This is a genomic window from Streptosporangium sp. NPDC049078, assembly GCF_040648855.1.
Classification (GTDB): domain Bacteria; phylum Actinomycetota; class Actinomycetes; order Streptosporangiales; family Streptosporangiaceae; genus Streptosporangium.
In genome coordinates, this window is record NZ_JBEZEL010000004.1 from 1 (window position 1) to 57,671 (window position 57,671).

Genomic DNA, 57,671 nt, shown 5'->3' on the forward strand with positions numbered 1-57,671 from the left:
CCAACGCCACCAACGACGACGAACACGCCGTATCCACCGTCAACGCCGGCCCCCGCAACCCCAGCACATACGCGATCCGACCCGACGCCACACTGATGCTGCCTCCGGTGAGGAGGTAGCCGTCGGACGCGCCGCCGCCCTCGTGGAGGCGGGGGGTGTAGTCCGACGCGGTCGCGCCGATGAACACGCCCGTGTCGCTCTCCTTCAGCGACAGCGGATCGATGCCCGCCCGCTCCAACGCCTCCCACGCCACCTGCAACAACAGACGCTGCTGCGGATCGGTCGCCAACGCCTCCCTCGGACTCATCCCGAAGAAGGCCGCGTCGAACTCACCGGCACCGCTCAGGAAACCGCCCTGCCGGGTATAGGAGGTGCCGGGACGCTCGGGGTCGGGGTCGTAGAGGGCCTCCAGGTCCCAGCCGCGATCGGCGGGAAACTCCCCGATCGCGTCCGTCCCCGACGCCACCAGCTCCCACAAATCCTCGGGCGAGGCCACCCCACCGGGAAACCGGCACCCCATCCCCACGATCACCACCGGGTCGTCGCGGTGACCGGCGGTGGGGGCCGGCGCGTCCGGGGCGGTATCGGCGGTCAGGTGTCGGATCAGGGCGGCGGTGGTGGGGTAACCGAACAGGGTGGCCGCGGGCAGGTCGACCTCGAGGGCGGCACCGACCCTGTCGCGCAGCTCGACCATGCCCAGCGAGTCCAGGCCCAGGTCCTTGAAGGTGACGTCCTGGTCGACGCGGGCCGGATCCGAGAAGCCCAGCACCGCCGCCACCTCACCGAGGACGCGGCGCCCCACGTCGGCCTTCCCCGCGGAGAGAGCGGGAGCGGCGGGGGCGGGTCCCCTGCCGGGAACCGGGACCTCGGCGACAGCCGCCTCCCGGCCGGGAACGGCGTCCAGCCAGTGGTGCTCGCGCTGGAACGGATAGGTGGGCAGGGCGAGGCGGGGTCCGCCGGGCGGGAAGACCGCGTCCCAGTCCAGCGGCACACCGGCGGTGAACAGCCCGCCGACGGCGACCTCCACCTCGTCGTGCCTGCCGAGGACCGGCACGAACGCCGCTTTCCTGCCCTCCGCCTCCCGGCCGAGCCCGCTCAGGGTCGCCCCGGGTCCCGCCTCCACGAAGATCCCGGCACCCAGCTCGCGGAGCCGGGTGAGCCCGTCGGCGAAGCGCACCGGTCGGCGGGCGTGCTCCACCCAGTACTCCGGATCGGTGCTCTCGACGAGCTCACCGGTCACGGTGGACACGAACGGGATGCGGGATCCGCCGAACGAGATCCCGGCGAGCACCTCCCGGAAGTCGTCGAGCACCGGGTCCATCAGCGGGGAGTGGAACGCGTGGCTCACCGGGAGCCTGCGCGTGCGGTACCCCCGAGCGGTACCGAGCGCGGCGACCTCCTCCAGCGTGCGCGTCCCGCCCGCGACGACCACGGACTCCGGGCCGTTGACGGCGGCGATCACCGCGGTTCCGCCGGCCAGGGCGAGCAGCTCCGCGGCGTCCGCCTCCCCCGCGCTCACGGCGAGCATGCCGCCGCCCGCGGGCAGCGACTCCATGAGCCGGCCTCTGGCGACGATCAGTTCCGCGGCGGAGGGCAGGTCGAGGATGCCCGAGACGTGTGCGGCGGCCACCTCCCCGATGGAGTGACCGGCCACGAAGGACGGTTCGACACCCAGGGAGGCGAGCAGGCGGAAGGTCGCCACCTCGACCGCGAAGATCGCGGGCTGGGTGAAGGCGGTCCGGTCGAGCAGCCGGGCCTCGGCGCTGCCGGGCTCTGCCCAGACGACGTCCTTGATCGGGCGTGACAGCCGATCGTCCAGGGCGGCGGCCACCTCGTCGAACGCCGACCGCCAGACGGGAAAGTCCCGGTGTGCCCGGCGTCCCATGCCGAGCCGCTGGCTGCCCTGCCCGGGGAACAGCACCGCGACCGGCGCGCTCCCTGCCCGTCCCGTCACGACCCCGGCCGCGGGACGGCCGTCGGCCAGCGCCTCCAGCCCGGCCGGCGCGTCACCGGTGACGGCGGCGCGCCACTCGAACGCGGTCCGTGTGGTGGCGAGGCTCCGCGGCAGCCCCGGAGGGATCTCACCGTGTTCGGCGACGAGGTCTCGCAGCCGCGCCGCCTGCTCCCTCAGCGCGGGCTCGGTCCTGGCGCTGAGCACCAGGGGAGTCCGCGGCGCGCGGACGTCCGGCTCCCGAGAAGGTCCCGGCACCGTGGAATGTCCGTGCGGCGTGGAATGTCCGTGCGGCTCGGGCGCCTCGGCCACCACGATGTGACAGTTGGTCCCGCCCATGCCGAACGAGCTGACACCGGCGACGAGCCTCTCGTCCTGTCGGGGCCAGACGCCGCCCTGGTCGCGTACCGTCAGGCGCCAGGCGTCCAGATCGATGTCCGGGTTCGGCTCGGAGTAGTTGAGGCTCGCGGGCAGCCGGCGCTCGCTGACGCTGAGAACGGTCTTCAGCAGGCCGGCGATCCCGGCCGCGCCCTCCAGATGGCCGATGTTGGTCTTGACGGAGCCGACGTGCAGCACGGGGCCGCCGTCCCGGGCGAGGCCGAGGGCTCTGGCCTCCACCGGGTCCCCGACCCGCGTGCCGGTGCCGTGCAGTTCGACGTACTGCACGTCGGACGGTGACACCCCGGCCGCCGCCCACGCCTTCCCGATCACCTCGGCCTGCGCCCGCGCGCTCGGCACGGTGAGCCCGTCGGTCGCGCCGTCGTTGTTGACGGCGCTCCCGAGCAGCACCGCGTAGACGCGGTCGCCGTCCTCGACCGCCGCGTCCAGCGGCTTGAGCAGCACCAGCCCGGCGCCCTCACCGCGAACGTAGCCGCCTGCCCGGCGGTCGAAGGTGTGGCAGCGCCCGTCAGGGGACAACCCGCCGAAGCGCGCGACCGCGGCGGTGCCGGCGGGGTCCACGATGAGATTCACGCCACCGGCGAGCGCGAGCCTGCTCTCGCCGCGCCGCAGGCTCTCGACGGCCAGGTGCACGGCGACCAGCGACGACGACTGGGCGGTGTCCACCGCGATGCTCGGCCCCCGCAGGCCGAGGGCGTAGGACACCCGGTTGGCGATGATGCCCCGGGTCGTTCCCGTGAGCGTGTGACGCCCGATCGCCGAGGCGCGTGACAGCGCGGCGTACTCGTCGGCGATGGAGCCGACGAAAACGCCGGTCGCGCTGTCGCGGAGCGTGGCGGGGACCAGCCCGGCGTCCTCCAGCACCTCCCAGGCCAGCTCCAGTACGAGCCGTTGCTGCGGGTCCATCGCGGCGGCCTCGCGCGGTGAGACCCCGAAGAACTCGGGATCGAACCCGGCGATGTCGTCGAGGTAGCCGCCGTAGCGGAGGCCCGGATTGCCCTGGGCGAGCTCGGCCGGGACCGCGGAGAGGCCCCGATGAGCGGGGATCTCCCGAACGGCACCGCGCCCCTCGTCGAGCAACCGCCAGAAAGCGCGCGGGTCCGATGCCCCGGGGAGACGGCACGCTGCTCCGATCACCGCGATCGGCCGGGACACCCGCTGGTCGTTGCTGCTCAACTGCTGCCTCACTCTCGCTCGTGACGGCATGACGGCAGGGCCGTGCGAGGCCGTGGGTGCGGTGTCGTACCGGTGTCGTGGGTTTGATGTCGTGGTGGGAGGTACGCGAGCTCAGTCCCGGCCGGTGAGCGCCAGCCACACCGTCTCCGCCACGTCCCGCGACCGCGGGGTCAGGTAGAAGTGGTCCCCGGGAAAGGCCCTGAGCCGGAACCCGCCGGAGGTGTTCTCGCGCCACCGCTCCACCTCGGCGACGGCCGCGAGCGGGTCACGGTCCCCGGTCAGCGCCACGATCGGGCAGCCGACCCGCGCGCCCGGTGCCGGGACGTACGCCCGCAGCGCGCGGTAGTCGCTGCGCAGCGCGGGAAGGACGAGGTCGCGCAGGGTCTCGTCCTCCAGCACCCGCCGGGAGGTCCCGCCGAGGCGCACGACCTCCTCGATCAGGGCGCGGTCGTCTCGCAGGATCCCCGGGTCGACCCGGGTCAGGGCCGGGGCGCGCCCGCCGGAGACGAAGAGCAGGTCGGGGACGGCGCCGAGGCCCTTTTCGCCGAGCAGTGCGGCCTCGAAGGCCACCAGGGCGCCCATGCTGTGCCCGAAGAAGGCGAGGGGCGCGGCCGGCCGCTCCTCGGCGATCACCGCGGCGATCCTGCGCGCGAGTTCCCGCAGGTCCTCGACGGCCGGTTCACCGCGCCGGTCCAGGCGGCCCGGGTACTGGACGACGAGCACGCGCACCGCCGGTGAGAGCTCCTGGGCCAACTGGGTGAAGAAGGCGGCCGACCCACCGGCGTGGGGGAACACCACCACGCAGGGGGCGTCGGCGTCGGCCGGGGCGAACTGCCGCAGCCAGTCGCTCCTCGCCGCCGTTCCCGTCGCGGTCATCGGCCCGTCCCCGCGCGGGCCGCCTCAAGGGCGGCGCCGAGCGCCGCCGTGACCCGGGGGTCGGCGTCGGGCCGCATCTCCTGTATCGCGAGCAGGCTCCACGCCCGGGTCTCCGCCAGGTGCGACGGGGCGCCGTGCACGTCGGAGTGCTCGATCAGCCTCAGGTCGCGCACGGAGCGTTTGAGCCGCTCGGTGTCGCCAGGCGGGATTATCTCGTCCCTGGTCGCGGTCACGGTGGCGAACGGGACCTCCAGGTCGCGCAGGCTCTCGTCGTCGAGCGCCCAGTCCCGGATGCGCGCGAACACCGCCTGGGGCGGCACACCCACCAGATGCGCCAGGGTGTCCCTGGTGATCGTCGGCACCCGCGCCTGCCAGGCGGTGTCGGTGAAGAAGTCGTGGATCGGCGTTCCGTTGCCGACCAGGCCGCGGATCCGCCGATCGCGCAGCGCGGCGGTGAGCGCCAGATGACCGCCGAAGCTCAGCGCGAGCAGATACGTCTCGGACACCTTCGCCCGCCCGGCCAGGGCGTCCAGTATCGCGGTGAACAGCCGCCAGCCGTCCGGACCGTAGCGCAGGGGGTTCTCGCCGACGCCGGGGAGTTCGGCCACGACCCCGGCCATCCCGAAGGCCGCGATCTGCGGCAGCACCGGGGCCCACTGCTCCTTGGGGCTCACGATGCCGCCGGTCATCACCAGCAGCGGGCGCGGCTCCTCGGCGGACAGGCCCGTGGCCCACACCTTGACGGGCAGCCCATCGACCTCGACGGTGACCGCTTCGATCCCCGGCCACTCCCGCCGCCAGCGTTCGAACGCCTCGACGCAGCGCGCGAGCGCCCGCTTGCGGCCCGGGCCGTCGACGAACGGGAACCGTCCCAGGTTGTAGTACTGGCAGGCCGCCAGCGTCTCACCCGCGGCCTCCGCCTCCTCCCCCGCTCGGATCCACTCATACGGCCACGAGCCCGGCTCGTCACCGCTGTCGGAGCTGATCCGCTCCAGGGGGCTCGCGTAGTGGCCGGTGGGCAGGTTCTGGGAGATCGCGTGCGCCACCACGAACCGTTTGAGCTCGGCCAGGTCGTTCATTCGGCGTATCCCTCCAGCGCGTCCTTGATCTCGGTGAGTACGTCGGCGCCCTCCGCTCCGTCGATCACGCGGTGGTCGAACGCCATGGAGAGCCGCATGACCGGGGCGATCACGATCTCGCCGTCCCTGACGACCGGGCGGTCGGCGATCCGGCCGACCCCCAGGGTGATCGTGGTGCCGCCGACGGAGTGGAAACCGTCGACCGCCCGGTGGCCGAGCGAGGTGACGCTGAACGTCCCGGTGACGGCGGGGCGCCGCTCCAGCAGTCCCGCGGCCTCCCGGAACCGGTCGAGCGCCACCTGCCAGGGAAGCAGCCGCAGGGCCCGGATACCGGCGAACTCCTCTGCGGTGTCGGGATCGGCCTCGATCGCCCGGTCCAGGTGCGCCTGGACGTCGGCGAGGCTCGCGTTCTCCAGGCGGGGGATCACCGTCGCCAGCACGACCCTGCGGCCGTCCAGCGTCTTGTCGAGGGTGACCTTGGCGGCGACGGTGTCGTACGTGGCGACGACCGGGTCCAGGCGGCCCTGGATCGCCGTGTTCGCCTCGGGGTGCTTGCGCAGCACGCCCGCGGCCGCGTGCACGACGTAGGAGACCACCGAGCGGCGCTCCCCCGCTCGCCGCGCCCGCTCGCGTCCCGCGACGATCGCCGTCGCGTCGATCTCGGTGTCGAGGAAGACCGGCGAGAAGTCACGGATCTGGTCGAGGAAGAACAGGGTGTGGCGGCGCTGGTCGGCGAAAGGCTGCTCGGTCAACGGTTCACCACCTCGTAGATCGATTCGAGGTTCGCCGCCTCCAGGAAGTCCGGGAGCGACAACGGCTTTCCCAGGTGCTTCTCCAGCAGGACGAGCATCGCCAGGAGCCGTACCGAATCCCAGCCGGGAAGATCGTCGAAGGCCCGCCCCAGGTTCTCCGCGCCGACGTCGAGCCCGATCTCGTCCTGGAGCAGGTCCACGAACTCCGCCCGCGAGATCCCGGCCGTCATCGGTCACGCTCCAGCGCGAGGCCCGCTCTGATCCACTTGCTCGACTCGATCGCCACCGCGACCGCGCGCGACGGTGTCGCCATCTCCGGCAGCAGGCGGTCGAGCTGGAAGAACAGCAGGGCGTTGCCGTTGTTGCCGGTCTCGCCGACGCAGGAGATCTCCTTGGCCGACGAGAAGTCAAGCCGCTTGGCGATCTTGTCGGTCATGGTGACGGACAGCTGGGGAGGCAGCAGATAGTCGACCTGGTCCCGCTCCCAGCCGAGGTCGTCCAGGAGTTCTTCTGCGACCTCCTCGGCCAGGACGGGCACGAGCTTCTCGATGGCCTTGTAGTCCTCACTCGCCGGCGCCTCGGCGGTGTCGCGGTCCGCCAGGCCGTACCACCGCAGGGTCTGGCCGGGGGCGCGGTCCAGGCCCGACAGCCTGGTGAGCACAGAGCGGACCACCGGCGCCTGGGGGTGGTCCTCGGTGCTGAGCACCGCGGCTCCGGCTCCGTCACCGAACAGCAGGTAGTTGACGACCTCGTCGGGCGGCAACGCGGCCAGGTCGGCCTTGAGGTCGTAGTGCTTGGCGATGACGTCCCCGCCGATCACCAGCGCGGTCCGGTACCGGCCACTGCCCAGCAGCGCGGCCGCCACGTCGAAGGTCTGCACGGCCCCCGAGCAGCCCGACTGGAGCTGGAAGGTCGGCACGCCGTCGATACGCAGCCGGTCGGCGATCACGTTCACGGTGGTCGGCATCAGCGTGTCCGGGGTGGCGGTACCGAGCACCACCACGTCGATCTCCGCGGCGGAGATCCCCGCTCGGTCGAGGGCCTGAACCGCCGCGCGCTCGCCGAGATCGGCCAGGTCGTGGTGGCGCTCGCCCGATTTCAGGTCGATCGCGAGGTGCCGGGTCCGTGTGCCAATGAAGGTGTCGACCCACTGCCGCCAGAGGTCGTCCATCCCGAAGCGCTCGGCCAGTGCGGCGGTGTCGACGGGGGGCCCGGGAAGGGCCGTCCCCACGGACAGAACTCGTATCGGGCTTTCCCCCATGCTGCTCCTCCATCGAGCCGTGTCCGCGTCACGCGTGTCGTCGCCGGGCGGTCCGGTACTCCCGAGGTGGCGTCGCGGATCCCACGTCGGCCTTCCTCGTCGGAACGCTAATGACGCCTGCTAAAGCAGCACTAAGCGAGTGATGAACCGCCCCGCCGGACGGAGACGCCGGACGACGGACGCCTGCGCTCGGTCGCGATCGGCGTCACAGGGAGGCCAGGGAGAAGTAGGCCTCCTCCTCCTGGTCGAAGTGCAGCAGGAGGACCGCGTGCAGGCCGTACAGGCAGGCGCACAGGTCGTCGAGTTGCTCGGGGCGCACCCCGCCGTCCTCGGCGAGGGCGAGGTGACGCCCCAGCCGGCGCACGAGCCGTTCGATCTCCGCGTGTGCCCTGCTCATGGTCATCGTGGCCTCGGGTCCGCCGAGAACGCGTCCCATCGCCGGGTAGAGCCGTCGTTCCTCGGCCCGTTCGTGCGGGAGCAGGCGTTCGGTGAGGAAGGTGTGGACCTCCCGCAGCCGGCCGAGGGCCTCCATCGGGGAGGTGCCGGCCAGCTCGTCGGCGGTCTCCCGGATCAGTTCCAGAGGCGGCCTCAGCGAGGAGTGCTCCATCTTGAAGCGGCGCAGCAGGGACTCGGTGCCTGCGTCGACCACCGTGCGGGTTCCCCGGGCGGGACGCAGGGCCCGCAGCGCGTTGAGGATCACCGCCACGTCGATGACCTCCTGGAGCAGGGCACCGGAGGCGGGTGGCAGCGCTCCGGCCGCCGCCACGGCCATGGCCAGCAACGAGAGGGCCATCCCCGCGCTCGCGCTCTGCACGGCGATGCGGCGGGAGCGACGGGCGACGTCCATGGCGTCGGCGAGCCGGTCCAGGCGGTCGGCGGTGAGCACCACGTCGGCCGCCTGGGTGGAGGCGGCCGAGCCGCGGGCGCCCATCGCGACCCCGATGTCGGCGGCGGCCAGCGCGGGGGCGTCGTTGACGCCGTCGCCCACCATCACGCTCACCGCCCTGGCCGTCTCCTGCCGTACGGCCCGCACCTTGGCCTCGGGGCTCTGCTCGGCCAAGACCCGGTCGACGCCGAGCACCGTGCCCACGCTCTCGGCGACCTCGGCCCGGTCCCCGGTGAGCATGATCACCCGCTCGATGCCGGCGGTGCGCAGCCGCCGCAGGGTCCGTGCCGCGTCCGCCCGTACGGCGTCGCGGAGCAGGATCACGCCCGCCGTCTCGCCGTCCACGGTCACCCAGACCGTGATGGCCCCGTCCAGCGCGGCCCGCGCCCGCTGGGCCCGCTCCCACCCCGGGGAGTCCGCGGCAGGGGATGCCGTCGCCTTGCCGACCGCTGTCCGGCGGCCCTCCACCACCCCCTCGGTACCGATTCCGGGCCGCTCCAGAACCTCGGTCGGCCTCGGAAGCTCGGCCCGGTGGGTGCGGGCGGCCTCGACGATCGCGGCGGCCAGGACGTGGGAGGACATCTGATCCACCGCCGCCGCCCAGCGCAGCACGTCGTCGGCGCGGACGCCGGGCGCGGCCACGACGTCGACGACCTGGGGGCGTCCCGCGGTGAGCGTTCCGGTCTTGTCCACGATGAGGGTGCGTGCCTGTCCCAGCCTTTCCAGCGCCGCCCCGCCCTTCACCACCACGCCGTGCCGCGCCGTACGCGACAGTCCTGAGGCGATGGCCGCCGGTGCGGCGAGCAGCAGCGGGCAGGGGGTGGCCACGACCAGTACGGCCACAGCCCGTACCGGCTGGCCGGACAGCAGCCAGGCGGCTCCCGCCAGCAGGAGCGTGAGGGGCAGGAACCAGGCGGCGAACCGGTCGGCGAGCCGTACGACGGGGGCGCTGTCGGCCTGCGCCTGCCGGGCCAGCCGCACCACCCCCGCGTAGGTGCTCTCGGCCGCGCTGCGGCTCGCCCACAGGTCGAAGGCGGGGCCGGCGTTCACGACGCCGCTGCGCGCGCTCTCCCCCGTGGCGCGCCTCACCGGGACCGACTCTCCCGTCAGGGCCGACTCGTCCAGCAGTGCCGCGTCCTTCGCGATCACGCCGTCGACGGGGACCGTCTCACCGTGCGGGATCAGCAGCAGGTCGCCGGGCCGCACCTGATCGACCTCCACGAGGGCGGCCACCCCGTCCCGGTAGCGCCGGGCCGATTGGGGCGCTCGTTCGTACAGCGCGGTCAGGTCCCGGCGGGCCCGGCGTGAGGCGTAGTCCTCCAGTGCCCTGCCGGTGGCGAGCATCACGCCGATCAGGGCTCCGGCGAGATACTCCCGCACGGCGAGCGCTCCGGCCAGGGCGAGTACGGCGATGGCGTCCACGCCCAGCCGGCCGCCACGCAGTGCCGCCACCACCCATCCCGCCGCGGGCACCAGGGCGACGCAGGTGACCGCCGCCCACAGCAGATCACCGGCGGCGCCCGCGCCGGCGAGGTGAAGTACGGCTCCGGCCAGGAGCCCGCACGCGGTCACCGCGAGGAAGACGACCATGCCAAGGCGTCTCGTCATCCGCGCCTCCCGCGGGTAGCCGTCCCGGCCCGGGGACGGAGGTCTGCTTCGGTCAGGGCTCCGGGACCGCGGACGGACGTCGGCGACGGGAGCCGATGCGCGGCGTCCGGCTCATCCCGAGGGGACGTGGGACGGCATCACCGGGACCAGGCGGAACATCCCCGTCATCAGCTCCGGCGGCTCCGGTTGCTCGGTGATGCGGCCGGCCACGGCTCGCAGCACGTCGGTGGAGGTCATCATCCCCGCCAGCTTGTGGCCTTTACCCATGACCCCGATCGCGTCGACGCCGGCGTCGATCATCGCGGCGACGGCGTCGGCCAGAGGCGTGTCGGGTGTGGTGTGCGGGCGGCGTCGGTCGGCCAGCAACGCGTGGACCGGCACGCGTGACTGTTCGATCGGGCCGCCTGACCAGTGGGCGGTGAGGTCCTCGCGGGTCAGGATCCCGCGCAGGCAACCATGCCTGTCGACGACCGGCAGGTGATGGACCCCCGCTCGCTGCATGATCTCCCAGGCCATGAGCGGGGACTCCCCGAGGTCGACGGCGACCAGTGTCCGGCTCATCACCTGCGCCACCGTGAGGTTACCGGTGTCCATCACGCCTCCCCTCGGGCCTGGACGACGGCGACGGGGCAGCGGGCGTGGTGCAGGACTCCGTGACTGACCGAGCCCAGCAGGGCCGAACCGGCCCTGCCCAGTCCCCGGGAACCGACGACGACCAGGTCGGCGGTGGCCGAGGCCTCGCAGATGACGCCGACCGGATGCCCGCAGACGAGTGTCTGTTCGACCTCGACCCGCGGGTACTTCTCCCGCCAGGCGGTGAGCGTGTCCGTGCAGAGGTTCTGTTGGGCGGCGAGGATGTCCTCGACCAGCGGGGTGTAGACGAGGGCGCCCGGTCCCACCACGGGCATCTGCCAGGTGTGGATCGCCCGTAGCCCGGCGCCGCGGCGGGCGGCCTCCTCGAAGGCGTACTCCAGCGCCACCGCCGAGTGGTCGGAGCCGTCGAAGCCCACGACGATGCGGCCGTAGGTCCGCTCGGGGACGGCCCTGACGACCACGACGGGGGCGGCGGCATGCCCGGCGAGGGCCAGCGAGACCGATCCGAGCAGCAGCCCGGTGAATCCGCCCAGCCCTCGGCTGCCCAGCACGACCTGCTCGGCGTCCTCGGCCTCCCGCCGCAGGACCTCGATCACCGGGCCCGTCCCCAGCAGGGTGTCCACCTCCAGGTGCGGGGCGCGCTCCCGGGCGAGTGCGGCCGCGCGTTCCAGCGTCTGGAGGCCGTACTCGGCGACGGAGTCACGAAAACCCGGAGGGGTCTGCAGCGGGATGTCACCGGGCCACGCCTCGCACGCATAAACGATCTTCAAGGCGCATCCGCGCCGGACCGCGTCGTCGGCGGCCCATTCGACCGCGACGTCCGAGGGAGATGAGCCGTCCACGCCCACCACTGTGTGCGCTGCCATGTCGACCTCCTTGGGTTCTGCTTCCATTCGACCGGTCGGCGGCGTTTCGCGCAGTGGGCCAAAGGCCCGTCCGTCAGGGACTTCCGACCCGCCGCGCGAAACGTCGCCTGCCCGTCGCCCGCGGGTCCGATCATCGGGCCGGCCGCTCTCGCGGCCCGCTTTCGCCGGACGAGGTCTCCTCGTGCCGGGCCACCGGGATCAGCATCACCGGGACGCGGGCGCCGGCCAGGGTTTCGCGTACGGTCCGCGCCCTTCCCTCGTCGAGGTGCTGTGACCATCCCAGCGCGATGAGATCCACGTGTTCGGCCGCCGCCACGCTCACCACCTGCTCTCCGGCGACTCCGCTGCGCAGCTCCAGGCGCACCCCGGGACACGCGCAGTGACGGGCCAGGAACTCCTGCTCCCACGCCTGCCTGGCGTGTGCGGCCTGATCCCAGAAGCGGGGAACGGTCACCTCGTCGAAGACGTGCAGGACCACCAGATCGACGCCGGTGCGGGTGAACAGCCGCGCGGTCTCGATGACGGCCGCCGCGGCCTCGAAGGATCCGTCCAGCGGCAGGAGCACCCGGGAGATGACGTGGTGAGGTGTCAGCGGCGTCCCTCGCGCCACCGGTGTCACCGGAGTCGTCGGAGGCACCACAGGCGCCGGTGAGGGAGGCAGCAGGACGACCGGCTTGGTGCAGCGGCGTACGACCCACCAGGACATGACCCCGGGCGGGGCGCCGTCGGCGAGGACGCCGAGAAGCGTGCTCGTCCGCTCCAGTTCGCGGAGCACCGTCGCCGCGGTCTCCCGTGCCCCGGAGCCGGGGGCGAGGTGGATCTCTCGAATGCCCGTGCGGAGAATTTCCGCCACCGCCCGGGCGACGCCGGTCACGGCCGCGGCCTCATCCTCGTCGCCGCCGTCGTCGACCACGGCCAGCACATCCGCCATGTTCACTTCGTCCACTCCTCTCCCTTTTCTCCGCGTCATCGGCCCAGCGGCAGGCGGGCGGAGCCGATCACCTCCCGCGGGTCGCCCGCGCCCAGCCGCACCCGCAGCGCCCCGTCGGTCCGCACGTCGACCGCCTCCGGGGTGATGTCCAGCCGCACCCGGCGGCCCAGGCACAGAAATCGCACGCCCAGGCTTCCCCACGACGCGGGAAGCCGGGGATCCACGCACAGGATCCCTCCGCGTACCCTCGCTCCCGCGAAGCCGGTGAGCAGCGCCTGCCACACACCCCCGAACGTGGCCATGTGCAGGCCGGTGGCCGTGGTCCCGGTGAGGTCGTCCAGATCCAGGACCAGCGCGGTGCGCAGCAGGTCGAGCGCCTCCTCCGGGCGGCCCGCTCTGGCCAGCAGGCAGGCGGTGATCGCCGGTGAGAGCGACGAGCCATGGGCGGTACGGGGACCGTAGAAGTCGAGGTTCGCCTCCAGCGAGCCCTCCTCGGCCTCCTCGGGCACCAGGTGGTGGAGCATGAGGACATCGGGCTGTTTGATGATCTGGGTGGCGGCGAGCCGTTCGTGACCGAGCAGCAGGTCGGCGGCGACCGGCGGGACGGCGATTCCCTCCATCGTGAGCGGCTCCAGCCGGAAATATCCAGCGAACTGCTCATATCTTCCCGAGGTGGGATCGTAGCCGTCCACCAGGCGGTCGGCGAGCGCGCGCCACCGGCAGCCCTCCTCGCAGTCCGGGGCGACGAGATCGGCCGCCTGCCGCAGGTTCCACCGGGCCATCACGTTGGTGAACGCGTTGTCCGTCACCGCCTCGTGGTACTCGTCCGGCCCGATCACCTCCCCGATGTGGGCCCGCCCCTCCCCGTCCACCCGGCAGCGCGACGCCCAGTAGCGGGCGGTCTCGATCACGAGAGGGCGCGCGGGTCCGGCCAGGAAGGCGCCGTCGCCGCTCCAGCGCGCGTAGTGGGCGGCGGCCCAGGCGACGTCGGCGGTGATGTGCTCCTCCATCCGCCCGGTGAGGATGGCGAGGGGCTCGCCGCCCAGACACCCTCGGGCGGGGGTCACCTCCTCTCCGGTGGCGGCGGACTCCCAGGGAAAGCGCGCGCCGGAAAGGCCCAGGGCCGCGGCGCGGGCCCGCGCCGCGGCCAGGCGGCGGATCCGGTAGACGACCATCGCCCTGGCCGCGGCCGGATGAACGCTCGCGAGGGCGGGCAGGACGAACACGTCGGCGTCCCAGAAGACATGACCGGCGTAGCCGCCACCGGACAGCCCTCGCGCGCCGACGGCCAGTTCCTCACCGCGCCCGGCGACGCTCCACAGGTGGAACAGCGCGAACCGGACGGCGAGCTGCGCCTGGGGATCATCGGGGATGCGGACGTCCACGGCCTCCCAGCGTGCCGCCCACGCCGCCCGCTGCTCGGCGAGCAGCCGGTCGAAGCCGAGCTCCCTGGCCGCCTCCAGCGCCGCGACGGCGTCGCGCGGCACCGGCCGGCGAGCGGGGTCGGCCGTGTAGGCGACGATCCGCTCCAGGGTGCGTACCTCGCCGTCGCGGCCCGTACGCTGCGTCGCCACGGCGGCCATGCCCGCGTGGTCGGCGGTGGCGCGCGACCAGGTGTGGCCGTCGAGCCGGCCCTCGGTGACCTGGCCCTCCGAGGGCGATCGCAGGGCGGGCCCCGCCCGCAGCCGCCCGGCGCCCGCCTCGGCGCGCATCGCCACCACCCCCGGCCGGCTCACGCACGCGAACCGCAGCGTCCGTACCGGACAGGTGTGGCCGATCTCCTCCCGGACCAGCACGCCGGCGCGCAGGTCGAGCACGCGCAGGTCCTCCTCGAGAGGCGGGCGCAGGACGAGCCCGGTCCACTGGGGACCCGGCAGCAGGTGCTGCCCCGATCCGGTCCCGGTGTAGATCCCCTCGGCGAGCACCAGCGGAACCGATCCGGGGGCGTCCTCCTCCACCGATCCCCGGGTGGCGAAACCTCCGGCGCCGAGGGTGAAGAGCGTCTCGGTCACCCGGTGCCGCGACGGATCGGTGCCCGTCTCGCGGATCGTCCACGCAGGATCGTCGTCCACCCGGGGAACCCGCCCGTCGCGAGCCCCGTGCGGCACCCCGTGCGGCATCTCGGTGGCGCACCGGTCGAACGCCACCGCCTCGAAGGTACGATCACGCCGTCGGCGGTCCGGGTCGTCCATCGGCCCCCATATCGCCTCGCGCCGACGCCGGGAGCGGCGACGGCGGCCCCCACAGGCTCTCGCGCTCCCCTCCGTCGCGGCAGAGCCTTCCGCCCCGGCCGGAAAGGACTTTCGTCCCGGCAAGGCTCGCCGTCGGCGGGTGTCCGACCCTCTCCCCGGGTTTCCTGGGGAGAGACCTCAGGTCTCAGGCCCCTGGCCAGGCGTCCCACCGGTGACTCGGGCCGTCCGGCCACGCCGTGAAGGACTTTCGGCTCTGCTCACGAGCCCCAGGCACTCCATAACGTGGAAATTTAGAAATATGCGGGGGTTTGTCATGAAAATGACTGTTCAGGATGTCATGAGCACCGGAGTCACCACGGTGCGGGAGAACACCGCGTTCCGCGAGGTCGCCGAGATCCTCATCGCCACCGACGTCGGCGGGGTACCGGTGGTGGACGAGGACGACCGCGTACTCGGCGTCGTCTCCGAGGCCGACCTGCTGCGCAAGGAGGAGTTCAAACAGCGTTACCACTGCGAGCACTACCGGCCGCCGCTTCGCGCGTGGCTGCGTCACCGGATGAGCGGCGAGAGCGGCCTGCGGAGGAAGGCCGCGGGTGAGACCGCCGGCGAGCTGATGAGCCGCCCCGCCGTCGTCATCACCGCCGACTCCCCCGTGCTGCTCGCCGCTCGCGTGATGGACCTGCACGGGGTGAGACGACTGCCGGTCGTACGCGCCGACGGCAGGCTGGCCGGCATCGTCAGCCGCCGGGACCTGATCAAGGTCTTCGTCCGCAGCGACGACGAGATCGGGCGCCGCATCCGCGAGGACCTCGTCGTCCACGAGCTGGGCATGGATCCCACGGGCGTCGGGATCGAGGTCCGAGGCGGCCTCGTGCGGCTCTCCGGCCAGGTGGACGAGCACAGCCAGGCCGTCACCCTCGCGCAGAAGGCACGAAACCTCGACGGGGTCGTCAAGGTGACCGACGAGCTCACCTGGCGCCAGGACGACGTCGTACCACTCTCGATCATCTGGGGCGGGGCCTGACCGCGCCATCCGCCGATCGCGAGGTTCGCGAACCGGCGCCTCACCGTACGGCGATTCCCGCCAGGGCGTGGAGCCCTCGTACGGCAGCATGACAACAGCGGGGACCGGGGGGGAACGGCTCATGAGCACCGTTGTGACAGATTCGCTGGAAGCACTCATCGCCGAGCTGCGCTCGCGCGACTTCACCGTGGTCGGTCCCACGGCACGGGACGGAGCCATCCGGTTCGCCGAACTCTCCTGCTCAGCGCAGCTGCCCGCCGGGCGCGGCGACGAGCAGCGCCCCGGCCACTACCGGCTCACCGAGCGGGACGACGAGCTGGTGTTCGGCTTCGCCGCGAGCCCCGACTCGGCCAAACGCTACACCCAGCCGCCCCGGCAGAGACTGTCTCGGACCTGCGGCGAGACGATGGAGGAGATCGAGGAACCGGCGCCCCGGATCGCCCTGCTGGGCGTACGCTCCTGTGACCTGGCCGCGATAGCGGTCCAGGACCGGGTCTTCCTCGGCGGCAGGCACCCCGATCCGGCCTACCGCAGGCGTCGTGAGGCGCTGTTCCTGGTCGCGGTGAACTGCGCGGTGCCCGGCGGCACCTGTTTCTGCGTCTCCATGGGCACCGGACCGAAGGCCACCGGCGGGTTCGACCTGGCGCTCACCGAGCTGAGCGGCCCGCACCGGTTCCTGGTCGAGACGGGAAGCGAGCAGGGCTCGCAGATCGCCGCGGCGCTTCCGCACCGGCCCTGCACCGACGACGACCTCGCCGCCGCGGCGGAGGTCTCACGGCTGGCCGCCACCCGGATGGGCCGTCAGGTGGACACCACGGACATCCAGCAACGCCTGGCCGCGGCCCACGACTCCCCGCGCTGGGCCGAGGTCGCCTCCCGCTGCCTGGCCTGCACCAACTGCACGATGGCCTGCCCCACCTGCTTCTGCACCACGGTCGAGGACTCCACCGACCTCACCGGCACCGTCGCGGAGCGGACGGAACTGTGGGACTCCTGCTTCACCCTGGACTTCTCCGAGGTCGGCGGATCCCCCGTACGCGCCTCGGGACCGGCCCGCTACCGGCAGTGGCTGACGCACAAGTTCTCCACCTGGTACGACCAGTTCGGCATGTCCGGTTGCGTGGGCTGCGGCAGGTGCATCACCTGGTGCCCGACCGGTATCGACGTCACCGAGGAGCTGGGATGCATCCTATGACGCCGGTGCCCTACCGCGTCCGGTCGCGCCGCCCGGACCGGGCCGACACGGTGACCCTGACGCTGAGGCCGGTCCAGGGCGACTGCCTGCCGTTCCTGCCCGGCCAGTTCACCATGCTGTACGCCCCCGGGGTCGGGGAGATACCGATCTCGATCAGCGGCCGCGCCCGCTCCGGCGGATACGTGCAGACGATCCGCGCGGTGGGCGCGGTCAGCGCGGCGCTGTGCCGGATGCGCCCCGGTGACGTCGTGGGGGTCCGCGGCCCGTACGGCACGTCGTGGGACCTGCCGGCGGCGGCCGGGCTGGACGTGGTCGTGGCGGCCGGCGGCCTCGGCCTCGCCCCGCTGAGACCGGTGGTCCGCGAGCTGGCCGCCCACGCCTCCCGGTACGGGCGGGTCAGCCTGATCGTCGGCACCCGCACCCCCGCGACCCTGATGTATCCCGGTGAGCTGGCCCGCTGGCGGGACGAGCACGACATCGACGTCAAGATCATCGTGGATCATCCCGACCACGCCTGGAAGGGGCCGGTGGGACTGGTCACCCGGCTGATCGACCGGATCGTCTTCGAGCCTCGCCGCACCTTCGCCTTCGTGTGCGGCCCCGAACTCATGATGCGCGAGACCGCGGATCGGCTGGTACGGCGGGGGGTGCCCGCCGGGCGGGTGGCGTTGTCGGTGGAGCGCGACATGAAGTGCGGGGTCGGCCGCTGCGGTCACTGCCAGCTCGGCCCGCTGCTCACCTGCCTGGACGGTCCCGTACTGAGCTACGAGCGGGCGGCCGGGCTGCTCGCGGTGCCGGAGCTGTGATGGCCGGGCCCGCGCCCCGGCGCCCGCGGCTGGCGGTGTGGAAGTTCGCCTCCTGCGACGGCTGCCAGCTCACCTTGCTGGACTGCGAGGACGAGTTGCTCTCGGTCGCCGCCGAGCTGGACATCGCCTACTTCCTGGAGGCCTCGAGCGCGATCGGGCGCGGACCGTACGACCTGTCGCTCGTCGAGGGGTCGATCACCACCCCGGACGATCTTCGCCGTATCCGGCACGTACGCCGCGTCTCCAAGCGCCTGGTGACGATCGGCGCCTGCGCGACGGCGGGAGGCATCCAGGCGTTGCGCGACTTCGCCGACGTCGAGGAGTTCCTCTCCGTCGTCTACGCCCGGCCCGACTACATCGCCACCCTGGAGCGTTCCACCGCGATCTCCGCCCACGTGCCGGTGGACTTCGAACTGCGCGGCTGCCCCATCGACAAGCGGCAGCTGCTGGAGGTCATCTCGGCGTTCCTGGCCGGGCGCCGCCCCTTCGTGCCCGGCCACAGCGTCTGCGTCGAGTGCAAGGCCCGGGGCAACGTCTGCGTCCTGGTCGCCCACGGCACCCCCTGCCTGGGTCCGGTCACCCAGGCAGGTTGCGGAGCGCTCTGCCCGGCGTTCAACCGGGGCTGTTACGGCTGCTTCGGCCCGATGGAGAGCCCCAACGCCCGGGCGCTCAACGCGCGGCTGCGAGAGCTCGGCATGAGCACCCCCGAGCTGGTGCGCGTCTACCGGACGTTCAACGCCACCGAGGAACCGTTCCTTCAGGCAGCCGAGGAGGCCGTCGATGACGCATAGGTCGCTCAGGATCAGCGGGCTGGCCCGGGTGGAAGGCGAGGGCTCGCTGCTGGTGCGCGCCCGCGACGGCCGCGTCACCGACGTGGAGCTGAACATCTACGAGCCGCCCCGCTTCTTCGAGGCCCTGCTGCGCGGAAGGGCGCACACCGAACCTCCCGACATCACCGCCCGCATCTGCGGCATCTGCCCGGTGGCCTACCAGATGAGCGCCTGCCAGGCGATCGAGGCGGCCTGCGGGGCGGAGGTGGCCGGGCCGCTGCGGGACCTGCGGCTGCTGATGTACTACGGCGAGTGGATCGAGTCGCACACCCTGCACATCTACCTGCTGCACGCCCCCGACTTCCTCGGCTACGACAGCGGGGTGGCGATGGCGGCCGACCACCGCCACGCCGTGGAGCGGGGGCTCGCGCTGAAGAAGACCGGCAACGAACTGGTCGCCGCCCTCGGGGGCCGGGCCATCCACCCGGTCAACGTGCGGGTGGGCGGCTTCTACCGGGTGCCCGCCCGCGCCGAGCTCGCACCGCTCGCCGAACGGCTGCGCCGGGCCCGTGACGCGGCGCTGGAGACGGTGGGCTGGGTGGCCGGCTTCGACTTTCCCGACGTGGAACACGACTACCGCTTCCTGGCCCTGCGCCATCCGGCCGAGTACGCCATCCTGTCCGGCTCGGTCGCGGTGAGCGACGGCACCGAGTTCGCGGCGGCCGACTGGCCCGCCCACGTCGTGGAGGAACAGGTGCCGCACTCCACCGCCCTGCACGCGCGGCTCGACGGAGAGGCCGGCTACCTGGTGGGCGCCCTGGCCCGATACGCCCTCAACGCCCACCTGCTCTCCCCCCTGGCCCGCTCGGCCGCCTCCGACGCCGGGCTCGGCCCCGTCTGCCGCAACCCTTTCCGCAGCATCGTGGTCCGCGCGGTGGAGGTCCTGCACGCCTGCGAGGAGGCGCTGCGGATCATCGAGGACTACACCGAGCCGGACGCGCCGGCCGTCGCGGTCGAACCACGCCCGGGGGTCGGCGGCGGCGTCTCCGAGGCCCCGCGCGGCACGCTCTACCACCGCTACCGGATCGACGGCGCCGGGTTGATCACCGATGCCGACATCGTGCCTCCGACCTCGCAGAACCAGGCCCGCATCGAGATGGATCTGCGTCATCTCATCGAGCCACGCCTCGGCCTGCCACAGCAGGAGTTGTCGGCGCTGTGTGAGCGCGCGGTACGCAACCACGACCCGTGCATCTCCTGCTCGACCCACTTCCTGCGCCTGCACCTGGACCGGTGAGGCCGGTCCGCACCCGGGAGGACCCATGCGCGACCGCGTCGCCGCCACCGCCACCGGCACCGGCACCGGCACCGATCCCGACGCCGATGTCGTCATCGTCGGGATCGGCAACGAGTTCCGGGGAGACGACGCCGCGGGGCTGTTGACGGCCCGGCTGCTGCGCGGCACGCTCCCGGCGCGGGTCACCGTGCTGGAGAACGCGGGCGACCCCGCCGAGCTGATCGAGGCGTGGACCGGCGCCCGGCTCGCGATCGTGATCGACACGGTGGTCTCCGGCGCGCCCCCGGGCACGACCGGCCGCCGTGCCCTCCTCGGCTCCGCGCCGCGCGCCCGAGGCGACCGCTGGACGCCACCCGTCGTCCGGCACGGCAGTTCACACGCCCTGGGCATCGCCGACGCGCTCGCGCTCGGCCGTGTCCTCGGCCGCCTGCCTCGGGAGCTCGTGCTCCACACCGTCGAGGGCGCCGACTTCGGGCTCGGCGCCCCGGTGACGCCCGCCGTCGGGCTCGCCGTCGAACGGCTCGCCGAGACAGTGGCCAAGACGGTGGTCGAGCTCGTCCGCTCGGAGCCGGCACGGCCCCGTTGAACCGGATCACGGATGTTTCACGGACTCGGCGGACGCGACGGGCTCCGGGGTGCTGAACCGGCTCGCCCGGCGGTGGACGCGGTGACCGGGAGGGCGCGGGCGGGTGGGAGGTGCGGCGGGCACGGTGCGGTAGAACCACTGTTTGCCGAACTCGATGAGAACCAGATAGACGATCACCATGGCGGCCAGCGCGAGGAAGAACAGGGCGGGCAGGGGCTGGAAGCCGAGCGCGCCGGCGAACGGGGTGGACGGCAGCAGGGCACCGACACCGACGACGCCGAGGGCTGCCAGCAGCAGGGGCAGGCTGGGATGGCTGCGCAGGAACGGGACGCGGCGGGTACGGATGGCGAAGATCACCAAGGTCTGGGTGGCGAGGGACTCGACGAACCAGCCGCTGCGAAACAGCGGCGGCCCGGCGTGGAAGACCCCCAGCATGATGACGAAGGTCGCGACGTCGAACAGGGAACTGATCGGGCCGAAGAACAGCATGAAACGGCGGATCAGCCGGACGTTCCAGTGGGAGGGGCGGGCCAGCTGCTCGGGGTCGGCGTTGTCGGTGGGGATCGCGAGCTGGCTGCTGTCGTACAGGAGGTTGTTGAGCAGGATCTGCGAGGGCAGCATCGGCAGGAAGCCCAGCGCCAGCGAGGCGCCGGCGGCGCTGAACATGTTGCCGAAGTTGCTGGAGGTGCCCATCAGGACGTATTTCATGGTGTTGGCGAAGATCCGGCGCCCCTGCACGACACCGTCGGCCAGGATGGCGAGATCCTTTTCCAGCAGGATCACGTCGGCGGCGTCCTTGGCGACGTCGGTGGCCGAGTCGACCGAGATGCCCACGTCGGCGGCGTGCAGGGCGACGGCGTCGTTGACGCCGTCGCCGAGGAAGGCCACGTCCAGGCCGCTGCCGCGCTGCAGGCGCACGATGCGGGCCTTGTGTTCCGGGCTGACGCGGGCGAACACGGTGGTCCGGCCGATCAGCTCGGCCAGCCGGGGGTCGTCCGCGGCCTCGACGTCGGCTCCGGTGAGCACCCGCGCCGCGGGCAGGCCGAGGTCGGCGCAGAGTTTCGCGGCCACGGCGGGGTTGTCGCCGGTGAGGACCTTGACGGTGACGCCGAGTTCGGCCAGGCGGCGCAGCGCCTCGCGGGCGCCGTCCTTGGGCGGGTCGAGGAACACCAGCAGGCCGCGGAAGACCAGATCGCGCTCGTCGGCAGCCGTGATCGTGGCGGCGCCGGAGACCTCCGAAGCGGTCACGTCCGCAGTGGTCACGTCTCGGGTGGCGACGGCGACCACCCGGTTACCCGCGGCGAACTCGGCCTCCAGGGCCGCGGACGCCCGGGCGGGGACGTCGGCGCACCGGGCCAGGACGGCCTCCGGCGCGCCTTTGCTGATGATCAGGCGGTGGCCGTCGTCACGTTCGACCAGAACCGAGACCATCCGCCGCTCGTGGTCGAAGGGCAGCAGGGCGAGGCGCCGGTAGCGGCCCAGCCGCCCGTGCAGGGCGGCGGCGTCGGGTGAGTCCCACAGGGCGAGGTCCAGCGCGTTGCCGCCCACCGCCCGCTCCCGCCCGGCGCCCGGATCGACGGTGGCCTCGCCGCACAGCAGGCCGAGCTCCAGCGGTTCCCGCGCGGCCTGCCCGTCCGCGTCCAGGGCTCGCGTGAAGGTGATACGGCCCTCGGTGAGGGTTCCCGTCTTGTCGGTGAAGAGCACCTCGACGTTGCCCAGGTCCTCGATGCACACCAGGCGCTTGACGAGCACCTTGTGCCGGGCGAGCCGCCGGCTGCCGGCGGCCAGACTGGTCGAGACGACGGCCGGGAGCAGTTGCGGGGAGATGCCCACCGCGATGGCCAGGGAGAACAGCAGCGCGTCGAAGATCGGCCGATGCAGGATCACGTTGACGATGAAGATCGTGGTGGTGAGCACGGCGGCGATGCGCACCAGCAGCAGGGAGAAGCGGCGCAGCCCGGTCTGGAACTCGGTCTCGGGGTGGCGTTCACCGAGCGCGAGCGCGATCCTGCCGAACTCGGCGCGGCCGCCGGTGGCCACCACGACGCCGGTGCCCAGGCCCCCGTGCACGACGGTGCCCATCAGCGCGCCACAGGTCAGATCCGCCAGGGCCGTACCCGCGGCGACCGGTTCGGTGGCCTTGGCCACCGGCAGCGACTCCCCCGTCAGCGCCGACTCCTCGCACTCCAGGTCGCTCACCGACAGCAGTCGCAGGTCGGCCGGCACGATCTCGCCCAGCCGCAGTTCGACGACGTCGCCGGGAACCAGGGCGGTCACCGCCACCGTGCCGGGGCGGCCGTCGCGCCAGACCACGCAGCGATGCTCGATCTGGGAGTGCAGGGCCTCGGCGGCCCTCTCCGCGCGGTACTCGTTGACGAAGCCCAGCCCGACCGAGGCCGTGAGGATCACCCCGATGATCAGCGCGTCCTTCGGCTCGCCGAGAAAGGCGGAGGCGAGCGCGGTCACCGCCAGCAGGATCAGCAGCGGTGAGCGCAGCTGGCGGGCCAGCACCACCGGCCACCGTGCCCGGTGCGAGCGCACGGCGTTGGGTCCCAGCGCCGCCAGCCGATCGCGCGCCCGCTCCGTCGTCAGTCCCTCGCGCCCGCTGCCCAGCCGGGCCAGCACCTCCTCGGCCGGCAGCGCCGCCGCGTCGGCGACGTCCAGCCGGGCCGTGCCGCCCAGGCGGGCCGTCGCAACCATCATCGGCTCCCTAATACCTCGCGCCCTGGTCCTGTTCAGATCCTGGGCGCTCGCGCCGCCGCCGCGTTAGAGGCCAAGGTCCCTCAGGCATCCGGGCCGGGGCACGCCGAGCGGCACGGCTCGCCCCGGCGAGGTGGCTGCGACGACTCTCAGCTCACCGCTGGTCCGAAGTGGCGGGCGAACCACTCCTGCGCCAGAGCCGCGACGCTCTCGAGCGTTCCAGGCTCTTCGAACAGGTGACCGGCGCCGGGGACGATCCGGAGCAGGTTCTCGCAACGCAACCGTTCCTGTGCCGCCCTGTTGAGGTCGATCACCGCCTCGTCGCGGCCTCCCACGATCAGCAGGGTCGCCGCCCGCACCGCCGGAAGTCGCGGACCGGCCAGATCGGGCCGCCCACCCCGGGAGACGACGGCGGCGACCTCGCAGCCCGGCTCCGCCGCCGCCCACAGCGCGGCCGCGGCTCCGGTGCTCGCCCCGAAATAACCGATCGGGACGCCCGCCACCTCAGGCCGATCCCCCAGCCAGCCGGTGACCCGGACGAGTCTTTCCGCCAGCAACCCGATGTCGAACACGTTGCCCCGGTCGAACTCCTCCTCGGGTGTGAGCAGGTCGAACAGCAGCGTCGCCAGGCCCGCCCGGTTGAACGTCGAGGCCACGTACCGGTTGCGCGGGCTGTGGCGGCTGCTGCCGCTGCCGTGCACGAACACGACCACCCCCGCGCTGCTCTCGGGAACGACGAGCCTGCCGGGCAGCCGGACCTCGCCGGCGTCCACCCAGACCTCCTCGGCGGGGCCGGGAGGATCGTCTCCCCGTGCGTGCTCCTCACCCCTGCCGCCCCAGGCTTCGGCCCGCCGCAGCAACTCGATCACCTCCTCGTCGCTGCCCTGGGAGAAATCGAGGTACCAGGCACCGATCGCGTAGAAGGCGTGCGGTGTTCGCAGGCAGACCACCTCGTCGGCGACCTCACGCAGGCTCTCGATCGTTCCCGGCGCTCCGACCGGAACCGCCAGCACCACTCGGGAGGCCCCGCGCGCCCGAGCCACCTGGCAGGCGGCACGAGCCGTTCCGCCGGTGGCGACACCGTCGTCCACCACGATCACCGTACGGCCCGTCAGATCCAGCGGGGCGCGCTCACCGCGCAGGTGGCGCCCGCGGCGCAGGAGCTCCTCGCGCTCCCGCTCCTCCACCGCGGCCATCTCCTCCTCGGTCAGGTTCGCGCGCCACACGATGTCGCGATCGACGACGCGTACCCCGCCCTCCCCGAGGGCACCGAACCCGACCTCCGGCTGGAACGGCACCCCGAGCTTGCGGACGATGATCACATCCAGCGGAGCGCCGAGGGCCTTGGCCACCTCGAACGCCACCGGCACTCCCCCTCTGGGCAACCCCACGACGACTGTGTTTCCGGCGTTCCCGGCGTTCCCGGCGTTCTTGACGTCGACGAGCCCGCGCAGTCGCTCGGCCAGCCGCATCCCCGCCTCATGGCGATCGACGAACACCCCGTCCACCTCGCAATCTGCGACACCACGCCCCCGTTCACCGGCGTCGATGGAAAAATCACGTCGGCGGTAGGGCCGAAGGTCCCGATTCACCTCCCCGTATGCGGGAAACGTCCCCCTCTCAGACAGTGATCAGACAGTGACGTCGTCGGCGGCGTTCAGGTCCGGATGCGCCTGCCGCTCGTCGCGCAGCACGCCGCCGACGACGTCACCGTCGACCGTCTCCTTCTCGACCAGGATCGCGGCGAGCCGGTCCAGGGCGCCACGGTGCACTCTCAGCAGGTCGACCGCGCGTTTCTCCGCCTCGCGGATCAGGCGGGCGACCTCCTCGTCGATGACCTGCTGCGTCCGCTCCGAGTACGGCCTGCGCTGGAGCTCCTCACCGTCCTCGCCGAGGAACTGAGGGCCCGCGGGAGAGTAGCCGACCGGACCGAGCGCGGGTGACAGGCCGAAGTCGCGCACCATGCGGGTGGCGATCTGCGTGGCGGCCGCGAGATCGTTGGCGGCGCCGGTGGAGCCCTCACCGAAGACGACCAGTTCCGCGGCCCGGCCGCCCAGCCGCACGGTGAGCAGATCGGTGAGGTAGGTCTCGCTGTAGAGATGCCGTTCGGCCTCGGGCAGTTGCTCGGTGACGCCGAGTGTCAGACCGGCGGGCAGGATGGTCACCTTCGCGACCGGGTCGGCCTGCTCGCACAGCGTGGCGAGCAGGGCGTGCCCGGACTCGTGCACGGCCACCGAGTGGCGTTCCTGGGGAAGCAGCGCGTTGGTCGTCTCCCGCCGTCCCAGCAGCACCCGCTCGCGTGCCGCGTCGAGGTCCCTGGCGTTGATGGTCGTGCGGCCGGCCCTGACCGCGTTGATCGCGGCCTCGTTGACGAGGTTGGCCAGGTCGGCGCCGGAGAATCCCGGCGTGGCACGGGCGATCACGCCGAGGTCGACGTCCGGGGCCAGATGCTTGCCGGCCGCGTGAACGGCCAGTATCGCCGCGCGTTCGACCTGGTTGGGCAGCGGGACGGTGACCTGCCGGTCGAAACGGCCGGGACGCAGCAGAGCGGGGTCAAGGGTCTCCGGCCGGTTCGTCGCGGCCAGGACGACGATCCCGCTGCTCTGGTCGAAGCCGTCCATCTCGGCCAGCAGTTGGTTGAGTGTCTGCTCGCGTTCGTCGTTGCCGGCGATCGCCCTGCCACGCCGGCCGCCGATGGCGTCGATCTCGTCGATGAAGACGATCGAGGGGGCGCGTTTACGCGCCTCGTCGAAGAGGTCGCGGACTCGTGAGGCGCCCACGCCGACGAACATCTCCACGAACGCCGAGCCGGTGACCGACAGGAACGGCACGGCCGCCTCTCCGGCCACCGCCCGGGCGATGAGCGTCTTGCCCGTTCCCGGAGGACCGACCATGATCACTCCCCGGGGTGGTTTCGCGCCCGCGGCCGCGTACCGATCGGGGGCGCGCAGGAATTCCACCATCTCGCTGATCTCCTGCTTGACGCCGTCGTAGCCGGCGATGTCGCCGAACCGGGTCGCCGGCCGCTGGGCCTCGATGATCTTCGCCTTCGACCGGCCGAAACCTCCCATCCCACCGGCCATGGACTGCTGCGCCTTTCTTCCCATCCAGCCGAACAGGGCGATGAGCAGCACCAGCGGCAGAAAGCCGACCAGGAGCGAGATCAGGGAGTTCTCCGCCCGCGTCGCGGTGATCTGGACGTGATTGGAGCGAAGCTGGTCCTCCAGCCGGGTGGCGTTGAGCGCGGTGGGGATCTGGCTGGTGAAGGTGGCGCCGTTGTTCAGCGTGCCCGACACCGCGCCCTGATCGTCGATCGTCACCGCCTTGACCTGTCCCGTGCTCACCTTGGCGACGAAATCGCTGTAGGGGTACGACGCGCTCGACGGCCCGGTGAACAGCAGGGGCACCAGCAGCCACAGCGCGACGATCAGCATGCCGATCGTCGGCAGCCAGCGCCGCCAGCCGGTGGGTGGCGGAGACGACGAAGGGGGCGTCGGCGGCGGTTCGTTCGGCGGTCCGGGCTTCGCCTTACCGGTCATGTGCCGGCCGTGCGGCCGGATTCGCGTGATCACCACCTGGCCTCCCCGATGTGCCCCTCCCCTGTAAGTTTTCAGCCACCCGGCGGGGATCGTGCAGGGTCTAAAGACCCGAAATCAGGACATAAATCCTTTTTGGGTAGGTCGCGAGCAAGGCGAGCGGCAGACACATCCGTCCCGCCCACACCGTGTTTCCCCGCATCCCCCTGCGCCTCTGCACCCGTTGATGCCTTTCACTGTCTCCCCGCGCCGCCCTGACCGACCGTCGGCGGCCGCGTCGCAGGTCGCGACCAGGGGAAGGACTGGGAGATGGGGAGTCCGCCCACCCGCCCGAGATCACCTCAACGGCGGATCCGGCCGTTCAACCGGGGTTTCGGTCATCCGAGGGGTGGAGCTGAGCGTGGAAGGCATTGCCGATGGGATCGTGGGCGCAGATCAAGGAGACGCACATCGCCGTCGTGCTCCTGCTCGGAGATCGTGTTTTCAAGCTCAAGAAGCCGGTGGACCTCGGCTTCCTGGACTTCACCACCCGTGAGGCCCGGCGGGCCGCCTGCCTGCGGGAGGTGGAACTCAACCGGCGGCTCGCCCCGGACGTCTACGAGGGGGTCGCCGACGTACTGGGCCCGGACGGAGAGGTCTGCGATCATCTCGTCGTGATGCGGCGCATGCCCGAGGAACGCCGTCTCGCCGTCATGGTCCGCCTGGGCCAACCGGTCGAGGAGCCCCTGCGAAGCATCGCGCGGATGATCGCGAGCATGCACGCCCGATCCCCCCACAGCCCGCGCATCGACCGGAGCGGGGAGAGACAGGCACTGCGGTCCCGCTGGAACGCGAGCTTCGACCAGATCCGCGCGCTTCCCGACGCGGTTCTCGACCCCGAGATCGTCACGGAGATCGAACGGCTCACGCTGCGTTTCCTCGACGGCCGCGACCCCCTGCTCACCGCCCGCGTCGAGGAGGGCCGCATCGTGGACGGCCACGGCGACCTGCTCGCGGAAGACATCTTCTGCCTGCACGACGGGCCGAGGATCCTGGACTGCCTGGAGTTCGACGAACGGCTCCGCTTTCTCGACGGCCTTGACGACGTGGCCTTCCTCGCCATGGACCTGGAGCGGCTCGGGGCACCTCGCCTGGCCGGGACCTTCCTGCACCACTACATCGAGTTCACCGCCGATCCCGCCCCGCCCTCGCTCTGGCACCACTACGTCGCCTACCGAGCCTTCGTCCGCGCCAAGGTCGCCTGCCTGCGGCAACGGCAGGAGGACTCCGGCTCGGCGCGAGAGGCCCGGCAACTCGCCGAGCTCACACTTCGCCACCTGCGGGCGGGGGCGATCTCCCTGGTCCTCGTCGGCGGAGGTCCGGGAACCGGCAAGTCGACCCTGGCCGCCGCCCTCGCCGACCGCCTCGGACACACGCTGCTGAACAGCGACCGCGTTCGCAAGGAACTCGCCGGCATCGCGCCGGAACAACCGGCGGCGGCCCCCTTCGGCGAGGGCATCTACGATCGCCGGCGCACCGAGCGCACCTATGACGAGTTGCTGTTTCGAGCCGAGAAGCTGCTCCAGCAGGGCGAGCCGGTCATCCTCGACGCCTCCTGGATCGACGCAGAGCACCGGACGGCGGCCGAGCACCTCGCCCGGCGCACCTTCAGCGACCTCGTGGCGCTACGCTGCACCGCCCCTCCACAGATCACCGCCGAGCGGCTCGCCCGGCGGACCGGCGGGGTGTCCGACGCCGATCAGGCGATCGCCGCGACCATGGCGGCGAGGACGGCGCCCTGGCCGGAGGCGACCGAGATCGACACCGGCACGACCGTGGAACAGGCACTTGAGCGGGCCTTGGCCGCGATCCATCCTCCCTCGGCCGTCGTCGCCCGGCGGTTCCGGCGCCCCCGGATGGAACCCGGCTGAGGACGCCGTAAAAGAGCCGTGGAAGAAGGGTCCCGAATGGATCGGTATCCGTCTCCCGGCCCCGTCACCGGGCACCGTCCCGGAGCCCGGTGACGGTGATTTCGACAGTGATTTCGCCGGTGACTCCGCGGGTGACCTTCGGCCGGACGATGGGGCCGAAGGACCCCTGACAGGCGGCGGAGCACCGGGAAAGGCTTGCTTCATGTCGATCCTGGACGAATGTGACGCACTCCTTCGAACCGGGGAGATCGCCCACATCAGACCGCTGCGCGACACGGACGGCGCGGCCCTGCACGCCCTGGTGGACCACACCTCGGAGAAGTCGGCCTACCTGCGGTTCTTCGCCGGAGGTCGCGCCACGGCCCACCTGTACATGGACCGGCTGACCGGCTCCGGCTACCGCGGGCACGCCCAGGTCGCCCTCCTTTCCGGGCGGCTCGTCGCGGTCGCGGAGTACATCCCCGACGAGAGACGGCACAGCGCCGACGTGGCCGTCCTCATCGACGACCACGTCCACGGCCGTGGTCTGGGCACCCTTCTGCTGGAACACCTCGCGCTCGACGCCGCGGCCCGGGGGGTGGGCGAACTGGTGGCCGACGTGCTCACCGGAAACGGGACGATGCTGAAGGTTCTCTCCGACCTCGGTCTCACCACGACACGCGAGTTCACCGGCGACGAGATACGCGTCCGGATCGACCTGCGCCCCACGGACGCGCTCACGGCCGCGATCGAGCGGCGCGACCACGAGGCGGAGCGCGCCTCGCTGAGGCGAGTGCTGTCTCCCCGCTCGGTCGCCGTCGTGGGGGCGAGCCGCGAGCCGGACCGGGTGGGGCATCGGCTGCTGGGAAACCTGCTCGACGGCGGATTTCCCGGCCCGGTCTACCCGGTGAATCCGAAGGCGACTCACATCCTCGGCCTCCCCGCCCATCCCGACCTGTCCTCGATCGGCGAGCCGGTCGATCTGGTCGTCGTGGCCACGCCCGCGAACGCGGTCCTGGACGTCGCACGCCAGTGCGCCGGCCACGGTGTGGCCGGGCTCGTCGTGGTCAGCGCCGGCTTCGCGGAGACCGGCCCGCAGGGAGCGGAGCGCCAGGCCGAACTGCTGCGCATCTGCCGTACCGGAGGGATGCGGCTGATCGGCCCCAACTGCCTCGGAATCGTGAGCACCGGCGCCGCCCTCAACGCCAGTTTCCTGCCCCACCCTCCGCTGCCGGGCGCCGTCGCGCTGATGTCGCAGTCCGGAGCGGTGGCCGCCGGGCTCGTCGCCCGGGCCACCACGCTCGACATCGGGATCTCCTCCTTCGTCTCGGTCGGCAACAAGGCCGACGTCAGCGGCAACGACCTGCTGGAGTACTGGGAGGACGACCCCCAGACCACGGTCATCGCCCTGTACCTGGAGTCCTTCGGCAACCCGCGGAAGTTCGGCAGGATCGCCCGCCGGGTGGGACGGCACAAGCCGATCGTCGCGATCAAGAGCGGTCGCAGCACCTCGGGGGACCGGGCCGTACGCTCGCACACCGCCGCCGCCGCGACCCCCGACGTCGCCGTCGACGCCCTGTTGCGCGCCGCCGGAGTCATTCGCGTCGACGGCATGCAGGAGTTGCTGGACACCGCACGGCTGCTGGCCACCCAGCCGCTGCCCGCCGGAGACCGGCTGGCGATCGTCGGCAACTCCGGCGGGCCACAGGCGCTCGCCGCCGACGCCTGTGAACGTCACGGCCTTCTCGTACCGGAACTGTCGCCCGGCACCCAGCGACGGATGCGCTCCGGGTTGCGCCCGGCCGCCGCCGTCGCCAACCCGGTCGACCTGACGGCCGACGGGCAGGCCGACGAGCTGGAGTTCGCCGCCTTGGCCGCGCTGGAAGACCCGGAGGTCGACACCGTGCTGATCGTCTACACCCCGCCGTTCGGTTCGGGTACCGAACGCACCTGTGAGGCGATCGCGCGGGTAGCGAGCTCGGCGAACAAGACCGTCGTCGCCTGCGTGGTCGGCCGTGACGGGACGACCGGCCCGGTGCCCGTGTACGCCTTTCCCGAGCAGGCCGTGCAGGCGGTGAGCCGGGCCGTGGCCTACAGGCGGTGGCGCTCACGTCCGGTCCTGCCCTTCGTCCCTCCTGCGGGGACGGACATCCAGGCGGCACGGGAACTCGTCGAGGAAGACCTGTCGCACCATCCCCAGGGCCGCTGGCTCGACCCGGTGACGGCCGCCCGGCTTCTCGGCTGCTACGGGGTCGCCGTGGCGGAGTTCATCGAGGCGGACACCCCCGAAGAGGCCGCCCGTGCCGCCGCCCACCTCGGATTCCCCGTCGCGCTGAAGGCGACGGGACCGGTGCACAAGAGCGATGTCGGCGGCGTCCGGCTCGGGCTGCGCACCTCGGCGGAGGTTCGCGGCGCCTACCGGGCGATGAAGGACACGGTCGGCCGGGAGATGACCGGCGCGATCGTCCAGCCGATGGCACCCGACGGCGTGGAGATCATCGTCGGCGCGGTCCGCCACCCCTCCTTCGGTCCTCTGGTCATGGTCGGCATGGGAGGCGTGAGCGCCGAACTGCTCACCGACCGCGCCTTCCGCAGTCCCCCGCTGAGCGGCCAGGACGCCGCGGAAATGATCCGGGAGCTGCACTGCGCCCCCCTCCTGTTCGGCTACCGGGGGCGTCCGGTGGCCGACACCGCCACCTTGGAGGATCACATCGTCAGGGTGGCGAAACTCGCAGAAGATCTCCCCCAGATCGCCGAGCTGGACCTGAACCCGATCGTCGCCGGTCCCGCCGACGCCGTCGTGGTGGACGTGCGGATCCGGCTGGCCCCGGCCTCACCCGTCCCCTCCCCTCTGCGCCGCCGGCTCCGCTGACGAACCGGCACGCGACCGGCACGCGACCGGCATGCGACCATCAAGGTCACCTGGCCATGGCGCACGGGACTTTCGGCCCTGTTACCGCCCCTGCCCGCGCCATAGCGTTCCCAGTGAAGAGATTCCCCGAAGGCCGGCCGCCAGAGCCCGGCGTCGCATCCGACGTGGCCGTCCTACGGGGGGAGGTTCGAAAAACACCGCGACGGCATGAAAAGCCCGTCTCCGCGGACGACACCCACCTTGAAAGGGGAAAACCCCATGGCTGAACGCCTCGCCGCTCCCGGTGACCTCGGCCGCCGGATCACCCGACGACGTGAAAGCCTCGGCCTCGACCGGGAAGAACTGGCGAAGCGCGCCGACATCAACCCCTCCTACCTCGCCTACGTGGAGCAGAGGGCGGCCGCCCCCGCCATCGAGACTATCGAGCGCCTGGCCTCCGCCCTGGACACCAGCACCGCCGAACTCCTGGGAGGGACCGTCGACCAGCCCCCCGGGCAGGGAAGAGCCGCACTCCACCCCGAGCTGAAGCACCTGAACGCGAAGGAGTGCCTGCGGCTCATCTCCCCCGGCGGGGTCGGCCGGCTGGCCTTCGACGACCTCGGCGGCCCGACGATCCTGCCGGTCAACTACGTCCTGCACGAAGGCTGCGTGATCTTCCGTACCGCCTTCGGCGGCCCGCTCGACGAGAGCCTGAGGACCGGCGTGAAGGGGGTCGAGTTCAAAGTCGCCTTCGAGGTCGATCGGATCGACGACGCCAACCGCGAGGGCTGGAGCGTCCTCATCCGAGGCGGTGTCCATCATGTCTCCACCGCCGAGGAGCAGGCGGCCGTGATGACCCTGGGCGTCCACCCCTGGGCCGGCGGCGACCGCGAGCTCTACGTCAAGATCACTCCTTCCGAGATCACCGGCCGCCGCATCCTGCACGGCCCGTGATCCACACCGGTGTGGCCGCCCGGACGGTCGTCCGCGCTTCCGGGGAAGATCACCGGCCTGCGGAGGCGGCAGGGCCGATCAGTCCTGACTGCGAGATCGGGCAGCCGTCGTGCCCGGCAAGAAAGGAAGCGCTCCATGACGCCTCCCGCAGTGGTGGACCTCGAAGAGATCGCCGCGATGATCTTCGACACCGACGGGGTCGTCACCGACACGGCCACCGTGCACGCCGCCGCGTGGAAACAGGTCTTCGACGCCTTCCTGGGCGAGCACGCCGAACGGTCCGGCGAGCCGTTCCGGCCGTTCGACACCGATGAGGAGTATCTGTCCCACGTCGACGGCAAATCCCGGCTGGACGGGGTGAACGACTTTCTGCACTCCCGAAACATCACCATCGATCCCGACACGGCGGCGGATCTCGCCGCCGCGAAAGACGCCTCCTTCCTGGCCGAACTCGACACCCACGGCGTGACCCCCTTCCGCTCGACCCTTGAACTCGTTCGCGAACTGCGACGCGAAAAAGTACTCACCGCCGCCGTCTCCGCGAGCCGCAACTGCGCACGGGTGCTCGACGCCGCGCACGCCACCGGCCTGTTCGACGTCCTGGTCGACGGCGTGACCGCCGCCCGGCTCGGACTCGCGAGCAAACCCGATCCCGCGCTGTTCCTGTACGCGGCCCGGCGACTGGGAGTGGCCCCGAGCCGGGCAGCCGTCGTGGAGGACTCCCTGGCCGGTGTGCGAGCCGGCAGGCGAGGCCGCTTCAAACTCGTCATCGGCGTCGACCGGCACACCCGGGGACAGGCCCTGCGCGCCGCCGGAGCCGACCTGGTCGTCACCGACCTGGCCGAACTACGACTGAAACCGCCCCCTGATCGCTCAGGCCCCCCGCACCCCCCTTAGAGCCGACGGTCCCGGCTCATAAGGTCCTTGGACCCTGGAAAACGCCGCGAGCACGGCCGATGCTGCCCCTATGGACGAGTCACGGCCGGTGGGCGCGGAAGTGACCGGGCCGGCCCATGTCACCACCTGTTCGGAGGCGAGATGCACCACCTCACCGTCAAGGACGTGATGACCCACAAGGTGATCTCGGTCGGTGAGAACACCGGTTTCAAGGACATCGCGCAAACGCTTCTCACCCACACGGTGAGCGCCCTACCGGTGGTGGACGACGACGGCCACGTGGTGGGGATCGTCTCCGAGGCCGACCTGCTCCGCGGAAAGGAACCCCAGGACACGCTCTCCGGCGAGCCCACTCCGCCCAAACGGCAGACCTGCGCGAACCGCACCGGAGGCGAGGTCGCCAGAGAGCTGATGCGCGTCCCCGCGATCACGATCTCGAAGGACGCCCCGGTGGCGGACGCCGGCCGGCTCATGAGGGAGAACGACGTCAAACGGCTCCCGGTGATCGACGGACAGGGCCGCCTGGCGGGCATCGTCAGCCGATGCGACCTGCTGAGGGCGTTCATCCGCTCCGACCACGACATCGAACGCGAGGTCCGCCTGGACGTCCTGACACGCTCGTTGTGGATGGACACCTCCCTCGTCCAGGTCACCGTCAAGGACGGCGTGGTGACACTGAGCGGACGAATGACCCTGCGCGGGGACACCAGGATCGCCCTGGACATGACCCGCCAGATCGACGGAGTCATCGACGTGATCGACGAACTCGCCTGGGACCGGGACAACACCCGCACCGGGGAACGGCTGTGAAACCCGCCCTCACGACCGCCCGCACCTAACCTAATGGAACGCTCCACACCAACCGGGTGCCACCCTCCGGCGAGCAGCCGACGACGAAGGACCCGCCCAGCCGCTCGGCCCGCTCCCGCAGATCACGCAGCCCATCGTGCCCGCCGTCCGCGGACACGGCGACCCCGTTGTCGACCACGGTCAGGACGAGCCGCTCCTGACCGGCGTCCACCGATATGTCGACCTTCGAGGCCTCGGCATGACGCACCACATCGGACAACGCCTCACGCAACGCGGCCAGCAGGTCCTCGGCCACCGGCTCCGGCACCGCACCGTCCAGCCTCCCCTCCATCTCCAGGCCCGGCATGAAACCCAGTTGACCGCGCACCCCCTCCACCAGGGCCACGATCCCCGCACGCAACCCGGAATCGCCCTCCTGAGGGAAGGCACGCAAGGCGAAAATGGTGGAACGGATCTGCCGAATCGTGCCGTCGAGCTCGTCGATGGAGCCGCGCAGCCGCGACGAGACCTCCGGCCGCTCGATCAGCGGCACCGTGCTCATCAAGGTCAGGGCCACGGCGAACAACCGCTGGATCACCACATCGTGCAGGTCCTTGGCGATCCGGTCGCGATCCTCCAGCAGACTCAGCCGCTCGGCGTCCATCCGGCTCTCGGCCAGCTTCAGGGCGATCGCGGCCTGCCCCGCGAAAGAGTGCAGGGTGCGCAGCTCATCCCTGCTGAACGGGAGACGCCCCGAACGCTTACCCAGCGACAACACCCCCCGCACACCTCCCGACGCCCCGATCGGCACCGCGGCCACCGGGCCGAGCGAGATGTATTCGGCGATCACGATCGGGATCTTCACCTCACCCGGATCGGTCACCATGAGCGGCTCACCGGTGACGAAAGCACGACCGGCCAGAGAATCGGCGACCAACGCCTCGGCATGGGCCACCTGCTCACAGGCCTCCCCCTCGGCGATCAACGTACGCAGAATCCGGCCACTCTCATCAGGCAGCAGAACAGCCACGACATCGGCCCCCGCCATCTCCCGCGCCCGCCGCGCGATCAGCCCGAGCACCTCGCGCGGCTCCGCCCCCGACAGCAGACTGGTGGTCACCTCCGCCGACGCCTGCAACCACATCTCCCTGCGCCGCGTCTCCTCATACAGACGAGCGTTCTCGATCGCCACCCCCGCGGCGGTCGCCAACGCCGTCACGATCGCCTCGTCCTCCTCGTCGAACTCCCCCCCACCACGCTTCTCGGTCAGATAGAGATTGCCGAACACCTCCTCACGCACCCGCACCGGCACCCCCAGAAACGACCCCATCGGCGGATGACCGGGCGGAAACCCACAGGAGGCGGGATGGTCGGAGATGTGGGCCAGCCGCAGAACCTGCGGCTCCTTGATCAGCAACCCGAGCAGACCCAGCCCGTGCGGCCAGTGCTCGATCCGCGCGATCTCCTCCTCACTCAACCCCACCGGAACGAACTGAACGAGCGTGCTGTGCTCACCGGCCACCCCCAACGCCCCATAGGTGGCGTCCACCAGCGCGGTGGCGGCCTCCACGATCCTGCGCAGCACCGTCTCCAGATCCAGGTCGCCACCCACCGCGACCACCGCCTCGAGCAGCGCGTGCACCCGGTCACGGGTCGCCAGCACCGCCTCCAGACGCACCCGCAACTCCGCCAAGAGCTCGTCCAGGCGCATGTGCGTGATCAACGCACCCGGCTCGATCTTCGCCATACCCCAAGTTTCGCACCCGGGCACGCGGACACCCGCCCGCCAAGGAGGCCGTATCCACTCTTCCGGCCATCGTTTACCTCCCGATGACGAACACCTGACCGACGAGACACGACCTCGCCGACCGGCTCGGGGAGCCCTGCCACCCGGTGGCCGAAAGACCTCCACATCGAGGACCTGTGGCCTCTGCCGGGACGCCCCCGCCGGCAGTGAGATGGAGATCCGGGAACCCGGCGGGCAGCGGCGAGCCACCCTCGATCCGTGCGGGGCCGCCACACCCACGAAGGACCCGCGTCCAGAAGGAGGTCGCCGATGTACGCCACGGTCAAAGACGTCATGACCACGAAGGTGACGTCGGTCAGGGGTGACGCCCCGTTCAAGGACGTCGCCGAGGCGCTCATCACCCACACGGTGAGCGCGCTCCCCGTCGTCGACGACGAAGGGCACGTCATCGGCATCGTCTCCGAAGAGGACCTCCTCCACAAGGAAGGCTTCAAGGAGCGCTACTACCGCGAGGACTACCATCCGCCGCTACGCATCCGGCTACTCCACCGCCTGGGTCAGAAGGGCGGCGGTGTCGCCGCGGGCCGCGTCAAAGCCCGCGGCGACACCGCCGCCGACCTGATGACCACCCCCGCGATCACGGTCCAGCAGCACGCCTCCGTCGTGTCCGCCATACGCCTCATGATCGAACACGGCGTCAAAAGACTGCCGGTGGTGGATGCCGACGGATCGCTCCAGGGCATCGTCAGCCGCCACGACCTGCTCAAGATCTTCGTCCGCGATGACGCCGACATCGCCCGCGAGGTGGAGGAGAACATTCTCGGACACTCCCTGTGGGCCGCCCCCAACACCGCCACCGCCACCGTCGCACACGGCGTCGTCACCCTGAGCGGCCACATGCACCGGCGCGAGGACGCCCGGCTCGCGGTACGGATAACCCAGCGGGTGAACGGAGTCGTCGACGTGATCGACAACCTGAAGTGGGACGTCGACGACGTCCCAGCCCGGACAAGACACCGAAGGTAAAGAATTCACCTCCCCCGGGTTCTTCAGCCCCTCGACCGTGATCCAGGCGGCTTCGAAGACCCGAGGCCTTCACCCCATCGGCCCCTCCGAATGCCCGAAGAGACCTCAGAGGTCACCGGAGGTGTCGAAGCCCGCCCGAGCGGGCTCACTCCGCGGCGGACTCTCCCAGCCCACGGGAACGACCGCCACGGGACAGAAGCCGTGCTGAAGAACCGACCTGGAGGTCGAGCCGAGCCTGCCGTGATCACGTGCCCCGCCGACCACCACCAGACTCGCCTCCCTGGACACGTCCTCCAGCAGGTCCTTCGCGGACGTCGCGGCGAAACAGGCACGGACCGACACCCCGGGGTAGGCGATCCGCCATGGCCCCAGCCGCTCCAGCATGCCGTCCTCCGCCGCGTGCATCGCGACCCGCGTGTCGTGCACCAACGGCTGCAGGCGCCCGGCATGCACCGCCGTCAGCTTCAACCGCCTGAGGGCGGCCTCACGAAAAGCGAACTCGATCACCCCGTCAGAGGTGTCCCCGCTCATCCCCAGAACCACGGCACCGCGCTTCGCCGGCACCGGAAGCGGACCGGGCCCCCGCACCACGATCACCGGACAACCCGCATGAGCCGCCACATACCCAGCTACCGACCCCAGAACGGTCCTCGCCAGGGTGCCCATGCCCCGAGAACCCACGACGATCATCGCCGCTCGCTCCGACAGCTCGACCAGCCGTTCGGCGGCCGCGCCCTCATACAGATCCGTCGCGACATCGGTCAGCGTGCTACACGCGCGAGCACAGTCGGCCCCGTGATACAGCACATGCTCGGCGGCGTTGCGCAGATGAAGCCTGGCATCCTCATCGGCCTCCCCATACGGCCACCGCCACGTGTGAACCACCTTCAGCGGCAACCCCCCGAGCTCGGCCTCGTCCATCGCCCACTCCAGGGCCTGCATGGAGAAGTCAGAGCCGTCATAGCCGACGACAACCTCACGAATATCGCTCATCGCCCTCACCTCCCTCTCCATGCTCACCAGGACACCCGCCGAAGAGCAGGGCGGAAGGTCCCACCGTGGTGGGACCTTCCGCCCTGCTCACCGCACGGCACCCACCCGCGAAACCCGGGCGACGAGCCATGATCCTCCACCCCACCGTCACCTGGCCGGACGACGAGACGGCCCCCGAGGAAACCCAGGGGACCTTCGTCCCTACCCGGCGAACGGCGGAGCCACGAAGAATGAGACGAGCCAGGGGCACACGCGAGAACCCGCCGGATCTCGGGCCCGGCCACCGCGATCAGAGCATCGGCCCCTGACAACGCACCGAGGGCGGTCACCATGACAGCACCCATCATCGTCGGCGTCGACGGCTCGACGCCCTCGCTACAGGCCCTGACCTGGGCAACGCGGGAGGCGACCCTGAGAAAGGCGCCGTTGCGCATCGTCCACGCCGCCCTGCGCTGGGCCTATGACGTCCCGCTCGTCCCCCAGCCCGGCCACTGGGGCCCCGCCGAGGAAGCCGCCTGCGAGGAACTCCTTCACCGGGCAGCCGAACAGGTCCGCTCCCACGACCCCGCGCCGAAGGTCACCACCGAGATCCTCGACGGAAACGCCGCGGAGGCGATCGCCGCCGTGGCCGAGAGCGCACAGCTGGTCGTCGTCGGCCACCGAGGCCTGGGCGGATTCGCCGGCCTGCTACTGGGCTCGGTCAGCCACGACCTGGCCGCCCGATCCCCGTGCCCGGTAGTGATCGTCAATCAGCCGCACACCACCCGGGGCGGCGAGATCGTCGTCGGCGTCACCGGACGTCCCGACCAGGACCCCGTCCTGGAGTTCGCCTTCGGCGAGGCGGCCCTGCACCGGCGTCCACTGCGAGCGCTCCACGCCTGGACCCACCCGGCCAGCAGAGCACCCGGCGACATGCAGCCACTCGTCTACGACGTCGAAGAGGTCGGTGACGAGGAGGCCCGCCTGCTGGCCGAGTCGCTCAGTGGCCGGCGGGAGAGGTTCCCCGACGTTCCCCTCATCGAGCAGGTCGTGCACAAGCATCCGGCCAAGGCGCTCATCGACGCCTCCGAGACCGCTGAACTGGTCGTCGTGGGCGCCCGCGGCCGGGCGATGTTCCTCAGCTCGACCGTACGCGCCCTGCTCCACCACGCTCGGGCGCCCGTCGCCGTCCATCACACCTCGCACGACCATCGGAGTTGAGCCCTCCCGGCACAGACCACCGTGGCGCCACCTACCGGGCCCGGGGAGAAGGCACGTGTGGCGACATTGGGCACCTTACGAGCGAACGACGGCCTGCCTTCCCGTAGCGCACACCGGACCTGACACGCCCTTGTTGTTCAATGCCGCCTTTAGTCCTTTTTATCCTGTTTGTCGGTTTTGAGCTAGCGTGCGCCCTTTACAAAGTAGATCAGTAATGTCTTTCACATCCCCTTCGAACCTTTCGAGCACGCGCCACCGCCACCGGACCGGCGGCACAGCGCATGCCCACCGTCATGCCCACCGCGTCCGGCGATGATCCCGATGGTGCGCCGGCCTACAGCAGGGGCGGGAGGACGAGCAGGTCGTCGTCACCGTGCTCAAGCCGTGAGGTGACGTCGACGACGCCTTCGAGCCGGCGGATCGCCTCGACGAGCTGGACGACCTGTGAGCGGCGTTCGACCTTGCCGTCGAGCGTCACCACACCGTTCTCGACACCGATCACCACCTCCGAGGCGGTGGTGTTCAGGTCGCGGGCGACGGCTTCGGCCTCGGCGCGCAGCTCGGCCTCGGCGCGGTCGAAGACGCGCAACAGGTTCGCCCGGTGCAGGATGCCTGCGAGGCGGCCGGTCACCGGGTCGATCACCGGAAGCTGCTGGATCCTCTTGTCGTGCATGAGTCGCGCCGCCTCCCTGACGGGCATGCCCGGCGTAACGGTGATCGCGGGCGAGGTCATCAGGTCCTTGGCCACGACCGCCGCGGCCTTCTCGTGCTCGCGCCGGCGTGCGGTGCTCTCGAAGATGGAGATGCTGTGGCGCACCGCGTCGCTCTCCTTGAGCAGCAGATCGTCCTGCGAGACCACCCCGACCGGACGGCGTTCCACGTCGACGACCGTCACCGCGCCCACGGCGAAGCGTCGCATCACGGCCACGATGTCGGCGAAACCCGCGTCCTGCCGCACGGCGATGGCGGTGCGGCCCATCACGTCACTCACGGTGATCGACATTTTCTTCCCCAATTCCTGCGAGTCCTCACGGATGTTCCCGGCCTCCGGGCGCCGCCCGGAGTGGACGACCGCCACATCGCGACGCGCGTGGTGTCCTCCGTCCTCTCCCCCATCAGACCTCCCTCCCGGCGGTCCGCTCCAGGGCCACAGGTCCCGATCTCACCGCGTGAGGGCAGAGTCTTTCGTCCCGGACCCGGCACGCGTCATCGATCGATGTCCCGTCGGCGCCCGGCCCGAGGGCAGATCGTCGGTGATGAAGGGGACTTTCGCCCCTAACGTCGCCGGAGAGCGACCGGGCAGCCTTAGGGGCATGAAGCTCGACTCGGCAGGTCTGCAGATCCTCTCGCGCCAGGAGTGCGTCACGCTCCTGGCGTCGGCCTCGATCGGGCGCATCGTGTTCACCGACCGGGCCCTGCCCGCGGTGCAACCGGTCAACTTCGTGCTCGACGGCGAGAACATCGTGATCCGCACGGGTTTCGGGTCCAAGCTCGCCGCCGCGGCCAGCGACGCGATCGTCGCCTTCGAGGCCGACGAGTTCGACCTCACCGCCCGCACCGGCTGGTCGGTCACCGCCGTGGGCCCCGCACGCGCCGTACGCGAACCGAACGAGATCGAGCGCCTGTCCGCACTCCCCCTGCGCACCTGGGCGCCCGCCAGCCGTGACCACTACATCGTGGTACGCGCCGAACAGATCACCGGCCGCCGCCTCTCGTCCAGGCATGACGAGCGGGAGACCTGACGGCCCGTTTCCGGCACGCCCACGGGCCGCGTCCGGTGGCAGCCCGCCAGGGACCTCCGGCCCTGCATACGGTTCCCCGACGGGGGTGAGATGGGGATGAGAAGAGCCGGGCAGATGACCACACTCATCCGCAGGAAGCGGAAGAGATCGTTCCCGGAGAACTCCGCCAGCTCGAAGGTCCGCCGGACGGACCTTCGAGCCGGGCGGAGTGTGCCCGCATCATCACGGGTGGAGAACATGCCATGCGCACCAAGGTAGAGAACGTCATGACCAGGAACGTGGCGCTGGTCACCGCCGACACCCCGTTCAAGGACATCGCCGAGACGCTCATCGCGTGCGCGGTGAGTGCCGTCCCCGTCGTGGACGGGGACGGCCGTGTCATCGGCGTCGTCTCCGAGGCGGATCTGCTCGCCAAGGAGGAGTTCCGGGAGCAGTACTACCGCGAGGGCTACCAGCCGCCGCTGCGCGCCCGGCTGCGGCACCGGCTGAACCAGGAGGTCCGCGACCCGAAGGCCAGGGCGCGGGGCGACGTCGCCGCCGAACTGATGTCCTCCCCCGCGATCACCGTCACCGGAAAGACGCCGACGGTCGGCGCCGCCAGGCTCATGGAGGCGCACGGCATCAAGCGGCTCCCCGTCGTCGACCAGGATGGCCGCCTGGTGGGCATCGTCAGCCGCCGCGACCTGATCAGGGTTTTCGTCCGGCCCGACTCCGACATCGCCGACGAGGTGCGCGAGGAGGTCCTCGGCCGCTCCCTGCGCATGGAGACCGCGCAGGTCAACGTCCGGGTCGACCACGGTGTCGTCACCCTGACGGGCACCATGGAACGTCGCAGCGAAGCCGAGATAGCGGCCCGGGTGATCGGCCGCGTCAACGGCGTCGTCGACGTGGTGAACGAGGTGCGCTGGATCCAGGACGACGACGCCTGGAGCGGAGGCTGAGCCGGCCACTCCCCACCCCTCACGCGTCCGGGCCGGGACCCTTCCGAGCGGCGAGCGATCCTGGAAGAAGAACGCGATCCGATCGCCGGAAAGCGCGACGCCACGCGATTCGGCTTCACGATCCCACGACCGCACGGCAGCGAAACAAGAACGTAACGCGCGATGACTCACCGTTAATCACACCGTCCTTAGGACGCTCAATAAAGAACCGTTCTTCCGCCCGCCCGAAAACCCGCTGTCGACACCGACGAAGACCCTTATTCCGACAGACAGCAATCTCTTACCATCGTGGCACCGAATGGTTCTGTGATCTTGCTGACGGTGACACCTGGCTGGTGGAAAAGGTGACGACACTCATCACCGCAGCATCGAGAGTCGATTGATATTCGACCCCCGCGCCTCCCGCTCATTTATTTCTCCCATTGCCGGATGACGAGACAGTCGACCGTGCCTACGATAACGATCGTCACCGACACAGCCCGCTCCGGCGGGCAGGAATGGGAGTGCAGATGGCGACGAACGAACCACTCCACCTCGATCTGGAGGCGCTCGACGTGATGACGGTCGAGCTCCCCGGCGAGGATCTCGTGAAGGCCCTGGGCATGGGGCTCGGTAACACCGAGGTGGGCGCCTCGGGTCTCACCGGGCGCACGAGCTGGCTCATCTAGGCTCCCCGCACATGGTCTCGACGCGTCGTGGCCTGCCGGGACGCGTCGAGATCGACGCGGCTCGTCGCACGGTGGACGCGACCGTGGTCGCCAGAATCGCCGCGCTGCCGGTGGCGGCACTCGCGGAGCTGAGGTGCACGGCCACCTGGCGGAGCGTCCGGGAGATCCTGGCGATTCGTCGCCGGCTGGCCGACGAGGGCCGGCGACTCGCGGACGAGCTGGAGCCGGTGATCGGAGCGGTCGGACCAGGTCCGGAGCGGCCGGCGCTGGTGGCGTTGCGCCGGGCGCTGTACAACGCGAGACGCCCGGCGGGCCGAGCCTGGCCGGTGGAGGTCGGTTCCGGCCTCGCTCCGCGCGTCGCGGACTGGATCGCGGACCTCGACCGGCATGACGCGCTCGTCCGGCGACTGCCGGAGGAGCTCGATCAGGAGCGCCGGGACGCCTACGAGGTGCTGCGCCGGTGGGTCGGCACCGACGCCTTCGGCCATGGCGTGCTCCAGGCGGGACCGGCGATGTCCGCCGCGCTGCACCGGTGGCTGGCCGCGCCGCCCGGCACCGTCCCGCCGCGCCAGGTCGCGCTCCGCCTCACCCGCTACCTGGCCCGCGTCGTGGCGAAGACGAGCCCGCACGCGACCTTCATGATCGCGGCTCTCGGGCGGTGGAGCGACGACGGCGAGCCGGTCCGCTGGGAGGGGACGTGGGCGTGGCGCAGCGCGGTCGAGCCGAACGTCCCCCTGCTGCTGCGGCTGCTCACCGACCTGGCCCGCGCCGACGACGGCCTCGCGGACCTCTTCGTGGTCAGGCCCAACCCGAGCCTCGACGAGGACGACGGCCGCCTGTGGTACGTGACCGGCCAGGAGGACGCCTACAACGGCATCGCCGCCTCCGAGCCGCTCCGGCGGCTGCTGCGCCCGCCCTACGACGATCTCCGCACCAGGGCCGGTGGCGCGCTCGGCGGGCTGCTCGACCTGGGAGTGCTGGAACTCCATCCCCCGGTCGCCGACCAGGCCGCCGCGCACCTCGCCGACCTGACCGATCGGCTCGGCACGCATCCCGCGGGCAAGGCGCTCGCCGCCGCGCAGGAGGCGCTCGCCCGTTACCCGGAGGCGGCCCGCGTGCCGGAACGCGAGGCGCTGCGACGGAAGGTGCGCTCGGCGTTCACCCGGCTGGCCGAAGACGACGCCGATCGCCTGCCGGACCGCAACCTCTTCCACGAGAACGCGGTGCTCAGCACGCCCGGACCTCGGCTGGGCCTGACCGCCTGGCGTCCCGCCCTGGGCGACCTGCACGCGATCACCGACTTCGCCGCGGTCTTCGATCGGGACGGCGTCGCCCGGCTGCTCGCCGCCGACCTGTTCGCGCGGTGGTTCGGCGCCGGCGCGCGGGTGCCGTTCGGCCTGTTCCACCGAACGCTCGCCGAGCGAACCCGCCGGGCCGCACCCGGCACCCTCGCCGGTGAGCTGCACGCGCTCATGTATCCGTGGCAGGAGCGGCCCCCGGAAGGCCGGACGCCCGCCGTGCCCCGGCTCGACGAGCTTCGAGACGCCCGCGCGGCGGCGCTGGCCGCGGTGCGCGGGCTGCTGCCCCAGACCCCGGACCCGCTCACCGTCGATCCGGCGGTGCTGGCCGGTCTCACCGCCGGCCGTCCCGCGTTCGTCCGTCCCGTGGGGTCGCTGTCGTGCTTCGTGCAGACGATCGGCCCGCCGGAGGAGACGCCGGTCCGGCTGGTGCTCAACGGGCTCGGCCCGGGGCACGGCGCGATGCGCAGCCGCGTGCACCGCCTGCTGCGGGTCGCCGGGGTTCCCGCCGGTGAGAACCGTCCGCTCGGGACGGAACGCGGCGTGCCGGTGGAGATCACCGGGCTGTTCGGCAGCAACGTCAACCTGCGTTCCACGGTGGCGGCCCAGGAGATCGGCTATCCGGGTGTGGTCCCGAGCGGCCCGGCCGTGTTCGACCTGCGTGACCTCGCCGTCCGGCACGAGCCCGGCGCCGGCGGTCTCGTTCTGACGCGCGCCGGGCACGACACCCCGCTCCTGCCGGTGTACACCGGGATGGTCGCGCCCATGCTGCTGCCGCGTACGGCACGCCTCCTGCTCCAGCTCTTCGGCGACATGCCCAGCCCGGTGACGGGGCTGGAGTCGATCTTCTCCCGGCCGCCGGAGTCGGTGCCGGCCCGCATCGAGCGTACGGCCCGGGTGTCGGTCGGCCGGGTCACCGTGGCCCGTGCCGCCTGGTACGTCCCGGTGCGCGAGATCCCGCGCCGAGGCAGGGGTGACTCCGACGCTGCGCATCTGCTCGCGCTCGCGGCCTGGTTCGCCGAGCACGCCCTGCCGGAACGTTGTTTCGTCTCCTCGGCCGATCCCGGCGCGCCGGCACGCGACAGGTTGCGCCTGGGGCGGCTCGCCAAGCCGACCTATCTCGATCTGGCCGATCCGGCGCTGGTCGCGCTGTTCGACCGGGGGCTGGACGCGAGCGGATCGATGGTCGTCTTTCGTGAGCCGCTCCCGGACCTCGATGCGGCGGCCGACCTCGGAGGCGGCGGCGACCACCCCGATCACCGCCGCCATGTGAGCGAGTACGTGGTCGAGGTGGGCCGTGCCTGACCGCTGGATCTCCCTGCACGCCTTCCACCGGACCGACACCGACCTGCTGCTCCGCACGGCCGTCGACGGGCTGGTGCGGGAGCTGGACGAACGGCTCGACCGCTTCTTCTTCCTGCGGTACTGGGAGGGCGGCCCGCATCTGCGGCTCCGCCTGCTGCCGCGCGTCCCCGGCGACGCGACGACGATCGAGAAACACGCCACGGCCGTGCTGCGAGAGCACCTCGCGGCGCATCCGACGACGGCCCCGTGGGACCGCGAGGGCTACGCGCTGCTCGCCCGGGAGTTCGCCGGGCGGGAGGGCATGGACATCTACGACCGGCGGCTGCGGCCCGACGACCACGTGGAGGCCGTCGCCTACCGGCCCGAGTACGCGACGTTCGGCGGGCCGGAGGCGATCACCGCCGTCGAGCGGCACTTCACCGACTCCAGCCGGATCGCGCTCGCGATCCTGTGCGGCGAGCACGACCACCGGCGGCGGCTGGGCCACGCCCTCGCCGCGATGATGCTCACCCTCATCGCCTGGGAACCCGACCCCCGCCGCCTGGGCCTCCTGCTGGCCGGAGAGCGTGACCGATGGGATCCGGCACCGGCCCGTGCCCGGCAGGTGGAGATCTTCACCAAGCAGCGCGAAGCCCTCACCGCACAGGCGGAGAGGTGCCGGCTCATCGCCGCCCGCGCCGTCTCCTACCGGAACCACGTCACAGCCGGCCGCTCCGCCGGCGGGCCGTCTTCCGGCGGCGTCCCCGACACCGGCGACGCGTACGACTCGCCCGGCGCCTGGTGGCGCTCGGTCGACACCCTGCACCGGCGCCTTGTCGCGCTCCAGCGGGCCGGGCGCCTCTCCCCGGTCCGCGCCCGCAAGGCGTTCCGTACTTCCGGCGCCGTCGACGCCCCGGCGGACGCGGACCGCCACGACGTCCTGAGCGTGCTGGACCGATGCGTCCACCTGTTCTGCAACCGTCTCGGCCTGTCGATCGCCGAAGAGGCGCACCTGCGCTACCTGACCGCAGTCACCCTGGAGGGGGTTGCACGATGCGAGGGAACCCCGTGAGCGACCTCCCCTGGCACGGCATCCAGATCCGCTACTACGACCGGGACAAGGACGCGCTGATCCTGGACTGCGTCCGCCCGCTGTTCCAGCGCCTGGACGGCCTCATCCGGCAGCCCTACCTCGTCCGCCACTGGCGCCGGGGGCCGCACCTGCGGCTCAACTTCCGCGCGACCACGCGAGACTGGGAACGCGAGATCCTCCCCGTCGCGACCGAGGCGATCACCGGTTATCTGCGTGAGCATCCCTCCACCACCCGCCTCGACGAGCACGAGCATCTCGCCGCCCACCGCCTGCTCGCCGTACGGGAGCACGAGACCGGGCCGCTGCTGCCGTGGTATCCGGACAACTCCCTGCAGACCGAGCCGTACGACGACCGGTTGCGCGTCTTCGGCGGCCGGTCGCTGGCGGACCTGATCGACGCGTCCGCCGCGGAGAGCACCCGGCTCGTCTTCGGCACGCTGGACCGGGTCCGCCGGGGTGAGCTCGCGCTGTTCGCGGTCGCCATCGACCTCATGGTCGCCGTGGCGCACGTGAGCGTCCCTCCGGTCAGCCGCGGTTACATGTCGTACCGCTCGCACGTCGCGGCGGCCACCTCGTGCTGTGAGGACCGGGACGCGGTCATGGCCGCGTTCGAGGCCAGGTACCGCGAGAACGCCAGGCAGATGCGCGCGACGGTGGCCGACGTGGTCGCGTCGATCGACGCGGGCGACCCGGCGCCGCACGTACGCGACTGGATCGCCTTCACCCGCCGCCACAAGGAGATCGCCCTGCCGCTGCTGGCCCGTAAGGAGATCGATCTGGACGCCTCCGAGCAGCCGGTGCTCCAGCGCCACCGGGTCGACTATTTCGACGTGCTCATGTCCACCGACCGGCACCGCACCGAGATCCTCGAATCGGACTGGTTCCTCGCCCACCGCCTCGTGGTCAACATGCTCTACGCCCACCTGGCCCGGCTCGGCGTCACCCCGATTCAGCGGCACCTGTTCTGCCATCTGATCGCTTCCGCGGTGGAGGAGGAGTACGGCGTCTCCCCGCTGGAGAAGGCCCGCGAGTACCTGCTCAGCGGCTGAGCCACCGTCCGCCGGACAGGCCCGGGCACGGCGTCGCTTGACAGGCCGCCTCCGGCGAACGCTAATCTTTATATATGAATAGTTCTTCAGATGAGCGATTCGTGGCGATAGATGGGTGTACAACCCGGATCGTGGACGCGCCGCGGGTGGCGGTGGTGCGTGAGCGGATGCCCGCCGCGCAGGATCTGACCGACACCGCCGAGGTGTTCGGGCTGCTGTCCGATCCCGGCCGCCTGCGGTTGCTGCTCGCTCTGCTGGAGGGCGAGATGTGCGTGTGCGATCTGGCCGCGGTGAGCGGCCAGAGCGAGTCGGCGGTCTCCCACGCGTTGCGGCTGCTGCGGGCGCACCGCGTCGTGACGGCTCGCCGGGCCGGCCGGATGGCCTTCTACCGGCTGGAGGACGCGCACGTGCGGATGCTGCTCGACCTCGCGCTCGCCCACACCGAGCACACCCAGGCCATCCACCCCGAACGCGACGGAACCCGCTGATGGGCACCGGGCACGGCCACGGGCACGCGGCGGGCCGGCACCGATGGCGGCTCGCGATCTCCTTCGCCCTGATCGGCTCCTTCTTTGTGGTCGAACTGGTCTACGGGCTGCTGTCGGGCTCGCTGGCACTGCTGTCGGACGCCGGGCACATGGCCGCCGACGTGGTGACCCTGGGCGCCGCCCTGGTGGCCACCCGCATCGCCACCCGTCCCGACACCACGGGGCGCCGTAGCTACGGCTCCTACCGCGCGGAGGTGTTCGCCTCCCTGCTGGCCGTGCTGCTGATGCTCGGCGTGGCGGTGTACGTGGTGGCCGAGGCGGTGGGCCGCATCGGCGCCACCGCCGAGGTCTCCTTCGGCCCGATGCTCGTCGTGGGAGCCATCGGCCTGGTGATCAACGTGATCGTGTTGCTGCTGCTGCGCGCGGGCGCGGCCGAGAGCCTGAACGTCAAGGGCGCCTACTACGAGGTGGTGGCCGACACCGCCGGGTCGGTCGGTGTCATCGTCGCCGGATGGCTGGTCGCGACGACCGGCCAGCCGGTCTGGGACACGCTGATCGCACTCGCCATCGGTGTCTTCGTCGCGGTGCGCGCCATCTCGCTCGGGCGGCAGGTGTTCGCGGTCCTTGGCCAGCACGTACCGGCCGGGATGGACGCCTCCGCCGTCGCCAGGGACCTGGAGTCCGTCGAGGGCGTGCGCGACGTCCACGACCTGCACCTGTGGACGTTGACCTCCGGCATGAACGTCGCCACCGCCCACCTGGTCACCTCCGACGGCGCCGACAGCCACGCCGTCCTGGACCAGGCCCGCGACCTGCTGCTCAGGCGCCACAACGTGGCCCACGCGACCTTGCAGGTCGAACCGGCCGACCACCTGGGCTGCGACGAGCTGGGCTGGTGAGAGCCTCACCGTCGCCGCGCTCACCCGGCGACGGTGTCGGCATGACGGTGTCGGCACGCTGGAGGACGTCCGGACCGCCCCGGGCCGACACGAGAAGGCCCGCTCCCCGTACGGGGGGCGAGCCTTGGGTGATCCGGGGGTGGTGTTCGGAGGACGGATGTGTCCGGGGGACGGTTATCGAAGGACGGGGTAGCGACGCACCAGGGGGGTGGCGGCCCACCAGGTGCCCAGGCCCCAGGTGGTGCCGGCGCCGCTCAGGGCCAGGCCGGTCAGCACGACGGCGTAGACGAGGTGGTCGTCCATGAAGGGGTTGGTCTGCAGAGGGAGTTCGGCGGCCCACATCAGGACCATCATCAGGCCGCCCGCCACGGCGGCGACGCGCAGGCCCGCGCCCAGCAGCAGGGCGGCACCGACGCCCAGCAGGCCGAGCATGAACAGCCAGTCCACCCACGCCTGTCCGGCCAGGCCGCCGAACACCCCGCCCAGGGCGTTCTCGCCGGTGCCCTTGAGGAAGCCGGTGGTGGGGCTGCCGCCGTTGATCCAGGCGCGCTCGGCGGGGGTGGCGAACCCCCAGCCGAAGGTCTTGTCCAGGAACGCCCACAGGAAGATCCAGCCCAGGCTGATCCGGGCGATCGCCCAGACGTAGTCGACCGGACGCCTGGCGGCCGGCGCGGGGACGGTGTCCATGACCGGCCCGGTGTGAACGTCGTGCCTGTGAGTGGTGGCCATGACGGCTCCCCTTTTCGTGGTGTCGCGTGATGCTCGGCGGTCTTCGTGACGTACTCATCACACCGTTTCCCCGAGCCCGGCCACAGTGCCGTACGGACCGCGTCACGCTCTCGAACGTCCCCTCGGCGCGGGACCTTCGGCCCTGTCACGCCGCGCACGACGGGAACGGGGAGTCTCACCACCAGGGAGAGGACGGCACGCCTGCGAACGCCGGCGAAGCCGCCGACGTTCACGGATCCGCGACGGCGGCGACACACCGCCTCCGGCCATGCCGCTCCCCGACCGTTGCCGGCCGAAGGGCACACCGGTCGCGGGAGGGGCCGGTCAGGAGGAGCCGGGAGCGGCCGGAGCGGGGGTGACGACCAGGGGGCAGCCGGCGTGGTGCAGCAGCGAGTGGCTCACCGACCCCAGCAACAGGCCGGTCAGCTCGCCGCGACCGCGTGAGCCGACGACCAGCAGGCCGGAACGGGCCGAGACCTCGGCCAGGACGCGCACCGGGTGACCGTCTTCGAGCTGCTCGGTGACCTTGACGTCGGGATAACGCTCGCTCCAGCCGGCGAGGGCCTCGGCCAGCAGACGACGTTCGACCTCGGCGCTGTCCTCCGCGAAGGGACCGCCCCCGACGACCGGACGGCTCCAGGCGTGCACCGCCCGCAGGCCGACGCCGCGCAGGGACGCCTCGAAGAAGGCGAAGCCCAGGGCGCCCGTGCCCGCCTTCGAACCGTCGACACCGACGACCACCTCCCCGGCGGGCCAGGCGGACGGGTCGCGGATGACGGCCACCGGGCAGGCGGCCCGCCCGACGACCCCCAGTGCGACCGAACCGAGCAGCATCCCCGCGAAACCCCCCAGACCGTGGTTGCCGACCACCAGTAGCTCCGCGTCCGCGGCGGCCTCGATCAGGATGGCGCGCGGGTCGCCGCCCAGCAGCCGCGGCTCCGCCACGACGCGTGGATCCTCCTGCCGGACGCGTTCCACCGCCGCGTCCAGCATGGACGTGGCCCCTTCGCGCATCCAGCGGCCCACATCGGCGTAACGGTCTTTTTCCGAGATCTCCAAGGGCCAGGCGGGCATGGCGTGCACGACGCTCAGCGTGCCACCGCGCGCCGCGGCCTCCCGCGCCGCCCAGCCCGCGGCCGCGAGCGCGGCCGGCGAACCGTCGACTCCTACTACGATCATGACGTCCTCCCCTCCCCATGGTGCCCAAGGCGCCGTCACACCGGCGGGCGACCGGCCCGCGACGGCGGTAAAGATCCCTTGGCCGAGGAGTCACCGTGTCCGAGGCCCCGGTGCCGTCCCGCCGTCAGGTGAGGGGGACGTACCAGGTCAGCCGGGTCCCCTCCCGCGGGGAGGAGTCGACCTCGAAGGAGCCGCCGAGCGCCGTGGCGCGTTCCTGCATGTTGCGCAGGCCGCTGCGTTTGCCCTCGCCGGGCAGGCCGACGCCGTTGTCGGTGACGGTGAGGGTGAGCCGGTCGTCGGCCGCCTCGGCGAAGACGTCGGCCTTGGAAGCCTTGGCGTGGCGCACGATGTTGGACAGCGCCTCGCGCAGGACGGCCAGCAGGTGCTCGGCGACCGGGGCGGGCACCTTGTGGTCGAGCTGTCCTTCCATCCGCAGGCCGGGCATGAAGCCCAGGTGCCCGCGCGCGCCCTCGACCAGTTCCACGATCCGCGCGCGCAGGCTGGGCTCCTCGGCATCGCGGGGGGTCTGCAGGGCGAAGATGGTCGAGCGGATCTGCCGGATGGTCTCGTCCAGCTCGTTGATCCCGTGCTGGAGCCGCTCGGAGGCCTCCGGATGCTCGACGAGGCGCACGATGCTCATCAGGGTCATCGCGATGGCGAAGAGCCGCTGGATGACGACGTCGTGCAGGTCCTTGGCGATCCGGTCGCGGTCTTCCAGCAGCCCCAGCCGCTCGGCGTCCTGACGGGCCTCGGCCAGTTCCAGCGCGACCGCCGCCTGCCCGGCGAAGGAGTGCAGTGCCCGCAGCTCGCTGCCGCTGAACGGGATGCGGCCCGGTCGCTTACCCAGCACCAGTACTCCCCGCACCACCCCGGCCACGCCCAGCGGCACCGCGGCGGCGGGGCCCACCGTCAGATCCCGGATGAGGGCCGCGGGCAGGTCCGCCTCGCCGAGATCGGCGACCATGACCGGCTCGCCGCCCAGCAGGGCCCTGCCGGGGAGCGAGCCGGTGACGTCCACCCCGGCCCGGTCGAGCCTGCCGGCCTCCGGGCCGTCGGCGATCATCACGCGCAGGACCTCGCGGTCCACGTCGGGAAGCATGATCATCGTGATGTCGGCGGCGGCCAGGTCCCGCGCCCGCCGCGCGATCAGCCCGAGCACCTCGCGCGGCTCCGCCCCCGACAGCAGACTGGTGGTCACCTCCGCCGACGCCTGCAACCACATCTCCCTGCGCCGCGTCTCCTCGTACAGACGAGCGTTCTCGATCGCGACACCGGCGGCGGTGGCCAGCGCCGTCACGATCGCCTCGTCCTCCTCGTCGAACTCCCCCCCACCACGCTTCTCGGTCAGATAGAGATTGCCGAACACCTCCTCACGCACCCGCACCGGCACCCCCAGAAACGACCCCATCGGCGGATGACCGGGCGGGAAACCGTAGGAGGCGGGGTGGTCGGAGATGTGGGCCAGCCGCAGGACCTGCGGCTCCTTGATCAGCAACCCGAGCAGGCCCAGCCCGTGCGGCCAGTGCTCGATCCGCGCGATCTCCTCCTCGCTCAGTCCCACCGGGACGAACTGGACGAGTGTGTTCTGCTCGCCGGCCACCCCCAGCGCGCCGTAGGTGGCGTCGACGAGGGTGGTGGCGGTCTCCACGATCCTGCGCAGCACCGTCTCCAGATCCAGGTCGCTGCCCACCGCGACCACGGCCTCGAGCAGCGCGTGCACCCGGTCACGGGTCGCCAGCACCGCCTCCAGGCGCCCCTGCAACTCTGACAGCAACTCGTCCAGCCGCATGTTCGGGATCAGGGAACGCGACTCCTTTTCCGTCATAGCGCGAAGTCTCGCATCCGGGCAACGCTTAGGACAGTCGGGCGCCGCTCTTCGGCCAGGACACCGCGGTCCCGACGACGAAGATCACCATGGGTTGTCCTTGAGGTGGCCCTCGACGGTGTCCCGCCCCCACAGCCCGTCGGCGACGACGATCCGGTAACGGCGGGCCAGCGTGTCGCCGTCCGGCAGGACGAGTTCCTCGTGGAAGGCGAGAGAGGGGGCGACCGCGGGGAAGGGCTGGTTGCGCACGAACCAGTGGGTGGGCGCGTCGGCGTTGTCCGGGTGCTGCTCGAAGATCAGGGTGGAGGCGGCGTCGACCTCGTCGTGCGGCGAGCCGTAGGCGAGCCAGCCCGCTCTGCGTCCCATGACCTCCTCGCCTTCGAGGTCCCCCTCGGCCAGGATGCCTCCCCAGGTCATGTCGCGGGGCCCTCGCCAGAACAGGCCGGTGTATCCGGCGTTGGGCCGGCCCGCCGTGGTGGGGCTGCCGATCCTGAGCTCCTGCCCGCGCACGTTGGTCAGCTCGGTGCCGAACTCCAGGATCCATGATCGGTTCGCGAGGTCGACGCCGTGGACGCGCACGGTACGCAGCTCGGTGATCCACCGCTCACCGCGCGCGGTCAGCCAGGTGACCCGCTCGGTGAACGTCAGTTCCCGGCCGTCGCACTCCAGTGCGTCGAATCCCTCGTGGCGCAGGGTCCCGACGTTGTCGCGCTGGACGTAGCCGTGTCCGGGGCCGCCCTCGAAGGTGGGGCCGCCCCAGAAGTTCTGCCCGGACAGGTGGGAGAGGGTCATGGCCAGACCCTTGTGCCAGCGGTGATCGTGCGGCCGGTGCCCCGAGACGACCTGACCGCCCAGGGTACGCAGCGGATGGAAGTAGGGCGCCGGACACTCCGAGGGCGCGGCGTCGGAGCCGAAGGTGTAGCCGAGCAGTTCGACGCCGTGCCCGGTCAGAGTGAAGGCGGTGTCGTCCGGACGGGTCAGTGCCAGAGCGGATTCGGTCGAGGTCACGATCGGTTTCCTCCTGTGGTGGCCGTCGGCGCCCAGCCGTCGACGTCGCCGTGCAGCCGGTGGTAGAAGGGGTCGCCGGGGGTCAGGTCGGTGCGCGCCACCGTTGTCCCGGTGAACGCCGAACGGTAGATCGCCGTCACGAGTTCGAGGGTGCGGCGCCCGTCGTGGCCGCTGGCCGGAGGCCGTTCTTCCCGGTCGTAGGCGTCGAGCAGCGCGGTCAGCTGCGCGGTGTGGGAGCTGCGCGTCTCAGAGCCGGGAGCCGACCAGTGCTCCTGGCGTGCCGCGCCGTCCGCGGCGCCGGCCAGGTGCGGAGCCGCGGTGTAGGTCCAGTCGTCGTTGCCGTAGCCGTACAGGTGCCTGAGCTCGACGGTCGCCTCGACGAGGTCGACGCGCACGTAGCTCTCCTCCCGCGGCGACAGCACGCTGTTGACGATCGTCGCCAGGGCCCCGCTGTCGAAGCGCACACTCGCCACCGACACGTCCTCGGTCTGCACGTCGCGGTCCAGGCGCCCCGCCATGGCGGTGACCTGCGACCAGTCGCCGAGCAACGTCAGCAACAGGTCCATCTGGTGGATGCCGTGGCCCATGGTCGGGCCGCCGCCCTCGGTGTCCCAGCGCCCGCGCCAGGGCACCTCGAAGTAGGAGTGCGGCCGGTACCAGGTGGTGCTGCAGTGCGCGACGAGGGGACGGCCCAGCTCGCCGGAGGCGATCAGCCTCGCGGCGTGCAGGCCCGCCGCGCCGAACCGGTGCTGGAAGACGACGCTGGCGTAGGCGCCGCCGGCCTGCTCGGCCGCGGTGATCGTGTCGTACTCGGCCAGCGACAGGCACGGGGGTTTCTCCAGCCACACCCACGCCCCGGCGCGCAGGCACTGCTCGGCCTGCCGGGCGTGCAGCCCCGGCGGGGTGCACAGGTGCACCAGGTCGGGCCGGGCGACGTCCAGCATCTCGGCCAGGTCGGTGTGGACGCCGGGAATGGAGTTCTCGGCGCAGAAGGCCTTGACGCGTTCGGTGTCGACGTCGCAGGCCGCGACGATCCGCACCCGGTCGCCCTGGGCTTTCAGCGCGGGCAGGTGACAGACCGTCGCGATTCCGCCGGTGCCGACGATCGCGACCCGTACGGGTGTTCTCTTCGTCATCGAATGTGAGACTCCTTTGGGTTTGACGGCGGCCACCTGACGGTGGAGGCGACCTCTCGACGCTCGGCGCTCAGGCCGTGAATCTCTCCCTCACCTCGGCGATCATCGTGCGGCCGTTCAGCAGGAGCAGCGAGGCCAGCACCGAGGCGAGCAGCAGCGCCGCCACCTCGGAGGCGATCAGCGTGACGGTCGCCGCCAGGACCAGCAGGCAGGCGTTGCCCAGCGACGCCCGGGGGGAACGGGTGAGAAAGTACGCGGCCAGGCGGGCGACGTCTCGCGCGCGGAACGCGAAAAGAGAGGTGATCACCAGCGCGTTCGCGATCCAGAGGGTCGCCGCCACGGCGATGACGACCGACGACACCGCCCACCATCCCCCGACGCCGGCGACGGCGAGGTTCGATCCGATGACGGCCATCCACAGCAGCCAGGGGACCCAGAGTTTCACGACCCCTCGGAGGTTGACCCGGTAGCCACGCCAGAACGCCGCCCCGGGACGGAGATCGGTGAGATCCAGGCGGCGGTGGTGCAGCGCGTACAGCGCGGCCGAGAGGGCGGGGCCGGCCGGGATCAGGCAGAGCGCCGCCAGCGGGATGTTGCCGGCGTCGCGGCTGAGCAGCACCAGCCCGGCCAGGCCGGGCACGGCCGTGAGCAGGAAGAGCGACTCGACCACCGCGAGGGTGTAGACGAGCGCGCAGGCGCGCGCCAGGGGCCCTTCGCCGAACCGGATTCCGGCCATCCTGTCGGGCAGCGTGTCGCTCATCGAACATCTCCGGTGTGGAAACCCTCGTCCTGGTGGGCGGCCGGCGGTGCGGCGGGAGTTCCCGCGGGGGTAGCCCTCCTCCTTCCGGCAGGGGTGGCCGTCAACCGTGCTGCTTCTTGTACCGCTCGTAGGCGCCGTTCACCATGTCGACGAAGGCGCGCATGTTGTTCGCCTCGAGTTCCTTGACGTAGGCGTCCCACTCGCTCAGATCGCGTTTGCCGAGGATGAACCGGAGCGTGTTCTGGGTGACGTGGTCCTTCAGCGGCGTCTGCCACAGCGTCACCTGCTCGCGCTCCTCGTCGGTGAGCGGGTGCGGGGGCGGCACCGGCAGGGTCTTCCTCGCGTTCATCTCCTTCTGGAACGCGATCTCCTCCTCGGAGAAGGTCGACTGCAGCAGCTCGGTGGACCCGCCGTAGGCGAAGACGCCGTTGGAGAAGCCGAAGTCCTTCTGCAGGTGCTTGGGCGCCTTGGGGTTGAGCCCGACGAAGTCGACGTCGGGGGTGAGCTTGTACTTCCCCGACGCGTCCTTGGTGTGGGTGACCCCCTCGACGCCCCACTTGGCGAACGCCTGCCCCTCGTCGGAGTACCACAGCCAGTCGATGAACTGCATCATGGCGACGAAGTTCTTGCTGTCGCGGGCCTTCTTGGAGATCATGACGCCGTTCTCCAGGCGGGTGTTGCCCGCGCCGTACTTGATGGGTCCGAGCGGGCCGACGGGCACGGGGATCTTCACGAGCCTCGCCTTCGGGTTCGCCTTCTGCAGCGGCGGCCGGTACTCGTTGACCAGGGTCTGCGCGTTCGAACTGATCACGAAGGACTTGCCGGAGACCAGTTTCTGGATCGCCTGGTCGTCGGACTGGGTGAAGCTCTCCGGATCGAGCAGCTTCTCCTCCACCAGCGTGTGCAGATACTCCAGCATCTGCCGGTACTGATCCATCGCGCCGGTGAAGGCGAACTTCTGCAGGGCGGGGTCCCATTTCACCCCTTCTCCGTAGCCCCATCCGCCGGGAGCGCCGTAGGAGGTGCCGATGACGTTCAGCAGGCTGGCGCCGGGCGTGAGGGTCCCCCAGCGGTCGGACAGGGGATAGGAGTCGGGATACTTCTCCTTCATCGCCTTCAGCACGGTGCGCAACTCCTCCCAGGTCCCCGGGATCTCCAGCCCGAGTTCCTCCAGGATGTCCGCGCGCATCGCCAGGGAGTACTCCACCCAGGGCTCCTGGTGAAGACCGGGCAGGAGATAGAAGCGGCCGTCGGACTGCCGCAGCGTGTCCAGGTCAGGCTGCAGGTTCCACTTGGCGACCTTCTCCTTGAAGTTCGGCATCAGGTCCAGGTAGTCGCTCACCGGCAGAATGGCGCCGGAGGCGACGAAGGGGGTCTCCTGGCTGGGATACGTCTTGGGGATGATGAGCGGGGCGTCACCCGCGCCGATCACCAGGCTGCGCTTGTTCTCGTAGTCGCTGAGCGGCACCACACTCGGCTGGAACGTCACGTTGGTCCGCTTGCCGAGCTCCGACCAGAACAGCCAGTCGTTCTTGATCGGGTAGATCGGGTGGTTGTTGTACAGGACGGTGAACGAGAGCGGGGCGGTGGCCTTGAACCCGGTGCCGGCGCCGTAGCCGGGCATCGCGCCCTCCCGGTTCGCCGAGAGGTCGTCGGCCTGCTTCTTGGAGTCGTCACTGCCGCAGCCCACGAGTACGGCGAAGGCGCCCATCGCGACCATCGCCTGACGCCGGTTCATCTGGTACATGGAGCCCCTTTTTCTCGGATTCGGAAACGGGTTGAGTGCGGGCGGCGGGGCTACCCCTTGACCGCGCCGAGCGTGACACCGGTGACGAAGTAGCGCTGGACGAAGGGGTAGACCCCCAGGATGGGCAGGATGGTGAGCACCATCGTCACCGCCTTGATGTTGGCGGCCACCGTCATGTTCGTCGCGTCGGCGCCCACCGACGACGCGCCGGTGGCTCCGGCGATCAGGTTGCGCAGGAAGACGGTCACCGGGAAGAGGTCGGACTGGCTCATGTAGAGGAAGGCGGCGAACCACGAGTTCCAGAAGGCGACGGCGTAGAAGAGCACCATCGTGGCGATCACCGCCTTCGACAGCGGCAGCACGATGCGCAGCAGGATGCCGTAGGTGCTCATGCCGTCGATCGCGGCGGCCTCCTCCAGCTCGACCGGCAGCGCCTCGAAGAACGCCTTCATGATCAGGAGATTGAAGACGCTGATGGCGTTCGGCAGGACGATGGCCCAGATGCTGTCCTTCATCCCGAGACTGGTGATCAGGACGTAGTTGGGGATGATGCCGCCGGAGAAGAACATGGTGAAGACGGCGATCCCGATCAGGAACCTGCGCCCCTTGAGATGCTTCTTGGACAGGACGTAGGCGTAACAGGTGGTCATGAACATCGCGATCATCGTGGCCACGACCGTGTACACCACGGTGTTGCGGTAGTTCGTCCAGAACGTCGGATCAGAGATCAGGTACTCGTACGTCGTGAGGGTGAACCCGCGAGGGATGAGGTTGACCTGACCCGAGCGGATGGCGGCCTCGTCGCTCAGCGAACGGGCGACGACGTTGACGAAGGGATACAGCGTCACGATCACGACGGCGGCCAGGACGACGGCGTTGACCGCCTGGAACACCCGGTAGCCCCTGGAGGCGTCCACGGTCACCACAGGCTCGTCCCCACCGTGCGCCGGGAGATGAGATTCGCCGACAGGACCAGGATCAGCCCGATCAGGGC

The 57,671-nt window shown here is 71.2% G+C and carries 47 protein-coding genes (1 of these 47 running past the window's edge); 21 read left to right on the forward strand and 26 right to left on the reverse strand.

All coding sequences use genetic code 11. The features are described from left to right. The 11 genes from AB0B90_RS07185 to AB0B90_RS07235 all read right to left on the reverse strand — a co-directional run. The coding region (locus AB0B90_RS07185) for a beta-ketoacyl synthase N-terminal-like domain-containing protein (RefSeq protein ID WP_362921355.1) at window positions 1–3,526 on the reverse strand (3,526 nt) is incomplete at its 3' end. Window positions 3,527–3,637: 111 nt separating this feature from the next. Further along, window positions 3,638–4,402, reverse strand: coding sequence for an alpha/beta fold hydrolase (locus tag AB0B90_RS07190; protein ID WP_362921357.1), 765 nt, complete (start codon window positions 4,400–4,402; stop codon window positions 3,638–3,640). Further along, the gene (locus AB0B90_RS07195; RefSeq protein ID WP_350946118.1) at window positions 4,399–5,481 is read right to left on the reverse strand and encodes an alpha/beta hydrolase; all 1,083 of its coding nucleotides are present in this window, start codon (window positions 5,479–5,481) and stop codon (window positions 4,399–4,401) included. The genes AB0B90_RS07190 and AB0B90_RS07195 overlap by 4 nt, the downstream gene beginning before the upstream one ends. Next, window positions 5,478–6,233 carry a 2-oxo acid dehydrogenase subunit E2 gene (locus AB0B90_RS07200; RefSeq protein ID WP_350946119.1) on the reverse strand — a complete coding sequence of 252 codons (756 nt, stop codon included), beginning with the start codon at window positions 6,231–6,233 and terminating at the stop codon, window positions 5,478–5,480. The genes AB0B90_RS07195 and AB0B90_RS07200 overlap by 4 nt, the downstream gene beginning before the upstream one ends. Next, window positions 6,230–6,463 (reverse strand): acyl carrier protein, encoded by a 234-nt coding sequence (locus AB0B90_RS07205; protein WP_350946120.1) that lies wholly within the window; start codon window positions 6,461–6,463, stop codon window positions 6,230–6,232. The genes AB0B90_RS07200 and AB0B90_RS07205 overlap by 4 nt, the downstream gene beginning before the upstream one ends. Beyond that, window positions 6,460–7,494 carry a 3-oxoacyl-ACP synthase III family protein gene (locus AB0B90_RS07210; RefSeq protein WP_350946121.1) on the reverse strand — a complete coding sequence of 345 codons (1,035 nt, stop codon included), beginning with the start codon at window positions 7,492–7,494 and terminating at the stop codon, window positions 6,460–6,462. The genes AB0B90_RS07205 and AB0B90_RS07210 overlap by 4 nt, the downstream gene beginning before the upstream one ends. 205 nt (window positions 7,495–7,699) lie before the next feature. Beyond that, window positions 7,700–9,988, reverse strand: coding sequence for a heavy metal translocating P-type ATPase (locus AB0B90_RS07215; protein WP_362921360.1), 2,289 nt, complete (start codon window positions 9,986–9,988; stop codon window positions 7,700–7,702). 111 nt (window positions 9,989–10,099) lie between these two features. Next, entirely contained in the window at window positions 10,100–10,582 is a 483-nt protein-coding gene (locus AB0B90_RS07220; protein ID WP_350946123.1) for a CBS domain-containing protein, read from the reverse strand. Continuing rightward, window positions 10,582–11,448 carry a universal stress protein gene (locus AB0B90_RS07225; RefSeq protein WP_350946124.1) on the reverse strand — a complete coding sequence of 289 codons (867 nt, stop codon included), beginning with the start codon at window positions 11,446–11,448 and terminating at the stop codon, window positions 10,582–10,584. Before AB0B90_RS07225 ends, AB0B90_RS07220 begins: the two co-directional genes overlap by 1 nt. 130 nt (window positions 11,449–11,578) lie before the next feature. Further along, on the reverse strand, window positions 11,579–12,379 hold the full coding sequence (locus AB0B90_RS07230) for a universal stress protein (RefSeq protein WP_362921806.1): 801 nt from the start codon (window positions 12,377–12,379) through the stop codon (window positions 11,579–11,581). A gap of 35 nt (window positions 12,380–12,414) precedes the next feature. Next, window positions 12,415–14,571 carry a glycosyl hydrolase family 65 protein gene (locus AB0B90_RS07235; RefSeq protein WP_362921363.1) on the reverse strand — a complete coding sequence of 719 codons (2,157 nt, stop codon included), beginning with the start codon at window positions 14,569–14,571 and terminating at the stop codon, window positions 12,415–12,417. A gap of 337 nt (window positions 14,572–14,908) precedes the next feature. Here AB0B90_RS07235 and AB0B90_RS07240 point away from each other — a divergent pair, with 337 nt between their 5' ends. The 6 genes from AB0B90_RS07240 to AB0B90_RS07265 all read left to right on the forward strand — a co-directional run bounded on the left by AB0B90_RS07240 (window position 14,909) and on the right by AB0B90_RS07265 (window position 20,249). Then, a complete protein-coding gene (locus AB0B90_RS07240; protein WP_350946126.1) occupies window positions 14,909–15,595 on the forward strand; it encodes a CBS domain-containing protein in 687 nt (228 codons plus the stop codon). 121 nt (window positions 15,596–15,716) lie between these two features. After that, entirely contained in the window at window positions 15,717–16,790 is a 1,074-nt protein-coding gene (locus AB0B90_RS07245) for a 4Fe-4S dicluster domain-containing protein (RefSeq protein WP_362921365.1), read from the forward strand. Further along, window positions 16,778–17,596 (forward strand): FAD/NAD(P)-binding protein, encoded by an 819-nt coding sequence (locus AB0B90_RS07250; protein WP_362921367.1) that lies wholly within the window; start codon window positions 16,778–16,780, stop codon window positions 17,594–17,596. The genes AB0B90_RS07245 and AB0B90_RS07250 overlap by 13 nt, the downstream gene beginning before the upstream one ends. Then, window positions 17,596–18,387, forward strand: a complete 792-nt coding sequence (locus AB0B90_RS07255) for an oxidoreductase (protein ID WP_350946129.1) — start codon at window positions 17,596–17,598, stop codon at window positions 18,385–18,387. Before AB0B90_RS07250 ends, AB0B90_RS07255 begins: the two co-directional genes overlap by 1 nt. Beyond that, window positions 18,377–19,663, forward strand: coding sequence for a Ni/Fe hydrogenase subunit alpha (locus AB0B90_RS07260; RefSeq protein ID WP_362921369.1), 1,287 nt, complete (start codon window positions 18,377–18,379; stop codon window positions 19,661–19,663). The genes AB0B90_RS07255 and AB0B90_RS07260 overlap by 11 nt, the downstream gene beginning before the upstream one ends. 25 nt (window positions 19,664–19,688) lie before the next feature. Continuing rightward, complete coding sequence (locus tag AB0B90_RS07265) at window positions 19,689–20,249, forward strand: hydrogenase maturation protease (RefSeq protein WP_362921371.1); 561 nt, start codon at window positions 19,689–19,691, stop codon at window positions 20,247–20,249. A 6-nt stretch (window positions 20,250–20,255) separates the two neighbouring features. Here AB0B90_RS07265 and mgtA read toward each other — a convergent pair whose 3' ends face one another. From mgtA to ftsH, 3 genes are all read right to left on the reverse strand, one after another. After that, window positions 20,256–22,949, reverse strand: a complete 2,694-nt coding sequence (gene mgtA / locus AB0B90_RS07270) for a magnesium-translocating P-type ATPase (protein WP_362921373.1) — start codon at window positions 22,947–22,949, stop codon at window positions 20,256–20,258. Between the two features lie 149 nt (window positions 22,950–23,098). Then, window positions 23,099–24,448, reverse strand: coding sequence for a phosphoribosyltransferase family protein (locus AB0B90_RS07275; protein WP_362921375.1), 1,350 nt, complete (start codon window positions 24,446–24,448; stop codon window positions 23,099–23,101). A 132-nt stretch (window positions 24,449–24,580) separates the two neighbouring features. Continuing rightward, window positions 24,581–26,524, reverse strand: coding sequence for an ATP-dependent zinc metalloprotease FtsH (ftsH, locus tag AB0B90_RS07280; protein ID WP_362921377.1), 1,944 nt, complete (start codon window positions 26,522–26,524; stop codon window positions 24,581–24,583). Between the two features lie 377 nt (window positions 26,525–26,901). Between ftsH and AB0B90_RS07285 the strand changes: the two genes are divergently transcribed. The 5 genes from AB0B90_RS07285 to AB0B90_RS07305 all read left to right on the forward strand — a co-directional run bounded on the left by AB0B90_RS07285 (window position 26,902) and on the right by AB0B90_RS07305 (window position 33,886). Further along, window positions 26,902–28,395: an AAA family ATPase gene (locus AB0B90_RS07285; protein ID WP_362921379.1), complete on the forward strand. Its 1,494-nt coding sequence runs from the start codon at window positions 26,902–26,904 to the stop codon at window positions 28,393–28,395. A gap of 202 nt (window positions 28,396–28,597) precedes the next feature. Continuing rightward, entirely contained in the window at window positions 28,598–31,246 is a 2,649-nt protein-coding gene (locus tag AB0B90_RS07290; protein WP_362921381.1) for a GNAT family N-acetyltransferase, read from the forward strand. A gap of 258 nt (window positions 31,247–31,504) precedes the next feature. Then, window positions 31,505–32,179 (forward strand): pyridoxamine 5'-phosphate oxidase family protein, encoded by a 675-nt coding sequence (locus tag AB0B90_RS07295; protein WP_362921384.1) that lies wholly within the window; start codon window positions 31,505–31,507, stop codon window positions 32,177–32,179. A 135-nt stretch (window positions 32,180–32,314) separates the two neighbouring features. Next, the gene (locus AB0B90_RS07300) at window positions 32,315–33,076 is read left to right on the forward strand and encodes an HAD-IA family hydrolase (RefSeq protein WP_362921386.1); all 762 of its coding nucleotides are present in this window, start codon (window positions 32,315–32,317) and stop codon (window positions 33,074–33,076) included. 141 nt (window positions 33,077–33,217) lie between these two features. Further along, the gene (locus AB0B90_RS07305) at window positions 33,218–33,886 is read left to right on the forward strand and encodes a CBS domain-containing protein (protein ID WP_362921388.1); all 669 of its coding nucleotides are present in this window, start codon (window positions 33,218–33,220) and stop codon (window positions 33,884–33,886) included. 25 nt (window positions 33,887–33,911) lie between these two features. Here the strand turns inward: AB0B90_RS07305 and AB0B90_RS07310 are convergent, their stop codons facing one another. Then, a complete protein-coding gene (locus AB0B90_RS07310; protein ID WP_350946140.1) occupies window positions 33,912–35,612 on the reverse strand; it encodes a GAF domain-containing protein in 1,701 nt (566 codons plus the stop codon). A gap of 309 nt (window positions 35,613–35,921) precedes the next feature. Between AB0B90_RS07310 and AB0B90_RS07315 the strand changes: the two genes are divergently transcribed. Beyond that, the gene (locus AB0B90_RS07315; RefSeq protein ID WP_350946141.1) at window positions 35,922–36,638 is read left to right on the forward strand and encodes a CBS domain-containing protein; all 717 of its coding nucleotides are present in this window, start codon (window positions 35,922–35,924) and stop codon (window positions 36,636–36,638) included. Between the two features lie 105 nt (window positions 36,639–36,743). Here AB0B90_RS07315 and AB0B90_RS07320 read toward each other — a convergent pair whose 3' ends face one another. Continuing rightward, the gene (locus tag AB0B90_RS07320; RefSeq protein WP_350946142.1) at window positions 36,744–37,631 is read right to left on the reverse strand and encodes a universal stress protein; all 888 of its coding nucleotides are present in this window, start codon (window positions 37,629–37,631) and stop codon (window positions 36,744–36,746) included. Window positions 37,632–37,961: 330 nt separating this feature from the next. Here AB0B90_RS07320 and AB0B90_RS07325 point away from each other — a divergent pair, with 330 nt between their 5' ends. Beyond that, on the forward strand, window positions 37,962–38,831 hold the full coding sequence (locus tag AB0B90_RS07325) for a universal stress protein (protein ID WP_350946143.1): 870 nt from the start codon (window positions 37,962–37,964) through the stop codon (window positions 38,829–38,831). A gap of 334 nt (window positions 38,832–39,165) precedes the next feature. Here the strand turns inward: AB0B90_RS07325 and AB0B90_RS07330 are convergent, their stop codons facing one another. Then, a complete protein-coding gene (locus tag AB0B90_RS07330) occupies window positions 39,166–39,834 on the reverse strand; it encodes a CBS domain-containing protein (protein WP_350946144.1) in 669 nt (222 codons plus the stop codon). Between the two features lie 310 nt (window positions 39,835–40,144). Here AB0B90_RS07330 and AB0B90_RS07335 point away from each other — a divergent pair, with 310 nt between their 5' ends. From AB0B90_RS07335 to AB0B90_RS07370, 8 genes are all read left to right on the forward strand, one after another. Then, the gene (locus AB0B90_RS07335; protein WP_362921392.1) at window positions 40,145–40,573 is read left to right on the forward strand and encodes a pyridoxamine 5'-phosphate oxidase family protein; all 429 of its coding nucleotides are present in this window, start codon (window positions 40,145–40,147) and stop codon (window positions 40,571–40,573) included. A gap of 242 nt (window positions 40,574–40,815) precedes the next feature. After that, window positions 40,816–41,514, forward strand: coding sequence for a CBS domain-containing protein (locus tag AB0B90_RS07340; protein WP_362921394.1), 699 nt, complete (start codon window positions 40,816–40,818; stop codon window positions 41,512–41,514). 509 nt (window positions 41,515–42,023) lie between these two features. After that, complete coding sequence (locus AB0B90_RS07345; RefSeq protein WP_350946147.1) at window positions 42,024–42,182, forward strand: hypothetical protein; 159 nt, start codon at window positions 42,024–42,026, stop codon at window positions 42,180–42,182. An 11-nt stretch (window positions 42,183–42,193) separates the two neighbouring features. Further along, window positions 42,194–44,785 (forward strand): lantibiotic dehydratase, encoded by a 2,592-nt coding sequence (locus tag AB0B90_RS07350; protein ID WP_362921396.1) that lies wholly within the window; start codon window positions 42,194–42,196, stop codon window positions 44,783–44,785. After that, on the forward strand, window positions 44,778–45,836 hold the full coding sequence (locus AB0B90_RS07355) for a lantibiotic dehydratase C-terminal domain-containing protein (protein ID WP_362921398.1): 1,059 nt from the start codon (window positions 44,778–44,780) through the stop codon (window positions 45,834–45,836). The genes AB0B90_RS07350 and AB0B90_RS07355 overlap by 8 nt, the downstream gene beginning before the upstream one ends. Continuing rightward, a complete protein-coding gene (locus tag AB0B90_RS07360; RefSeq protein ID WP_362921400.1) occupies window positions 45,833–46,906 on the forward strand; it encodes a thiopeptide maturation pyridine synthase in 1,074 nt (357 codons plus the stop codon). The genes AB0B90_RS07355 and AB0B90_RS07360 overlap by 4 nt, the downstream gene beginning before the upstream one ends. A 131-nt stretch (window positions 46,907–47,037) precedes the next feature. After that, on the forward strand, window positions 47,038–47,394 hold the full coding sequence (locus tag AB0B90_RS07365) for a metalloregulator ArsR/SmtB family transcription factor (protein WP_350946151.1): 357 nt from the start codon (window positions 47,038–47,040) through the stop codon (window positions 47,392–47,394). Then, window positions 47,394–48,293, forward strand: coding sequence for a cation diffusion facilitator family transporter (locus AB0B90_RS07370; protein ID WP_362921402.1), 900 nt, complete (start codon window positions 47,394–47,396; stop codon window positions 48,291–48,293). Before AB0B90_RS07365 ends, AB0B90_RS07370 begins: the two co-directional genes overlap by 1 nt. 174 nt (window positions 48,294–48,467) lie before the next feature. Here AB0B90_RS07370 and AB0B90_RS07375 read toward each other — a convergent pair whose 3' ends face one another. The 9 genes from AB0B90_RS07375 to AB0B90_RS07415 all read right to left on the reverse strand — a co-directional run. Next, window positions 48,468–48,980 carry a hypothetical protein gene (locus AB0B90_RS07375; RefSeq protein WP_350946377.1) on the reverse strand — a complete coding sequence of 171 codons (513 nt, stop codon included), beginning with the start codon at window positions 48,978–48,980 and terminating at the stop codon, window positions 48,468–48,470. Window positions 48,981–49,346: 366 nt separating this feature from the next. Further along, window positions 49,347–50,201, reverse strand: a complete 855-nt coding sequence (locus tag AB0B90_RS07380) for a universal stress protein (RefSeq protein ID WP_362921404.1) — start codon at window positions 50,199–50,201, stop codon at window positions 49,347–49,349. A 124-nt stretch (window positions 50,202–50,325) separates the two neighbouring features. Next, the gene (locus AB0B90_RS07385) at window positions 50,326–52,026 is read right to left on the reverse strand and encodes a GAF domain-containing sensor histidine kinase (protein ID WP_362921406.1); all 1,701 of its coding nucleotides are present in this window, start codon (window positions 52,024–52,026) and stop codon (window positions 50,326–50,328) included. 84 nt (window positions 52,027–52,110) lie between these two features. After that, the gene (locus AB0B90_RS07390; protein WP_362921408.1) at window positions 52,111–53,034 is read right to left on the reverse strand and encodes a PmoA family protein; all 924 of its coding nucleotides are present in this window, start codon (window positions 53,032–53,034) and stop codon (window positions 52,111–52,113) included. Continuing rightward, window positions 53,031–54,170 carry a Gfo/Idh/MocA family oxidoreductase gene (locus AB0B90_RS07395; protein ID WP_362921410.1) on the reverse strand — a complete coding sequence of 380 codons (1,140 nt, stop codon included), beginning with the start codon at window positions 54,168–54,170 and terminating at the stop codon, window positions 53,031–53,033. The genes AB0B90_RS07390 and AB0B90_RS07395 overlap by 4 nt, the downstream gene beginning before the upstream one ends. A gap of 70 nt (window positions 54,171–54,240) precedes the next feature. After that, window positions 54,241–54,930, reverse strand: a complete 690-nt coding sequence (locus AB0B90_RS07400; protein WP_362921412.1) for a hypothetical protein — start codon at window positions 54,928–54,930, stop codon at window positions 54,241–54,243. A gap of 100 nt (window positions 54,931–55,030) precedes the next feature. Then, on the reverse strand, window positions 55,031–56,677 hold the full coding sequence (locus AB0B90_RS07405; protein WP_362921414.1) for an extracellular solute-binding protein: 1,647 nt from the start codon (window positions 56,675–56,677) through the stop codon (window positions 55,031–55,033). 50 nt (window positions 56,678–56,727) lie between these two features. Next, window positions 56,728–57,600 carry a carbohydrate ABC transporter permease gene (locus tag AB0B90_RS07410; RefSeq protein WP_350946159.1) on the reverse strand — a complete coding sequence of 291 codons (873 nt, stop codon included), beginning with the start codon at window positions 57,598–57,600 and terminating at the stop codon, window positions 56,728–56,730. Continuing rightward, window positions 57,597–57,671, reverse strand: partial view of an ABC transporter permease subunit gene (locus AB0B90_RS07415; protein ID WP_362921416.1) — the final stretch only. The gene runs 918 nt beyond the window's last position; the window shows 75 of its 993 coding nt (coding positions 919–993); its start codon lies off the right edge, out of view — the gene reads right to left on this strand; its stop codon occupies window positions 57,597–57,599. Before AB0B90_RS07415 ends, AB0B90_RS07410 begins: the two co-directional genes overlap by 4 nt.

What these genes read in the sequence shown, in the direction of transcription:
- AB0B90_RS07190 (WP_362921357.1), bottom strand. Translation starts at nt 4,402, where the DNA reads ATGACCGCGACGGGAACGGCGGCGAGGAGCGACTGGCTGCGGCAGTTC.
- AB0B90_RS07195 (WP_350946118.1), bottom strand. Translation starts at nt 5,481, where the DNA reads ATGAACGACCTGGCCGAGCTCAAACGGTTCGTGGTGGCGCACGCGATC.
- AB0B90_RS07205 (WP_350946120.1), bottom strand. Translation starts at nt 6,463, where the DNA reads ATGACGGCCGGGATCTCGCGGGCGGAGTTCGTGGACCTGCTCCAGGAC.
- AB0B90_RS07210 (WP_350946121.1), bottom strand. Translation starts at nt 7,494, where the DNA reads ATGGGGGAAAGCCCGATACGAGTTCTGTCCGTGGGGACGGCCCTTCCC.
- AB0B90_RS07215 (WP_362921360.1), bottom strand. Translation starts at nt 9,988, where the DNA reads ATGACGAGACGCCTTGGCATGGTCGTCTTCCTCGCGGTGACCGCGTGC.
- AB0B90_RS07220 (WP_350946123.1), bottom strand. Translation starts at nt 10,582, where the DNA reads ATGGACACCGGTAACCTCACGGTGGCGCAGGTGATGAGCCGGACACTG.
- AB0B90_RS07225 (WP_350946124.1), bottom strand. Translation starts at nt 11,448, where the DNA reads ATGGCAGCGCACACAGTGGTGGGCGTGGACGGCTCATCTCCCTCGGAC.
- AB0B90_RS07230 (WP_362921806.1), bottom strand. Translation starts at nt 12,379, where the DNA reads ATGGCGGATGTGCTGGCCGTGGTCGACGACGGCGGCGACGAGGATGAG.
- AB0B90_RS07235 (WP_362921363.1), bottom strand. Translation starts at nt 14,571, where the DNA reads ATGGACGACCCGGACCGCCGACGGCGTGATCGTACCTTCGAGGCGGTG.
- AB0B90_RS07240 (WP_350946126.1), top strand. Translation starts at nt 14,909, where the DNA reads ATGAGCACCGGAGTCACCACGGTGCGGGAGAACACCGCGTTCCGCGAG.
- AB0B90_RS07245 (WP_362921365.1), top strand. Translation starts at nt 15,717, where the DNA reads ATGAGCACCGTTGTGACAGATTCGCTGGAAGCACTCATCGCCGAGCTG.
- AB0B90_RS07250 (WP_362921367.1), top strand. Translation starts at nt 16,778, where the DNA reads ATGCATCCTATGACGCCGGTGCCCTACCGCGTCCGGTCGCGCCGCCCG.
- AB0B90_RS07255 (WP_350946129.1), top strand. Translation starts at nt 17,596, where the DNA reads ATGGCCGGGCCCGCGCCCCGGCGCCCGCGGCTGGCGGTGTGGAAGTTC.
- AB0B90_RS07260 (WP_362921369.1), top strand. Translation starts at nt 18,377, where the DNA reads ATGACGCATAGGTCGCTCAGGATCAGCGGGCTGGCCCGGGTGGAAGGC.
- AB0B90_RS07265 (WP_362921371.1), top strand. Translation starts at nt 19,689, where the DNA reads ATGCGCGACCGCGTCGCCGCCACCGCCACCGGCACCGGCACCGGCACC.
- mgtA (WP_362921373.1), bottom strand. Translation starts at nt 22,949, where the DNA reads ATGGTTGCGACGGCCCGCCTGGGCGGCACGGCCCGGCTGGACGTCGCC.
- AB0B90_RS07285 (WP_362921379.1), top strand. Translation starts at nt 26,902, where the DNA reads ATGGGATCGTGGGCGCAGATCAAGGAGACGCACATCGCCGTCGTGCTC.
- AB0B90_RS07290 (WP_362921381.1), top strand. Translation starts at nt 28,598, where the DNA reads ATGTCGATCCTGGACGAATGTGACGCACTCCTTCGAACCGGGGAGATC.
- AB0B90_RS07295 (WP_362921384.1), top strand. Translation starts at nt 31,505, where the DNA reads ATGGCTGAACGCCTCGCCGCTCCCGGTGACCTCGGCCGCCGGATCACC.
- AB0B90_RS07300 (WP_362921386.1), top strand. Translation starts at nt 32,315, where the DNA reads ATGACGCCTCCCGCAGTGGTGGACCTCGAAGAGATCGCCGCGATGATC.
- AB0B90_RS07305 (WP_362921388.1), top strand. Translation starts at nt 33,218, where the DNA reads ATGCACCACCTCACCGTCAAGGACGTGATGACCCACAAGGTGATCTCG.
- AB0B90_RS07310 (WP_350946140.1), bottom strand. Translation starts at nt 35,612, where the DNA reads ATGGCGAAGATCGAGCCGGGTGCGTTGATCACGCACATGCGCCTGGAC.
- AB0B90_RS07315 (WP_350946141.1), top strand. Translation starts at nt 35,922, where the DNA reads ATGTACGCCACGGTCAAAGACGTCATGACCACGAAGGTGACGTCGGTC.
- AB0B90_RS07320 (WP_350946142.1), bottom strand. Translation starts at nt 37,631, where the DNA reads ATGAGCGATATTCGTGAGGTTGTCGTCGGCTATGACGGCTCTGACTTC.
- AB0B90_RS07325 (WP_350946143.1), top strand. Translation starts at nt 37,962, where the DNA reads ATGACAGCACCCATCATCGTCGGCGTCGACGGCTCGACGCCCTCGCTA.
- AB0B90_RS07330 (WP_350946144.1), bottom strand. Translation starts at nt 39,834, where the DNA reads ATGTCGATCACCGTGAGTGACGTGATGGGCCGCACCGCCATCGCCGTG.
- AB0B90_RS07335 (WP_362921392.1), top strand. Translation starts at nt 40,145, where the DNA reads ATGAAGCTCGACTCGGCAGGTCTGCAGATCCTCTCGCGCCAGGAGTGC.
- AB0B90_RS07340 (WP_362921394.1), top strand. Translation starts at nt 40,816, where the DNA reads ATGCGCACCAAGGTAGAGAACGTCATGACCAGGAACGTGGCGCTGGTC.
- AB0B90_RS07345 (WP_350946147.1), top strand. Translation starts at nt 42,024, where the DNA reads ATGGCGACGAACGAACCACTCCACCTCGATCTGGAGGCGCTCGACGTG.
- AB0B90_RS07350 (WP_362921396.1), top strand. Translation starts at nt 42,194, where the DNA reads ATGGTCTCGACGCGTCGTGGCCTGCCGGGACGCGTCGAGATCGACGCG.
- AB0B90_RS07370 (WP_362921402.1), top strand. Translation starts at nt 47,394, where the DNA reads ATGGGCACCGGGCACGGCCACGGGCACGCGGCGGGCCGGCACCGATGG.
- AB0B90_RS07375 (WP_350946377.1), bottom strand. Translation starts at nt 48,980, where the DNA reads ATGGACACCGTCCCCGCGCCGGCCGCCAGGCGTCCGGTCGACTACGTC.
- AB0B90_RS07380 (WP_362921404.1), bottom strand. Translation starts at nt 50,201, where the DNA reads ATGATCGTAGTAGGAGTCGACGGTTCGCCGGCCGCGCTCGCGGCCGCG.
- AB0B90_RS07385 (WP_362921406.1), bottom strand. Translation starts at nt 52,026, where the DNA reads ATGACGGAAAAGGAGTCGCGTTCCCTGATCCCGAACATGCGGCTGGAC.
- AB0B90_RS07395 (WP_362921410.1), bottom strand. Translation starts at nt 54,170, where the DNA reads ATGACGAAGAGAACACCCGTACGGGTCGCGATCGTCGGCACCGGCGGA.
- AB0B90_RS07400 (WP_362921412.1), bottom strand. Translation starts at nt 54,930, where the DNA reads ATGAGCGACACGCTGCCCGACAGGATGGCCGGAATCCGGTTCGGCGAA.
- AB0B90_RS07405 (WP_362921414.1), bottom strand. Translation starts at nt 56,677, where the DNA reads ATGTACCAGATGAACCGGCGTCAGGCGATGGTCGCGATGGGCGCCTTC.